Annotated in this window: 51 protein-coding genes, 3 tRNA genes and 1 other RNA gene (2 of these 55 cut by a window edge); 30 read left to right on the forward strand and 25 right to left on the reverse strand. The window is 70.0% G+C overall.

Annotated elements, in window-relative coordinates:
- The 3 genes from AB0N73_RS00560 to leuA form a co-directional block, all read left to right on the forward strand.
- Positions 1-1,224: the 3' portion of a hemolysin family protein gene (locus AB0N73_RS00560; protein ID WP_363559265.1), read on the forward strand. 93 nt of this gene lie to the left of the window's left edge; only the last 1,224 of its 1,317 coding nucleotides appear in the window; the start codon falls outside the window, past its left edge; its stop codon occupies positions 1,222-1,224.
- Positions 1,221-2,129, forward strand: coding sequence for a GTPase Era (era, locus tag AB0N73_RS00565; protein ID WP_363559267.1), 909 nt, complete (start codon positions 1,221-1,223; stop codon positions 2,127-2,129). The genes AB0N73_RS00560 and era overlap by 4 nt, the downstream gene beginning before the upstream one ends.
- A 130-nt stretch (positions 2,130-2,259) precedes the next feature.
- The gene (leuA, locus tag AB0N73_RS00570) at positions 2,260-4,014 is read left to right on the forward strand and encodes a 2-isopropylmalate synthase (RefSeq protein WP_363559269.1); all 1,755 of its coding nucleotides are present in this window, start codon (positions 2,260-2,262) and stop codon (positions 4,012-4,014) included.
- Positions 4,015-4,087: 73 nt separating this feature from the next.
- Here leuA and AB0N73_RS00575 read toward each other — a convergent pair whose 3' ends face one another.
- A complete protein-coding gene (locus tag AB0N73_RS00575) occupies positions 4,088-4,792 on the reverse strand; it encodes a TRIC cation channel family protein (protein WP_363559271.1) in 705 nt (234 codons plus the stop codon).
- 35 nt (positions 4,793-4,827) lie between these two features.
- Here AB0N73_RS00575 and recO point away from each other — a divergent pair, with 35 nt between their 5' ends.
- Both recO and AB0N73_RS00585 read left to right on the forward strand, forming a co-directional pair.
- Positions 4,828-5,556, forward strand: coding sequence for a DNA repair protein RecO (gene recO, locus AB0N73_RS00580; RefSeq protein WP_363559273.1), 729 nt, complete (start codon positions 4,828-4,830; stop codon positions 5,554-5,556).
- Positions 5,553-6,359 carry an isoprenyl transferase gene (locus AB0N73_RS00585; RefSeq protein ID WP_363559275.1) on the forward strand — a complete coding sequence of 269 codons (807 nt, stop codon included), beginning with the start codon at positions 5,553-5,555 and terminating at the stop codon, positions 6,357-6,359. Before recO ends, AB0N73_RS00585 begins: the two co-directional genes overlap by 4 nt.
- A 7-nt stretch (positions 6,360-6,366) precedes the next feature.
- Here the strand turns inward: AB0N73_RS00585 and AB0N73_RS00590 are convergent, their stop codons facing one another.
- The gene (locus tag AB0N73_RS00590; protein ID WP_363559277.1) at positions 6,367-7,530 is read right to left on the reverse strand and encodes a PIG-L family deacetylase; all 1,164 of its coding nucleotides are present in this window, start codon (positions 7,528-7,530) and stop codon (positions 6,367-6,369) included.
- Positions 7,531-7,714: 184 nt separating this feature from the next.
- Here AB0N73_RS00590 and AB0N73_RS00595 point away from each other — a divergent pair, with 184 nt between their 5' ends.
- Positions 7,715-8,407 carry a DsbA family oxidoreductase gene (locus tag AB0N73_RS00595; RefSeq protein ID WP_363559279.1) on the forward strand — a complete coding sequence of 231 codons (693 nt, stop codon included), beginning with the start codon at positions 7,715-7,717 and terminating at the stop codon, positions 8,405-8,407.
- 1 nt (position 8,408) lies between these two features.
- Here the strand turns inward: AB0N73_RS00595 and AB0N73_RS00600 are convergent, their stop codons facing one another.
- Positions 8,409-8,912: a glutathione peroxidase gene (locus AB0N73_RS00600; RefSeq protein ID WP_363559281.1), complete on the reverse strand. Its 504-nt coding sequence runs from the start codon at positions 8,910-8,912 to the stop codon at positions 8,409-8,411.
- A gap of 50 nt (positions 8,913-8,962) precedes the next feature.
- Between AB0N73_RS00600 and dusB the strand changes: the two genes are divergently transcribed.
- The 6 genes from dusB (at position 8,963) to AB0N73_RS00630 (ending at position 15,858) form a co-directional block, all read left to right on the forward strand.
- Positions 8,963-10,123, forward strand: coding sequence for a tRNA dihydrouridine synthase DusB (gene dusB, locus AB0N73_RS00605; protein WP_363559283.1), 1,161 nt, complete (start codon positions 8,963-8,965; stop codon positions 10,121-10,123).
- Positions 10,113-11,477 (forward strand): deoxyguanosinetriphosphate triphosphohydrolase, encoded by a 1,365-nt coding sequence (locus AB0N73_RS00610; RefSeq protein ID WP_363559285.1) that lies wholly within the window; start codon positions 10,113-10,115, stop codon positions 11,475-11,477. Before dusB ends, AB0N73_RS00610 begins: the two co-directional genes overlap by 11 nt.
- Positions 11,477-13,336, forward strand: a complete 1,860-nt coding sequence (dnaG, locus tag AB0N73_RS00615) for a DNA primase (protein WP_363559287.1) — start codon at positions 11,477-11,479, stop codon at positions 13,334-13,336. Before AB0N73_RS00610 ends, dnaG begins: the two co-directional genes overlap by 1 nt.
- Positions 13,337-13,369: 33 nt before the next feature.
- Positions 13,370-14,140, forward strand: coding sequence for an ATP-binding cassette domain-containing protein (locus AB0N73_RS00620; RefSeq protein ID WP_363559289.1), 771 nt, complete (start codon positions 13,370-13,372; stop codon positions 14,138-14,140).
- 52 nt (positions 14,141-14,192) lie between these two features.
- Positions 14,193-14,265, forward strand: a tRNA-Asn gene (locus AB0N73_RS00625).
- 186 nt (positions 14,266-14,451) lie between these two features.
- Entirely contained in the window at positions 14,452-15,858 is a 1,407-nt protein-coding gene (locus AB0N73_RS00630) for an SPFH domain-containing protein (protein ID WP_363559291.1), read from the forward strand.
- Here the strand turns inward: AB0N73_RS00630 and def are convergent, their stop codons facing one another.
- Entirely contained in the window at positions 15,859-16,425 is a 567-nt protein-coding gene (gene def, locus AB0N73_RS00635) for a peptide deformylase (RefSeq protein ID WP_363559293.1), read from the reverse strand.
- A gap of 44 nt (positions 16,426-16,469) precedes the next feature.
- Here def and AB0N73_RS00640 point away from each other — a divergent pair, with 44 nt between their 5' ends.
- Together AB0N73_RS00640 and AB0N73_RS00645 are read left to right on the forward strand one after the other, a co-directional pair.
- Positions 16,470-17,462, forward strand: coding sequence for a DMT family transporter (locus AB0N73_RS00640; protein ID WP_363559295.1), 993 nt, complete (start codon positions 16,470-16,472; stop codon positions 17,460-17,462).
- Between the two features lie 14 nt (positions 17,463-17,476).
- Positions 17,477-17,553 (forward strand) — tRNA-Ile (locus AB0N73_RS00645).
- A gap of 70 nt (positions 17,554-17,623) precedes the next feature.
- Here AB0N73_RS00645 and AB0N73_RS00650 read toward each other — a convergent pair.
- Positions 17,624-18,247 (reverse strand): hypothetical protein, encoded by a 624-nt coding sequence (locus AB0N73_RS00650; RefSeq protein ID WP_363559297.1) that lies wholly within the window; start codon positions 18,245-18,247, stop codon positions 17,624-17,626.
- Positions 18,248-18,448: 201 nt separating this feature from the next.
- Here AB0N73_RS00650 and AB0N73_RS00655 point away from each other — a divergent pair, with 201 nt between their 5' ends.
- Entirely contained in the window at positions 18,449-18,952 is a 504-nt protein-coding gene (locus tag AB0N73_RS00655) for a DUF3145 domain-containing protein (protein ID WP_363559299.1), read from the forward strand.
- Between the two features lie 142 nt (positions 18,953-19,094).
- Here AB0N73_RS00655 and AB0N73_RS00660 read toward each other — a convergent pair whose 3' ends face one another.
- From AB0N73_RS00660 to AB0N73_RS00715, 12 genes are all read right to left on the reverse strand, one after another.
- Complete coding sequence (locus AB0N73_RS00660; RefSeq protein WP_363559301.1) at positions 19,095-20,333, reverse strand: beta-ketoacyl-[acyl-carrier-protein] synthase family protein; 1,239 nt, start codon at positions 20,331-20,333, stop codon at positions 19,095-19,097.
- 52 nt (positions 20,334-20,385) lie between these two features.
- Complete coding sequence (locus AB0N73_RS00665; protein WP_363559303.1) at positions 20,386-20,634, reverse strand: acyl carrier protein; 249 nt, start codon at positions 20,632-20,634, stop codon at positions 20,386-20,388.
- 69 nt (positions 20,635-20,703) lie between these two features.
- Positions 20,704-21,708 (reverse strand): beta-ketoacyl-ACP synthase 3, encoded by a 1,005-nt coding sequence (locus AB0N73_RS00670; protein WP_363559305.1) that lies wholly within the window; start codon positions 21,706-21,708, stop codon positions 20,704-20,706.
- Complete coding sequence (locus AB0N73_RS00675; RefSeq protein ID WP_363559307.1) at positions 21,705-22,625, reverse strand: ACP S-malonyltransferase; 921 nt, start codon at positions 22,623-22,625, stop codon at positions 21,705-21,707. The genes AB0N73_RS00670 and AB0N73_RS00675 overlap by 4 nt, the downstream gene beginning before the upstream one ends.
- 85 nt (positions 22,626-22,710) lie before the next feature.
- Positions 22,711-23,931: a helix-turn-helix domain-containing protein gene (locus AB0N73_RS00680; protein WP_363559309.1), complete on the reverse strand. Its 1,221-nt coding sequence runs from the start codon at positions 23,929-23,931 to the stop codon at positions 22,711-22,713.
- A 2-nt stretch (positions 23,932-23,933) separates the two neighbouring features.
- On the reverse strand, positions 23,934-26,663 hold the full coding sequence (gene aceE / locus AB0N73_RS00685; RefSeq protein ID WP_363559311.1) for a pyruvate dehydrogenase (acetyl-transferring), homodimeric type: 2,730 nt from the start codon (positions 26,661-26,663) through the stop codon (positions 23,934-23,936).
- A gap of 263 nt (positions 26,664-26,926) precedes the next feature.
- Positions 26,927-27,002, reverse strand: a tRNA-Val gene (locus AB0N73_RS00690).
- Between the two features lie 35 nt (positions 27,003-27,037).
- Complete coding sequence (locus AB0N73_RS00695) at positions 27,038-27,829, reverse strand: hypothetical protein (RefSeq protein ID WP_363559313.1); 792 nt, start codon at positions 27,827-27,829, stop codon at positions 27,038-27,040.
- Positions 27,823-28,338, reverse strand: a complete 516-nt coding sequence (locus tag AB0N73_RS00700) for a hypothetical protein (RefSeq protein WP_363559315.1) — start codon at positions 28,336-28,338, stop codon at positions 27,823-27,825. The genes AB0N73_RS00695 and AB0N73_RS00700 overlap by 7 nt, the downstream gene beginning before the upstream one ends.
- A gap of 102 nt (positions 28,339-28,440) precedes the next feature.
- Positions 28,441-29,268 (reverse strand): ABC transporter permease, encoded by an 828-nt coding sequence (locus tag AB0N73_RS00705; protein ID WP_363559317.1) that lies wholly within the window; start codon positions 29,266-29,268, stop codon positions 28,441-28,443.
- Positions 29,269-29,294: 26 nt separating this feature from the next.
- Complete coding sequence (locus AB0N73_RS00710; protein ID WP_363559319.1) at positions 29,295-30,302, reverse strand: aliphatic sulfonate ABC transporter substrate-binding protein; 1,008 nt, start codon at positions 30,300-30,302, stop codon at positions 29,295-29,297.
- A gap of 50 nt (positions 30,303-30,352) precedes the next feature.
- Complete coding sequence (locus AB0N73_RS00715) at positions 30,353-31,162, reverse strand: ABC transporter ATP-binding protein (protein ID WP_363559321.1); 810 nt, start codon at positions 31,160-31,162, stop codon at positions 30,353-30,355.
- Positions 31,163-31,300: 138 nt separating this feature from the next.
- Here AB0N73_RS00715 and AB0N73_RS00720 point away from each other — a divergent pair, with 138 nt between their 5' ends.
- The 6 genes from AB0N73_RS00720 to AB0N73_RS00745 all read left to right on the forward strand — a co-directional run bounded on the left by AB0N73_RS00720 (position 31,301) and on the right by AB0N73_RS00745 (position 35,924).
- Positions 31,301-32,032 carry a C4-type zinc ribbon domain-containing protein gene (locus tag AB0N73_RS00720; protein WP_363559323.1) on the forward strand — a complete coding sequence of 244 codons (732 nt, stop codon included), beginning with the start codon at positions 31,301-31,303 and terminating at the stop codon, positions 32,030-32,032.
- Positions 32,033-32,047: 15 nt separating this feature from the next.
- Entirely contained in the window at positions 32,048-33,757 is a 1,710-nt protein-coding gene (locus AB0N73_RS00725; RefSeq protein ID WP_363559325.1) for a bifunctional 3'-5' exonuclease/DNA polymerase, read from the forward strand.
- Positions 33,758-33,772: 15 nt separating this feature from the next.
- Positions 33,773-34,133: RNase P RNA component class A (gene rnpB / locus AB0N73_RS00730), an RNA gene on the forward strand.
- Positions 34,134-34,504: 371 nt separating this feature from the next.
- Positions 34,505-34,633 (forward strand): hypothetical protein, encoded by a 129-nt coding sequence (locus AB0N73_RS00735; protein WP_363559327.1) that lies wholly within the window; start codon positions 34,505-34,507, stop codon positions 34,631-34,633.
- A 470-nt stretch (positions 34,634-35,103) separates the two neighbouring features.
- On the forward strand, positions 35,104-35,367 hold the full coding sequence (locus AB0N73_RS00740) for a helix-turn-helix transcriptional regulator (protein WP_363559484.1): 264 nt from the start codon (positions 35,104-35,106) through the stop codon (positions 35,365-35,367).
- Entirely contained in the window at positions 35,364-35,924 is a 561-nt protein-coding gene (locus AB0N73_RS00745; protein WP_363559329.1) for a hypothetical protein, read from the forward strand. Before AB0N73_RS00740 ends, AB0N73_RS00745 begins: the two co-directional genes overlap by 4 nt.
- A 488-nt stretch (positions 35,925-36,412) precedes the next feature.
- On the opposite strand, the gene AB0N73_RS00750 is transcribed toward AB0N73_RS00745, so the two are convergent.
- Both AB0N73_RS00750 and ppgK read right to left on the reverse strand, forming a co-directional pair.
- Positions 36,413-37,555: a nitroreductase family protein gene (locus AB0N73_RS00750; RefSeq protein WP_363559331.1), complete on the reverse strand. Its 1,143-nt coding sequence runs from the start codon at positions 37,553-37,555 to the stop codon at positions 36,413-36,415.
- A gap of 39 nt (positions 37,556-37,594) precedes the next feature.
- The gene (gene ppgK, locus AB0N73_RS00755; RefSeq protein ID WP_363559333.1) at positions 37,595-38,392 is read right to left on the reverse strand and encodes a polyphosphate--glucose phosphotransferase; all 798 of its coding nucleotides are present in this window, start codon (positions 38,390-38,392) and stop codon (positions 37,595-37,597) included.
- A 68-nt stretch (positions 38,393-38,460) separates the two neighbouring features.
- Between ppgK and AB0N73_RS00760 the strand changes: the two genes are divergently transcribed.
- From AB0N73_RS00760 to gdhA, 5 genes are all read left to right on the forward strand, one after another.
- On the forward strand, positions 38,461-38,652 hold the full coding sequence (locus tag AB0N73_RS00760; protein WP_363559335.1) for an SPOR domain-containing protein: 192 nt from the start codon (positions 38,461-38,463) through the stop codon (positions 38,650-38,652).
- A gap of 60 nt (positions 38,653-38,712) precedes the next feature.
- The gene (locus tag AB0N73_RS00765) at positions 38,713-40,050 is read left to right on the forward strand and encodes a glutamine synthetase family protein (RefSeq protein ID WP_363559337.1); all 1,338 of its coding nucleotides are present in this window, start codon (positions 38,713-38,715) and stop codon (positions 40,048-40,050) included.
- 8 nt (positions 40,051-40,058) lie between these two features.
- Positions 40,059-43,058, forward strand: a complete 3,000-nt coding sequence (locus tag AB0N73_RS00770) for a bifunctional [glutamine synthetase] adenylyltransferase/[glutamine synthetase]-adenylyl-L-tyrosine phosphorylase (protein ID WP_363559339.1) — start codon at positions 40,059-40,061, stop codon at positions 43,056-43,058.
- Positions 43,055-44,044 carry a DUF1731 domain-containing protein gene (locus AB0N73_RS00775; RefSeq protein WP_363559341.1) on the forward strand — a complete coding sequence of 330 codons (990 nt, stop codon included), beginning with the start codon at positions 43,055-43,057 and terminating at the stop codon, positions 44,042-44,044. The genes AB0N73_RS00770 and AB0N73_RS00775 overlap by 4 nt, the downstream gene beginning before the upstream one ends.
- 131 nt (positions 44,045-44,175) lie before the next feature.
- Complete coding sequence (gdhA, locus tag AB0N73_RS00780; protein ID WP_363559343.1) at positions 44,176-45,534, forward strand: NADP-specific glutamate dehydrogenase; 1,359 nt, start codon at positions 44,176-44,178, stop codon at positions 45,532-45,534.
- A gap of 18 nt (positions 45,535-45,552) precedes the next feature.
- Here the strand turns inward: gdhA and AB0N73_RS00785 are convergent, their stop codons facing one another.
- Positions 45,553-45,954, reverse strand: a complete 402-nt coding sequence (locus AB0N73_RS00785) for an arsenate reductase ArsC (RefSeq protein ID WP_363559345.1) — start codon at positions 45,952-45,954, stop codon at positions 45,553-45,555.
- 235 nt (positions 45,955-46,189) lie between these two features.
- Complete coding sequence (gene glnA, locus AB0N73_RS00790) at positions 46,190-47,614, reverse strand: type I glutamate--ammonia ligase (RefSeq protein WP_363559347.1); 1,425 nt, start codon at positions 47,612-47,614, stop codon at positions 46,190-46,192.
- Positions 47,615-47,750: 136 nt separating this feature from the next.
- Between glnA and AB0N73_RS00795 the strand changes: the two genes are divergently transcribed.
- Positions 47,751-48,185, forward strand: coding sequence for an RDD family protein (locus AB0N73_RS00795; RefSeq protein WP_363559349.1), 435 nt, complete (start codon positions 47,751-47,753; stop codon positions 48,183-48,185).
- Positions 48,186-48,200: 15 nt separating this feature from the next.
- On the opposite strand, the gene AB0N73_RS00800 is transcribed toward AB0N73_RS00795, so the two are convergent.
- The gene (locus tag AB0N73_RS00800; RefSeq protein ID WP_363559351.1) at positions 48,201-48,911 is read right to left on the reverse strand and encodes a DUF4191 family protein; all 711 of its coding nucleotides are present in this window, start codon (positions 48,909-48,911) and stop codon (positions 48,201-48,203) included.
- Positions 48,912-49,030: 119 nt separating this feature from the next.
- Between AB0N73_RS00800 and AB0N73_RS00805 the strand changes: the two genes are divergently transcribed.
- The gene (locus AB0N73_RS00805) at positions 49,031-50,308 is read left to right on the forward strand and encodes a hypothetical protein (RefSeq protein WP_363559353.1); all 1,278 of its coding nucleotides are present in this window, start codon (positions 49,031-49,033) and stop codon (positions 50,306-50,308) included.
- Between the two features lie 16 nt (positions 50,309-50,324).
- On the opposite strand, the gene sucB is transcribed toward AB0N73_RS00805, so the two are convergent.
- Genes sucB through AB0N73_RS00820 form a run of 3 tightly spaced genes read right to left on the reverse strand, consistent with a single transcriptional unit; the run spans position 50,325 to position 54,950 of the window.
- Complete coding sequence (gene sucB / locus AB0N73_RS00810) at positions 50,325-52,070, reverse strand: 2-oxoglutarate dehydrogenase, E2 component, dihydrolipoamide succinyltransferase (RefSeq protein ID WP_363559355.1); 1,746 nt, start codon at positions 52,068-52,070, stop codon at positions 50,325-50,327.
- A 55-nt stretch (positions 52,071-52,125) separates the two neighbouring features.
- Positions 52,126-53,499 (reverse strand): dihydrolipoyl dehydrogenase, encoded by a 1,374-nt coding sequence (gene lpdA / locus AB0N73_RS00815; protein WP_363559357.1) that lies wholly within the window; start codon positions 53,497-53,499, stop codon positions 52,126-52,128.
- Entirely contained in the window at positions 53,496-54,950 is a 1,455-nt protein-coding gene (locus AB0N73_RS00820) for a leucyl aminopeptidase (RefSeq protein WP_363559359.1), read from the reverse strand. Before AB0N73_RS00820 ends, lpdA begins: the two co-directional genes overlap by 4 nt.
- 83 nt (positions 54,951-55,033) lie before the next feature.
- Here AB0N73_RS00820 and AB0N73_RS00825 point away from each other — a divergent pair, with 83 nt between their 5' ends.
- Both AB0N73_RS00825 and AB0N73_RS00830 read left to right on the forward strand, forming a co-directional pair.
- Positions 55,034-55,963 (forward strand): PAC2 family protein, encoded by a 930-nt coding sequence (locus tag AB0N73_RS00825; RefSeq protein ID WP_363559361.1) that lies wholly within the window; start codon positions 55,034-55,036, stop codon positions 55,961-55,963.
- A gap of 193 nt (positions 55,964-56,156) precedes the next feature.
- Positions 56,157-56,966 carry the 5' portion of an RNA polymerase sigma factor gene (locus AB0N73_RS00830; protein WP_363559363.1) on the forward strand. 516 nt of this gene lie beyond the right edge of the window, so 810 of the gene's 1,326 nt are visible here — the first part of the coding sequence; it begins with the start codon at positions 56,157-56,159; its stop codon lies off the right edge, out of view.

Raw genomic sequence — 56,966 nt, forward strand, 5'->3', positions numbered from 1 at the left:
CGCCAGGACCTCCTCGAGATGGCGGCCACGGGGCGCAACGCCGAGCAGATCGGCCGCGTCGCGGTCGACCCCGAGGCGCACGCCAACGCGGTGGTGTTCATCCGCGTGCTGGCCGAGACGGCGGCCGCGGTGCTCGTGACCGCGGCCTTCATGCTGATGTTCGACAGCATCTGGTGGGCGATCCTGGCCGCGGTCGTGCTCATGACCGGCATGTCGTTCGTCGCGGTCGGCATCAGCCCGCGCTCGGTGGGGCGTCGTCACGCGCAGGGGCTCCTGCGCGCGGCCGCGCCCACGATCCGCGGGGTCCGGATCCTCCTGGGCCCGCTCGCGCACGGCTTGGTGGCCCTCAGCAGTCGCGTGACCCCCGGCGGCGCCCGCGGCGCCTCGTTCGACTCCGAGGAGCAGCTGCTCAGCATGGTCGACGAGGCCGCCATGCACGACCTCATCGAAGAGGACGACCGCGAGCTCATCCACTCGGTCTTCGAGTTCACCGGCACCTACGTCCGTGCCGTCATGGTGCCGCGCACCGACATCGTCACCCTCGGCGCCGACGACAGTGCCCGCACGGCGCTCACGCTCTTCCTCGACCGGGGTGTCTCGCGCGTCCCCGTCCTCACCGAGGACGGCGAGGACGTGTCCGGCATCCTCTATCTCAAGGACCTCGTGCGCGCGGCGTTCGGCGACGAGGAGGCGTGGGCGCACCGATCGGCCGCCGACATCGCCCGTCCGCCGGTCTTCGTGCCGGAGTCGATGCGTGCCGAAGCGCTGCTGCAGCAGATGCAGCGCGACGCCGTCCACGTCTGCATGGTCGTCGACGAGTACGGCGGGATCGCCGGCCTCGTGACCCTCGAGGACCTCATCGAAGAGCTCGTCGGCGAGATCGTCGACGAGTACGACGCGCCGACCGGCGAGATCGTCGAGTTGGAGCCCGGACGCTTCCGGGTCAGCTCGCGCCTCGGTCTCGACGAGGTGGGCGACCTGTTCGGGCTCGAGCTCGACGACGAGGATGTGGATTCCGTCGGCGGGCTGCTCGGCAAGGTGATCGGCCGCGTGCCCCAGCCCGGCGACACGGTGCAGCACGAGGGACTCGTCTTCACCGGAGGCTCCTCGCGGGGACGCGGGCGGGGTCTCGCGACGATCCTCGTCGAGCGCGCACCGTCCGACGACACGACCAACGCACCGGGGACGGGCGAGATCGCCGTCACGGTCAGAGGAGAACGATGACTGAGCACACCGAGAACGACTTCCACAGCGGATTCGTCACCTTCGTCGGCCGGCCCAACGTGGGCAAGTCGACGCTGACGAATGCGCTGGTGGGCGAGAAGATCGCCATCACGAGCGAGAAGCCCCAGACCACGCGGCGAGCGATCCGGGGCATCGTCAACCGCCCGGCGGGTCAGCTGGTCGTCGTCGACACTCCCGGCATCCACCGACCCCGGACCCTTCTGGGCCAGCGCCTGAACGACCTCGTCGAGGACGTGCTCGGCGACGTCGACGTGATCGCGTTCTGCGCGCCCGCGAACGAGAAGGTCGGCCCCGGCGATCGCCGCATCGCGGAGTCGCTCAGCGGCTACGCCCGCGCGCGCAAGGTCGCCATCGTGACGAAGACGGATGTCGCCTCGCGCGAGCAGATCACCGAACGCCTCATCGAGGTCGACGCTCTCCGCGAGGACTGGGCAGCGGTCATCCCGCTCTCGGCGCTCACCGGCGACCAGCTGGGCGTGCTCTCGGACGAGCTGCTGGCGCTCATGCCCATCGGGCCGGCGCTCTACGACGACGACGTCACGACCGACGAGAGCACCGAGGACCGGATCGCCGAGATCATCCGCGAGGCGGCGCTCGGCGACGCCCGCGAGGAGCTGCCGCACTCGATCGCGGTCACGGTGCAGGACATGTCCGAGCGCGAGGACTCCGACCTCACCGACATCTTCGCCGACATCATCGTCGAGCGGGACAGCCAGAAGGCCATCATCATCGGCCGGCGCGGTTCGCGCCTGCGGGATGTGGGCGCCACCGCCCGCGCCGACATCGAGGCGCTCCTCGGCCGGCGCGTCTTCCTGTCGCTCCACGTGAAGGTCGCCAAGGAGTGGCAGCGCGATCCGAAGCAGCTCGGGCGTCTGGGATTCTGAGCGGGTGTAGGCTGTCCGCATGCGCGCCGGCACGCTCCTTCTCCTTAGCTGCCGCGACGAGACCTCGATCTAGGGCCTTTCTCGTCGCGGAGCTCGTCGTCGGCCCGCCACTATGACGAGAGAAAGTGCCATGGAGAACACGCAGAAGTCCTCGGCCATGCCGATCCACAAGTACCGCCCGTTCCACGAGCAGATCCGGGTGGACCTGCCCGACCGCACGTGGCCGGATGCCCGCATCACGGCGGCACCGCGCTGGTGCGCGGTCGACCTGCGCGACGGCAACCAGGCGCTCATCGACCCGATGAGCCCCGAACGCAAGCGCGTGATGTTCGACCTGCTGGTCTCGATGGGCTACAAGGAGATCGAGGTCGGCTTCCCGAGCGCCAGCCAGACGGACTTCGACTTCGTGCGGCACCTCATCGAAGACGGCGTGATCCCCGACGACGTCACCATCCAGGTGCTGACCCAGGCGCGCGAGCACCTGATCGCCCGCACCTACGAGTCGATCGCCGGTGCCAAGCGCGCCATCGTGCACCTCTACAACTCGACGAGCGTGCTGCAGCGCGAGGTCGTCTTCCGCACCGACAGGCAGGGCATCATCGACATCGCGCTCGAGGGTGCGCGGCTGTGCCGCCAGTACGAGAAGACGATCCCCGAGACGGCCGTCTACTACGAGTACTCGCCCGAGAGCTACACCGGCACCGAGCTCGAGTTCGCGGTCGACATCTGCAACCAGGTGCTGGAGGTGCTCGAGCCGACGCCCGAGCGCAAGGTCATCATCAACCTGCCGGCCACGGTCGAGATGGCGACCCCGAACGTCTACGCCGATTCGATCGAGTGGATGAGCCGCAACCTCGCCCACCGCGAGAACGTCATCCTGTCGCTGCACCCGCACAACGACCGCGGCACGGCCATCGCGGCGGCGGAGCTCGGCTACATGGCCGGGGCCGACCGCATCGAGGGCTGCCTCTTCGGCAACGGCGAGCGCACCGGCAACGTCGACCTGGTGGCGTTGGGCATCAACATGCTCACGCAGGGCGTCGACCCGCAGATCGACTTCTCCGACATCGACAACATCAAGCGCACCGCCGAGTACTGCAATCAGCTGCCGGTGCCCGAGCGCAGCCCCTGGGCCGGCGATCTCGTCTTCACCGCGTTCAGCGGGTCGCACCAGGACGCCATCAAGAAGGGCTTCGAGGCGATGGAGACCCGTGCCGCGGCGGCCGGTGTCACGGTCGACGAGGTCGAGTGGGCCGTGCCGTATCTGCCGATCGACCCGAAGGACCTCGGGCGCTCCTACGAGGCCGTCATCCGCGTGAACTCGCAGTCCGGCAAGGGCGGCGTCGCGTATCTGCTCAAGAGCGACCACGCGCTCGACCTGCCTCGGAAGCTGCAGATCGAGTTCTCCGGCGTCGTGCAGGCCAAGACCGACGCCGAGGGCGGCGAGGTCACCAGCGACCAGATCTGGTCGGTCTTCACCGACGAGTACCTGCCCGCCGACGACGACGCGAACCGCTGGGGTCGGTTCGAACTCATGGGAACCCGCACCTCGAGCGATCTGTCGGGCGATGTCGAGCTCACCGTGCGCCTGCGCGACGGCGACGAGGTCGAGGACGCGACGGGGCACGGCAACGGACCCATCGCGGCCTTCCTCGAGGTCGTGCGCTCCCGCGGATTCGACATCTCGCTCTACGACTACGTCGAGCACACCATGAGCGCCGGCGGCGACGCGCAGGCGGCGGCCTACGTCGAGCTGCAGGTCGAAGGTCAGCGGCTCTGGGGCGTCGGCATCGACGGCGACATCTCCACCGCGAGCCTCAAGGCCATCGTCTCCGGTGTGAACCGCGCCATCCGCACGCGTCAGCGCGAGCTCGCCGCGGTCTGACCGACGCGCGTCCCGCGGCGTCCGCCCCTGCCTGGCCTCGTGCCGGCGGCAGGGCGGGCGCCGCGGTCCCGTGTCACGCCTCGGGCTCGGCGGACGGTCGCACGATCGGGATCGCCGCGGTCTCGACGGCGACCTTGCGGCGGTAGAGCATGCGCTGCTCGGGCAACGACACGTCGAAGACGACCGCGAGGATGCGGATGGTGGTCGTGACGACGACGCCGATGATGGCCGCCAGCACCAGGTCGACGCCGAACGCGTCGAGCGCGGCCAACACGGCGCATCCCGCGAGGGCGGCCACACCGTAGAGCGATGAGACGTGCATGATCGCGACGGGCAGTCCCATGATGATGTCGCGCAGGATGCCGCCGCCCACGGCAGCGCACACGCCCACGAAGATGGCGGGGACGACGGGGAGCCCCAGGACGAGCGCCTTGCTGGTGCCGAATGCCCCGAAGAGACCGATCACGAGGGCATCCAGTCCCACGATCACGTTGTTGAGCCGGGCGAACAGCCCCGCGAGCAGCATGCCGACCAGCGCCGCGGCGGTCGCCGTCAGCAGGTACCAGTTGCTCTGCAGCGTGCTCGGGGCGACGCCGAGCAGCAGATCGCGGATGAGGCCGCCGCCCATGCCCATGACGATGCCGATGATGGCCACGCCGAGCATGTCGAGGCGGCGTTGGCCGCGGAAGCCCGAGGCGAACAGGGCGCCCTGCACCCCGCCGAGCGCGACGGCGGTCAGGTCTGCCCACAACGGGATCACGAAGAGCGGCTCGGTCACACATCCATTGTCGCTGGCGCGCGGGATAATCGAGTGTGCCCACCTATCGCGACGAAGTCGTGGTCCTGCGGACCCACAAGCTGGGCGAAGCCGACCGCATCGTCACCATGCTCGGACGCCGCACCGGCAAGATCCGGGCGGTCGCCAAGGGGGTGCGCCGCACGTCGTCTCGCCTGGGCGCGCGGTTGGAGCCGTTCATGGTCGCCGATGTGCAGCTCTACATCGGCCGCTCGCTCGACATCGTGCAGCAGGCCGAGTCGTTGGGCACCTACGGCGCCGAGATCGCGGGTGATTACGACAGCTACACCGCCGCCAGTGCGATGGCCGAGACGGCCGATCGGCTGGGTGACGCCGAGGCCTCGCCGTCGCACTATCTGCTGCTGGTGGGCGGACTCCGGGCGCTCGCGCAGTCCGCGCACGCACCGCGCAGCATCCTCGATTCCTACCTGCTCCGCGCGTTCGCGCTGTCGGGCTGGGCTCCCGGGCTGGACGAGTGCGCCCGGTGCGCGGCGCCCGGTCCGCACTCGTCCTTCGTCGCGCAGGCGGGCGGCATGGTGTGCGCGAACTGCGCCCCCGCCGGGTCTGCCCGGGTCGACGCCGAGACCACCGGGCTGCTGCGGGCGCTGCTGGCCGGCGAGTGGGACGTCGTCGACGCCGCGTCCTCGCGCGCGACGTCCGCCTCGTCGGGTCTCGTCGCGGCCTACGCGCAGTGGCATCTCGAGCGCGGCATCCGATCCCTGTCCCACGTGGAGTCCACCCGATGAGCCCCAAGCCGTACACCCACCGCGACGCCGTGCCGTTCCGTCCGCTCGACTGGACGGGGGAGTACCCGCCGCAGTACCCCAAGGGGGCCGTGCCGGCGCACATCGCGGTCGTGATGGACGGCAACGGCCGGTGGGCGAACGCTCGCGGGCTCACGCGCGTCGAAGGACACAAGGCGGGCGAGGCGGCGTTGCTGGATGTCGTCGCCGGTGCGATCCAGGCCGGTGTGCGCCACCTGTCCGTCTACGCGTTCTCGACCGAGAACTGGAGTCGCTCGCCCGATGAGGTGCGCTTCCTCATGGGTTTCAATCGCGACGTGCTGCACCGGCGCCGCGACCAGCTCAACGAGTGGGGCGTGCGGGTGCGGTGGGCGGGACGCAAGCCCCGCCTGTGGGGATCGGTCATCAAGGAGCTGCAGTACGCCGAGCAGCTCACGCGCGACAACGACGTGCTGACGCTCACGATGTGCGTCAACTACGGCGGGCGCGTCGAGGTCGTCGATGCCATCCGCTCGATCGCCGACGACGTGGCCGCGGGGCGGCTGAAGCCCTCGGCGGTCTCGGAGAAGCTCGTGCAGCGGCGGCTCTACATCCCCGACATGCCGGACGTCGACCTGTTCGTCCGCTCCAGCGGCGAGCAGCGCACCTCCAACTTCCTGCTGTGGGAGTCGGCGTACGCCGAGTACGTCTTCCTCGACACGCTGTGGCCGGATTTCGGGCGCCGCGACCTGTGGCGGGCGATCGATCAGTACCTCGGGCGCGATCGACGCTTCGGCGGCGCCGTGGATCAGCCGACCGAGGGCTGAGCCCGCGTCAGCCGATGCCGAGCTCGGCGTCGGTCTTCGGGTAGGAGCGCTGCAACCAGGCACCGAACCCGCGCCGCTGCAGGCACGCGGCGTTGTCCGCGCACGCGATGACCAGGTCCTCCTTGGCGTACACCCGGTAGACGTCGACCTTCCGGGCCAGCTGGTCGCCCGAGAGGTTGATCGGCAGGTTCTCCGAGGGGTAGCCGATGAAGTACCGGACCGCATCCACCGGGTAGCCGACGGACTGCCACGCGGCGCGTACGAGCGAGCCCGTCGCGGCGTGGTCGGGGTGGTCGCCCACCGAGAGGGCAGAGGCCCCCGGCACGTGCGTGAACAGACGGGTCGGGCCCCATGCCGTGATCGCCTCGGCGATCGTCTGCTGCAGCGATGCCGCCGTGACCGCGGGGCCGCCGTCCAGCGGGGCGAGCGAGGCGATCGTGCCGGCCAGCAGCTGGGGGATGCTGCACCCGCCGGTGGCCGGGAAGCCGCTGGACTTCAGCCCGCCGTCGGGAAGCCGAAGGAACGCGACGCTCACCCGCGGGTCGCCCTGAGGGGAGAAGACCGACAGGCGGGCTCCCGAGAGCAGATCCACGCTGCGCTCGTCCCAGAAGGCCTTGGCGCCGCGCATCACGTTGTAGGAGCGGAGGATGCCGAGCTCACGGCCCCGCGAGTAGGCCTGGCCCTTTCCGGCGTCGCCGGCGGTGAGGTACAGGGTGCGCACGCATTCGCCCGCGGAGATGGCGGCGGACAGCTCGGGATTGGCGAAGATCAGGTCGTCGTCCTGATGCGCCCACACCGACATCACGGATGTCGTGTCGCAGGGCTGGGCGAGCGGCGAGACGGGCGCCGGGGGAGCGGGCGGCGCCGGCGGGGCGGGAGGCTCGACCGGAGCCGGCGACACCGTCGGCTCGGCGTCGGGTCCGTCCGGCAGCGGCGGGTCCTGTTCGGGCGGCGTCGACGGGTCGGCGCCCTCCCCGCCGTCGGGCACCGCGAGCGGCGAGGACGTGTGGTCCGGTGCGAATGGGAACGATGTCGAGAGCCCGGGCAGGACGACGGTCGCTGCGGCGGCGGAGCCCGCCACCACCAGGACGGCGACGACGGATGTGATGATCGCGATGCTCGCACGACGTCGGCGATGACGCGTGTGGCGCGCGGAGGTTCGGGTCCCCACGACTACTTCCCCAGGTGGTGCTCGGTGAGCCGTCCCCACGACGGCCCGCTGCTTCCATCGCAGCCATCAGCATCGTCTCATATCGACCGGCCGCGGCACGCGATTGGATGCTAACGATCGGATGAACACGGCGAAGCATCCCCGCACGGGAATACACGACGTGGGGCACGGCGTTTCCCTCGTCATGACTGACCCGATTCGTATCGACGTGTGGAGTGACATCGCCTGCCCCTGGTGCTACATCGGCAAGCGCAATCTCGAGTCGGGGCTGCGCGCCACGGCATCCGACGAGAACGCGCCCGAGGTGGAGGTCGTGTTCCACTCCTACGAACTCTCTCCCGACACCCCGGTGGACTTCGAGGGCGACGAGGTGGACTTCCTGGCCGGGCACAAGGGGATGCCGCGCGACCAGGTGCGCCAGATGCTCGACCGCGTGACGGGCGTCGCCGCCGAGGCGGGCCTGGACTACCACTTCGACATCCTGAAGCACACCAACACCGTCAAAGCGCACGAACTGCTGCACTTCGCGAAGGAGCAGGGGCGTCAGTACGACATGACCGAACGCCTCATGGCCGCCTACTTCGTCGAGGGACGCCATGTGGGCCGCGTCGACGACCTGGTGGCGCTCGCGGGCGAGATCGGCCTCGACGAGACCGCCGCACGCACCGCGCTCGAGCAGGGCTCGTTCCGCGACGCGGTCGACGCCGACAAGGCAAAGGCGAGCGCCTACGGCATCTCCGGCGTCCCGTTCTTCGTGATCGACGGCAAGTACGGCGTCAGCGGCGCTCAGCCGGCGGACGCGTTCGCGCAGATCGCCCGCCAGGTGTGGGCGGAGCGGCAGGAAGCGTCCGCCGACGAGGCGGCTCCCGCCGTCTGAGTCAGGCGCGCAGGTTCCGCTCGATGACCTCGACGATCGCCGGGTCATCGGGCTTGGTCGTCGGGCGGAACCGGTGCACGTCGCCTGCGGGCGTCAGCACGAACTTCTCGAAGTTCCAGAGGATGGGGCCGCGCTTGCCCTCCTCGTCCTTCGCCCGCTTGAGCGCCTTGTAGAGGGGCGCCGCACCCGGGCCGTTGACCTTGACCTTGTCGAGCACGGGGAAGGTGATGCCCCAAGTGGTCGCGCAGTACTCGAGGATCTCCTCGACGCTGCCAGGCTCCTGACCCATGAACTGGTTGCACGGGAAGCCGAGCACGGTGAGGCCACGCTCGCCGTAGGTGCGCTGCAACTCTTCGAGCTGCTCGTACTGCGGAGCCAGTCCGCAGCGGGACGCGACGTTGACGATCAGCAGCACGTCGTCGGCGTAGTCGCCGAGGGTCGCTTCGCCCCCGTCAGCGGTCGTGAAGGGGATGGTGCGCAGGTCGTCGGACGTGGTCTCGCTCATGGGTTCAGCGTACGCCGCCACGGCGGCTCCGGGTCTGGGAGAATGTCTAGGTGAGTACCTCCATCGCCCCCGCGCGCCCCCTGCGGCTCGGCCCCATCGAGGTCGACGTGCCCGCGGTGCTGGCGCCTATGGCGGGGATCACGAACACCGCCTTCCGACGTCTCTGCCGGGAGTACGGAGCGGGCCTCTACGTCAGCGAGATGATCACCTCTCGCGCCCTGGTGGAACGCAACGCCACCACGATGCGACTCATCCGGCACCACGAGTCCGAGACACCGCGCTCGGTGCAGCTCTACGGCGTCGACCCCGCCACCGTGGGCGCGGCCGCGCGGTTGCTCGCCGATGAGGACCGCGCCGACCACATCGATCTGAACTTCGGCTGTCCCGTCCCCAAGGTGACGCGCAAGGGCGGCGGTGCCGCCCTGCCGTGGAAGTCCGACCTGTTCGCCGACATCGTGCGCGCGGCCGTCGACGGTGCCGGCCACATCCCGGTGACCGTGAAGATGCGCAAGGGCATCGACGTCGATCACCTCACGTTTCTGGATGCGGGGCGCGCGGCCGAGGACGCCGGCGTCGCCGCCGTCGCGCTGCACGCCCGCACGGCGGCGCAGTTCTACTCCGGCTCCGCCGACTGGTCGGCCATCGCCGCCCTGAAGGAGGCGGTGACCAGCATCCCGGTGCTCGGCAACGGCGACATCTGGTCGGCCGACGACGCCGTGCGCATGATGGCCGAGACGGGCTGCGACGGCGTCGTCGTCGGGCGCGGCTGCCTCGGTCGGCCCTGGCTGTTCGGCGACCTCGCGCGCGCTCTGGGCGGGGGAGCGGGCACCGAGCCGGTCGATGCGACCCTCGGGTTCGTCGCGGCCGCGTTCCGGCGTCACGCCGAGCTCCTCGTCGAGTTCTTCGAGGACGAGGACCGCGGATGCCGCGACATCCGCAAGCACGTGGCGTGGTACTTCAAGGGGTATCCGGTGGGCGGTGAGACGCGTGCGCAGTTCGCGTTGGCGTCGTCGCTCGCCGAGATCGACGACCTCATCGGCACGCTCGATCTCACCGCCCCGTACCCCGGCGAGGCGGCGGAAGGCCAGCGCGGTCGTGCCGGGACACCCAAGCGCCCGGCGCTGCCCGAGGGGTGGCTCGACAGTCGCGACCTCGCCAAGGACGCCGCCGGCGCGATGGCGGAAGCGGAGCTGGATCACAGTGGCGGTTGACGAATCCCTGTCGTCGGGTCTGCGGCCCGACGGATACGCCGACGTCGATGCCGAACGTTTCCACCCCGAGCAGCACCGCTCGCAGCGCGACGACTTCGCGCGCGACCGGGCGCGCGTGCTGCACTCGGCATCGTTGCGCCGTCTCGCGGCCAAGACGCAGGTGCTGAGCCCGGCGAGCCCCGCCGATTTCGCCCGCAACCGTCTCACGCACTCGCTTGAGGTCGCCCAGGTGGGACGCGAGCTCGCCTCGGCGCTGCAGCTCGCCCCCGACGTCGTCGACACCGCGTGCCTGAGCCACGACCTCGGGCACCCGCCGTTCGGCCACAACGGCGAGCGTGCGCTGAACGACTGGGCCGAGGACATCGGTGGGTTCGAGGGCAACGCCCAGACGCTGCGCATCCTCACCCGTTCCGAGTCGAAGGTCATCGGTCCGGGCGGCGAGAGCTACGGGCTGAACCTCACCCGGGCGAGCCTCGACGCGACGTGCAAGTACCCGTGGACGATCGACAGCCCCGTGCCCGACCCGGGCGGCCGCCTGAAGTTCGGCGTGTACCCGGACGACGAGCCGGTGTTCCGCTGGATGCGCGAGGGCGCGCCCGGTCGCGTCCGTTGCATCGAGGCCGAGGTCATGGATCTCTCCGACGACATCGCCTACTCGGTGCACGACTTCGAGGACGCAATCGTCAACGGCTATCTCGATCCGCAGCGGATGTCGGACCCGCGCCAGCATGCCGCGCTGCTGAGCGCCATCCAGACCTGGGTGGGGTACGACTTCACCCGCGACGAGCTCGAGGACGCGCTGTACCGGCTCACCCGACTGCCCGAGTGGATCCCCGCCTTCGACGGCACGCGGGCCGCCCATGCGCGGTTGAAGAACCTCACCTCCGATCTGATCGGACGCTTCGCGCGCGCGGCGACCGCGGCCACGCGTGAGGCCTACGCCACCCCCGTGCTGACCCGCTACCGGGGCCACGTCGTCGTGCCGCGCGTCATCGAAGCCGAGATGGCTGTGCTCAAGGGCACGATCGGCGCGTTCGTGGTCTCGATCGAGGGACGGAAGAGCCTCTACCGCGAGCAGCGCCAGGTCTTGAAGCGCCTCGCCTCGGCGCTGTGGGAAGCGCCCGAGCACCTCGACACGCTGCACGCCGAGGACTTCGCGCACGCGGCGAACGAGGCCGCCCAGCGCCGCGTGATCGTGGATCAGGTCGCGAGCCTCACCGATCGTTTCGCCCTCGGGTGGCACCACCGTCTCGTCGGTGCGATCGACAGCGAGACGCTCGACGTCTGGATGCCCGACAGCCGCGCGATCGCGCGGTCGCTGTACGCGCTGCCCGAGCCGCTCGAGGGGTTCTGATGGCGGGCCGGATCTCGCAGGCGGATGTCGAAGAGGTGAAGGCACGCACCAACCTCGCCGACATCATCGGCGAACGCGTGGCGCTCAAGTCGGCGGGCATCGGGTCGCTCAAGGGCCTGTGCCCCTTCCATGACGAACGCAGCCCCAGCTTCCACGTGCGGCCGCAGGTCGGCTTCTACCACTGCTTCGGATGCGGCGAGTCGGGCGACGTCTACACGTTCCTGCGCCGGATGGATCACCTGACCTTCACCGAGGCGGTGGAACGCCTCGCCGCCCGCGCGGGGTACTCGTTGCACTACGAGGAAGGCGGCGCGGCCCCGGAGACCTCCGGCCGCTCGCGGCTGTACGCCGCCAACGCCGCGGCCGCCGAGTATTTCCGGGCACAGCTGCTGACCCCCGACGCGGAGGTCGGTCGGCGGTTCCTGGGCGAGCGCGGTTTCGACGCGGGTGCCGCGGCCCACTTCGGGGTGGGCTTCGCCCCCGCCGGATGGTCGAGCATGCTCGACGCGCTGCTCGCTCAGGGGTTCACGCGTGACGAGCTGCTCGCCGCCGGCCTCGTCTCGCAGGGCCAGCGCGGCGTGTACGACCGCTTCCGCGGCCGGCTGGTGTGGCCCATTCGTGACGTGACCGGGCAGGTGCTCGGGTTCGGCGCGCGTCACCTGCTCGAGAGCGACAAGGGCCCGAAGTACCTGAACACGCCCGAGACCGCGATCTACAAGAAATCGCAGGTGCTCTACGGCATCGATCTCGCCAAGCGCGACATCGCCCGCGGGGAGCCGCGACGGGTGATCGTGGTCGAGGGGTACACCGACGTGATGGCGGCTCACCTCGCCGGTCTCACCACCGCCGTCGCCACCTGCGGCACCGCGTTCGGCGGCGAGCACATGAAGGTGCTGCGCCGCATCATGGGCGATGACACCGCCGCGGAGATCGTCTTCACGTTCGACCCGGATGCGGCCGGCGAGAAGGCCGCGGTCCGCGCCTTCGCCGAGACGCGCACCTCGACGGCGCAGAGCTTCGTCGCGGTCGGCCCCACCGGACTCGATCCCTGCGACCTGCGTCTCGCCCGCGGCGACGCGGCCGTCCGCGGGCTCATGGACACCAAGGTCCCGATGTTCGAGTTCGTCATCGACCAGCGGCTCAAGGGCCTGGATCTCGGCACGGTGGAGGGTCGTCTCGCCGGTCTGAACGCCGCTGCGCCGCTGCTCGCCGACATCAAGGACGAGCCGCTGCGCCGCCGCTACGAGCACGTGCTCGCACGACGCCTGGGGGAGGACCTCGGCGACGTGCACCGCGAGGTCGCCCGCCAGCGCGCGCGGGCGCAGAAGCCCGAGCAGGCCGAGACGCCGCGCGCGTCGGCGCCGGAGCGCGAGGCAGAGACGGCGCCCGTCGTGCGTGTGACGCTCGCGTCGCTGCCGCGTGACGCCGACCTCGAGCGGGACGCCCTCATGGCTTTCCTCCAGTACGGCCACCGCGTCGACCCCGTCGAGTTGCGCGCCGCCCTCGACGAGACGTTCTCCCATCCGGCGTTGGAAGCGGTGCGCTCCAGCGTCGCGGCGGTGCCCGATCACACCCGGCCCGGATGGGCCGCCGCGGCGGTGGACGCCGTGCGGGAGCCCTACCGTTCCCTCGCCGCCGAGCTGCTCACCGGGGTCTTCCCGGCCAAGGACGAAGCGCACGCGGTGGTGTCGGCGAAGGACCTCGCGATCCGCATCCAGCTGCGTGCCATCGACCGCCGCAAGCGCGAACTCGTCAGTGCGCTGCAGCGCCTCACCGCCGACTCCGCCGAGGGGCGTGAAGTGCAGGTGAGGTTGCGCGAGCTGGATGCGGCGCGCCAGCGCCTGACCGCCTCGCAGTAGCGTTCGACGGACGGAGCAGGCAGGATGAGCACCATGACGCCCCCCGAGGACAGCATCGTCTGCAGCGATCTGAGCATCGCGCACAGCGCGCGCGGCGAACGCGTGATCGACGGGGTGTCCTTCCGTCTGCAGCGGGGCGGCGCGCTCGTGCTCGTGGGTGCCACCGGCTCGGGCAAATCGACTCTCGCCGCCGTGCTGGCGGGAGCCGCCGCCGACTCCGTGACGGTCGTGGGCGGAGACGCCGTGGTCGAGGGCATCTCGATCCGCCGCGCAGGTCGCGGGCGTCGGATGCTGCCAGTGCTGGTGGGGTATCTCGGACAGACCGACGGCGCGGAGCTTCCGGCGCGCCTGACGGTGGGAGAGATCGTCGCGGAGCCCGCCACGAGCCGCCAGAAGCGCCTCAACATGCGCGCGCTCAACCTGCGCGTGGTGACGCTGCTCGACGAGCTGGGCCTGCCCCTCGGCGTCGTGAACTCGTTCCCGTTCGAGCTCAGCGCCGGTATGCGTCAGCGTGTGGCCCTGGCGCGGACGCTGCTCCTCGACCCGAAGATCGTCGTCGCCGACGAGCCGTCGACCAACCTCGACGTCGAGGCGCGCGAGATCGTCCGCGAGGTGCTGCAGCGTCGTCAGCAGGAGGACGGCACGGCGCTCCTGCTCGTCGCCAACGAGGCGCAGACCATGGCCCGCTTCGACGCCGATGTGCTCGTGCTGCAGGGCGGTCACGCCGTCGGGTACGGACGCACCTCCACCGGTATGCAGTGGACGCCGAGTTCGGAGGCGGATCACCGCCTCGTGTCGTCGTGAGCCCCGGACGTTTGCTACGATAGTCCGGTTGCCTTCGCGAGAAGGACAGCATTCCTCGGTAGCTCAATTGGCAGAGCAATCGGCTGTTAACCGATAGGTTCTTGGTTCGAGTCCAAGCCGGGGAGCGAGAGTACTGCGTTATCTAGCGCAGCTCTCACTTAAGGCCCGGGCTTCCACCCCGGGCCTTTTCCTTTGGCTCCCGCGCCCCTATCGGCAGGTCGGCGGTATCCACAAGCGTGGACGGCCGGTCCATACGTCTCGATAGGCTGGCTGTGCGCCGTGTCGACGCGGCGCGCTACCGGAGGAGAGCCATGGAGATCGCCGCACTCGGAGCCATCGGACTATTCGTCATCATCGGCGTGGTCGTCCTGATCGTCGTGGTGGTGATCGTTCTCATCCTGATCCGCGCCTGGTACCGCGTGGCGAAGGCGGATGAAGCGCTCGTCATCGTCGGTAAGAGGCAGAAGAGCAAGGACGGCGACTCCTCGCGCATCACCGTCATCACGGGCGGCGGCGCGATCGTCAACCCGCTGACGCAGCGCGGCGAGATGATCTCGCTGCGGGCCCGCCAGATCAAGATGGAGCCGACCGCGCAGTCCTCGAACGGCGTCACGGTGAACGTGAGCGGCGTCGCGCTGGTGAAGATCGGCTCGGACCCCGAGTCCGTGCGCCGCGCTGCCGAGCGGTTCGCGTCGCAGGACAAGGCGATAGAGCAGTTCACGACCGAGCAGCTCGAAGGTGCCCTCCGCGGCGTCGTGGCGACGCTGACCGTCGAGGAGCTCATGCGCGACCGGCAGCGCCTGTCGGACCAGATCGCCGAGGGCATCAAGGGCGACCTGTCGTCTCAGGGTCTGATCCTCGATTCCTTCCAGATCCAGGGCATCACCGATCTCAACGGCTACATCTCGGCGCTGGGTGCGACCGAGGTCGAGCGCGTCAAGCGTGACGCCGAGGTGGCTCGGATCAACGCGGAGCGCGAGATCCGGGCACGGACCATCGCCACGCAGGAAGCCAACCTGATCGAGCAGACCGCGCTCGACAAGAACTCCGCGGCCGCGCAGGCCGAGGTCGGTCGCGCCAACGCCGAGGCCGAGCAGGCGGAGGCTCTGGCCCGTGCCGAGCGCCAGCAGGCCGTCCTCCTGCAGGAGGCCGAGAACAAGCAGGCACGCCTCGACGCCGAGATCAACAAGGTCGCCGACGCCAACCTGTACGAGCGCCAGCGCAACGCGGACGCCGACGCCTACGGCAAGGTCAAGGCCGCCGAGGCGCAGGCGCAGATCGCGCAGCAGGACGCCACGGCCACGCGCCTGCGGGCCGACGCCGACGCCGACGCCGTCCGTGTCGCCGGTGAAGCGCGCGCTGCGGCCATCACGGCCGAGGCCGAGGCGCTCAGCCGCAACCAGGAGGCACTGCTCGCGCAGCGCGCCCTCGAGGCGCTCGTGCCGATGATGACCGAGTTCGCCAAGGGCTACGACAAGGTCGGATCGATCACCGTGCTCGGCGGCGAGGGCGCCAGCGGCCACCTCGCGAACGAGTCGGCCTCGGGCCTGCGCGCCACCTTCGACGCGGTGAAGGCAGCGACCGGGCTCGATCTCACGGAGATCATCCAGGGCCGTGTCGTCGGACAGGCGATGGGTCAGGCGCAGCAGTCGGCCGCGTCCCGCCCCGCAGCGGCACCGGCGGCGCCTGCCGCGGCACCCGCAGAGCCGACCGTCTGATCAGCCTTCGAGGTTGTCGACGCCCGGGAGCCACGAGGCTCCCGGGCGTCCCCATCCCCGCTTCTTCGCGATCTTCTGCGTGGTCTTCCAGTCGCCGTCGTCGAGACGGTCGACGTAGAGGATGCCGTCGAGGTGGTCGAACTCGTGCTGCAGGATACGCGCGCGCCATCCGTCGACCGTGATGTCGACGGGGGCTCCGTCGAGGTCGGTGCCGGTGAGCCGCGCACGCTCCGCGCGGCGCAGCGGGAACCGCTCGCCGGGGAATGACAGGCAGCCCTCGGACTCGTCGTCGGGGTCGGGGATCCCCGGCTCCAGCGGCACGATCCACAGTTCGGGGTTGATCACGACGCCGCGCCAGGGGGCGCCCTCGTCGTCCTCGTAGGTGTACGTGAAGATCCGCAGGCCCACGCCGACCTGGGGCGCGGCGAGACCGACGCCGGGCGCGGCGTCCATCGTCTCGAACATGTCCGCCACCAGGGTGCGGATCTCGTCCGTCACGGACTCGACGGGGGATGCGGGGGAGTGCAGCACGGGGTCACCCATGATGCGAATCGGAAGGACTGCCACGTGTCAAAGCCTACCGAGTGGCCCGCTGCCGTTAGTGTCTAAGGGTGCTGTGGGCCGGAGTGAACATCAACGACGTGGCCGACGACCTCATCGGCGTCTTCCGCGACCCGGCGATCCTGATCGGCATCCCGCTGGCTCTGCTCGGCGCGGTGTTCATGTCGTTCGGCGCGCAGTACCAGCACCGTGGCGTCATGAAGGTGGAGCGGCTCTCTGACGCCCAGGGCAACAGCGGGCTGAGCGGCGGACAGCTGCTGCAGCTGTTGCGGCGCCCCTCCTGGGTGGCGGGTGGCGTCATGCTCGGCCTCGGCATCGCGTGTCAGCTGACCGCTCTCGCCTTCGCGCCGCTCATCCTGGTGCAGCCGCTCGGCGCGGTGTCGCTCGTGATCACGACACTGCTCAACGCCCGGGTCTCGGGTCACAAGCCCACCGCGTCGTCGATCCGGTCGATCATCGCCTGCGTCGGCGGCATCCTGATCTTCGTCACCATCGCCGCGTTCGTCGCCACCGAACAGCCCATCTCCGAGACCGAACTGCTGACGATCCTGGGCCTGCTGGTTATCGTCGTCGTCGTGTTCGCGCTCAGCTGGTGGTTCTGGATGCGCAAGCACGCGCGCCCGCTCTTCTACATCGCCGCAGCCGGCATCCTGTACGCCTTCGTGGCCACGCTCGCCAAGGTCGTCATCAAGAACATCCAGAGCGGCGACTTCGGGTGGCTGTCGATCCTCTGCATCCTGGGCCTGCTCGTCGCCGTCACGCTGGGCGCCTACTTCGTGCAGACCGCCTACTCGGTGGGCCCGCCCGATCTCGTGATCGCCGGCCTCACGGTCATCGATCCGATCGTCGCCGTGGTCATCGGCCTCGTCATCCTGCAGGAGGCGGCGACCGCCGGGCCGCTCGCGCTCGTCGGCTTCGCCGTCGCCGGAGCGATCGCCGTCTACGGTGTCATCTCGCTCACCCGCAATCACCCGCAGGTGATCAGCGACAGCCGTGAGCTGCCGTTCGAGCGCGGTTCCGAGTCGCCGGGCTCCGCGCGGTAGGATTTTCGGCGCAGGGGGCGGTGGCCAAGCTGGTCAAGGCAGCGGGCTCATAACCCGACGATCGTGGGTTCAAGTCCCACCCGCCCTACCACCGTCCGTCCCGAGCGACCGGGCACGGATGCCGTCCGTCCGCGCGATGCCCCGGTCGAGTGCCCGGGCGCCTAGCTGAGCGCGACCAGGATGAACACCAGGATCAGCAAGATCACGATGATCAGCATCAAGGCGCCGAGGCCGATCAGCAGGCCGCTCGCCACGGGGTGCGCCTGGATGAACGGGATCAAGCGCCGGTCGACAGCCCGGAGCTGGGCGGGAGTGATCGGCTGCGGGAAAGGGTAGAGGGGTACACCGCGGCCGACCAGGTCGTCGCTGAGCTGCGTCATCTGCTCGATCGACCACATGTAGCCCACCAGGATGAGCAGGCGTCGGTCGCGACCGACGACGATCAGATGGTGCGTCTCGCCGAGGGCGCCGAGGCCCATGCGCGAGACCGTGACGACGCGTTCGACGTCGTCCACGGTGAAGCGCTTCTCGCGTCCCAGTCCCCGCAGCGTGTAGGTCCCGTCGCCGAACCGCAGCAGCGAGTTGCCGTTCTGCCGCCGCACGAGCAGGGCGGTCAGCCCGATCATCACGGGCCCCAGCGCCAGATAGAGCCACCCGAGGGGGAGTCCGACCGCGACCATCACCACGCCCGGGACGATGAGGATGAGGCCGAACAGGGCCGCGATCACCATGTTCATCGACGTCGACGACCGTCGGGCGGTGGGGGACATGGTCAATTCGATCACGTGCATGCTCCTCTGCGGGACGTGCCTCGACGCTACCCGAGTGAGCCCCGCCCCATCGAAGCCTTGTGGACAGGGGCTCTCAGGAGAGTTACAGACTTGTGATTTTCGAGAGGGCCGGTGATAATTGCCGAAAGAACGCACAACACAGCCCACTCCGGGTTCAGGTCGTAGGGGAAGACGCACCTGATGATCGGAGATGAAATGGCTGCACACATGGCGCGCGGAGTGGTCTACGTCCACTCGGCGCCGAAAGCGTTGTGCCCCCACCTCGAGTGGGCGGTCGGGCGCGTCCTCGGTCGCGCCGTGAACTTCGACTGGTCCGACCAGCCGGTCCTGCCCGGCAGCCGGCGTATGGAGTTCTTCTGGGAGGCTCCCGACGGTACGGGGGCGGCCCTGGCCAGCGCGATGCACGGATGGGAGCACCTGCGCTTCGAGGTGTCCGAGGACCCCACCGCGCGCACCGACGGCGGCCGCTGGATGCACACGCCGGACCTGGGTATCCACTTCGCGCAGACCGACACCGCCGGCAACGTCGTGATCGGCGAGGACCGCATCCGATACGCGATCGAGATCGCCGCGGGCGACCCGGTCGAGCTCCGTCGTGAGCTCGACGTCGCACTCGGTGCGGTGTGGGACGAAGAGCTCGAGCCGTTCCGTCACGCGGGCGACGAAGTGCCCGTGGTCTGGCTGCACAAGGTCGGCTGACCGAGGTTTCGGGTGGCGGGGCGCCACTACCGGATGTCGGATGGATCATCCCCGGCGCTGGGAACGCGAACCGCCACCCGAGAAGAGAAGAGCGACGACGAAGGGCCCGGGGAGCACCCCGGGCCCTTCGTGGTGGAACGGCTCACACGCTGGCGAAAGCCGCCACCGCGTTGTGTCCGCCGAAGCCGAACGAGTTGCTGATGGCCAGCTGGTCGCCGGAGCCGAGATCCTGCACCTCGCCGGAGACGCGGAACGGCACCGCGGGATCCTGCGTCGTGAGGTTGATCGTCGGCGGAGCCTGGCGCGCGCCGATGGCGAGCACCGTGAAGATGGCCTCCAACGCACCCGTGCCGCCGAGCAGGTGGCCGGTGGACGCCTTCGTGGCGGAGACCGGGATCTCATCGACCCGGCTGCCGAAGACCGTCTTGAGCGCCTGGTACTCGTTGGGGTCGCCGACCGGGGTCGAGGTGGCGTGCGCGTTGATGTGCGTGACGTCGTCCGGCGATGCGCCGGCCATGTCGAGCGCCAGCCGCACGGCACGGGCCGCGCCGACGCCCTCGGGGTCGTTGGCGGTGATGTGGTACGAGTCCGCGGTCACGCCGCCGCCGACGACGGCGGCGTAGATCTTCGCGCCGCGGGCACGCGCGTGCTCCTCGGTCTCGAGGATGAGTGCGCCGGCGCCCTCGCCCATGACGAAGCCGTCGCGGTCGATGCTGGTGGGCCGCGAGGCGGTCGACGGGTCGTCGTTGCGCTTCGAGAGTGCCTGCATCGATGCGAACGACGCCATCGTGATCGGGTGGATCGCCGACTCGGTGCCGCCGGCGATGACGATGTCGGCGAGGCCGGACCGCAGGTGCTCGACGGCGTTCACGATCGACTCGGTGCTCGACGCGCACGCGCTGACGACGGTGCGTGCGAACGCACGGGCGCCGAAGTGCAGCGACAGGTTGCCGGCCGCCGCGTTCGGCATGAGCATGGGGACGGTCATCGGAAGGACGCGTCGGGGGCCCTTCTCGCGCAGGGTGTCCCAGGCGTCGAGAAGCGACCACACGCCGCCGATGCCGGTCGCGAAGTCGACTCCCAGGCGTTCGGGGTCGACGTCGGGGCTCCCGGCATCCGCCCACGCCTCCATCGCGGCGACCATGGCGAACTGCGACGCCGGGTCGAGCCGCTTGGCGACGGGACGTTCGAGGACGGTGCTGGGACGCACGATCGCCTCGGCGGCGAAGGTGACGGGCAGGGAGTACTTCTCCACCCATTCGTGCTCGAGCGTGCGGGCGCCGGAGACGCCGTTCAGCAGGGCGGACCAGCTCTCCGGTGCGGTGCCCCCGAGGGGGGTGGAGGCGCCGATGCCGGTGACGACGATGCGGGTCGTGCTCATGTTCGCTCTCTGGGTCGATGCGGTGGGGGCTCAGCGCCCCCACCGCGGCGGATCACGCCTGGTTCGAGGTGATGAAGGTGACGGCGTCGCCGACGGTCTTGAGGTTCTTGACCTCGTCGTCCGGGATGGTGACGCTGAACTTCTCTTCTGCGTTGACGACGATCGTCATCATCGAGATCGAGTCGATGTCGAGGTCGTCGGTGAACGACTTCTCGAGCGCGACCTCGTCGGCCGAGATACCCGTCTCGTCCGTGATGAGCTCGGCGAGTCCGGCGAGGACCTCGTCGTTGGTGAAAGCCATGATGTCTCCTTATGTCTATGGCTGGGGGGTCGTGAACCGCGAATCAGTCTAGGGGCGGGCGCCCCGTCCTCACGGGAGGACGACCACCTGGGCGCCGAACACGAGTCCGGCACCGAACCCGATCTGCAGGGCGAGTCCGCCGCTGAGCTCGGGGTGCTCTTCGAGCAGGCGATGCGTCGCGAGGGGGATCGAGGCCGCCGAGGTGTTGCCGGTGGTCTCGATGTCGCGGCCGATGACCACGGTCTCGGGAAGACCCAGCTGCTTGGCGAACTCGTCGATGATGCGCATGTTGGCCTGATGCGGCACGAAGGCGGCGAGATCGGATGCGGTCACGCCGGCCTCGTCGAGCGCCTGGCGGGCGACCTTGACCATCTCCCAGACGGCCCAGCGGAAGACCGTGGGGCCCTCCTGGCGGAGCGTCGGCCAGGCGGCGGTGCCGTCGCGGAACTCGACCAGCGTCGAGTCCATGCCCACGGCATCCGCCTTGGAGCCGTCGGATCCCCAGACGGTGGGGCCGATCGCCGGAGTGTCACTGGGGCCGACCACGACCGCTCCCGCGCCGTCGCCCAGCAGGAACGAGATCGTGCGGTCGGTGGGGTCGACGACGTCCGAGAGCTTCTCGGCGCCGATGACGACCGCGTACCGGGCGGCGCCGGCACGGATGAGGGCGTCGGCCTGCGCCACACCGTACGTGAAGCCCGCGCACGCGGCGTTGGCGTCATAGGCCGCCGCAGGGTTCGCCCCGATGCGGTCGGCGACGACGGCCGACATCGACGGCGTCTGACGAACGTTGCTGATCGTCGCCACGATCACCAGGTCGATGAGCTCCGGGGCGACGCCCGAGCGCTGGACGGCCTCGGCCGCCGCGGCGGTGGCGAGATCGAGCGCGCTCGTGGACGCGTCGGCGCGCGTGCGTGTCACGATGCCGGTGCGCTGGCGGATCCACTCGTCGGACGAGTTGATCGGACCGACCAGGTCGTCGTTGGGAACGGCGTTCTCGCCGCGCGCGGCACCGTAGGCCAGGATCCGCGTGTAGGCGGGGCCGGTGCTCTGGCGCAAGACGGGGGCTGTCATGCCTTCTCCTCGTTCAACAGGGCGACGGCCGCATCCAGGTCGTCGGGGGTCTTCACCGCGACGGCGGGAATACCCCGGAGCGCGCGCTTGGCGAGTCCGGTCAGCGTGCCGGCCGGGGCGAACTCGATGAGGCCCGTCACGCCGGCTGCGGTGAACGCGGCCATGTTCAGGTCCCATCGCACCGGCGAGGCCACCTGGCCGACCAGCAGATCGAGGGCCCGCGTGCCGTCGGCCACCTGCGCGCCGTCGGAGTTGGACCACAACGTCAGCGCGGGATCGTTCGGCGTCAGCGCGCGGGCGGCCTCGGCGAGCACATCGACGGCGGGACGCATGTAGCGGGTGTGGAACGCGCCGGCGACCTGCAGGGGGATGACGCGGGTCGCGCGCGGGGCCTCGGCCGACAGCGCGGCGAGAGCGCCGAGCGCGCCCGCGGCGACGATCTGCCCGCCGCCGTTGTAGTTGGCGGGCGTGAGGTCGAGCTCGGCGAGGCGGGCCAGCACGGCCTCCTCGTCGCCGCCTAGGACGGCGCTCATGCCGGTCTCGGCCTGCGCGGCGGCATCGGCCATGGCGCGGCCACGGATGCCGACCAGGCGCAGCGCCTCGTCGTCGGTCAGCACGCCGGAGGCGGCGAGGGCGGCGATCTCTCCGACGGAGTGGCCCGCGACGCCGGTGACACCCGTGTCGGTGCGCGCGACGAGCGCGTGCCAGGACAGCAGGCTCGCGGCGACGATGAGCGGCTGTGCGACCTTGGTGTCGCGGATCGCGTCGGCATCCCATTCGGTGCCGGCCGCGCGCAGATCGACCTCGGCCGCGTCGGAGTACGCGGCGAGCCGCTCGGCGATGCCGTCGAGTTCGAGCCAGGGGGAGAGGAACCCCGGGGTCTGGGAGCCCTGCCCGGGGAAGAGACCGATGATCACCTGTCTATCCTGCCAAGGTCTGGGCGGGACTTCTGGCGATGACGCCACAAGAAAGCGGACTTCCTTTGCAGATATCCCATAAATGTCAGCGGGGACGGCGTGTCGAGGCGGATCGGCGACGTGTCGTGTCGGTGCCGATGGCCCCCAGGATGAGCGAGGTCTGCAGGATGAGCGCCTCGCGCGGGCCCGTGGCATCCCACCCGATGACGTCCGAGACCCGCTTCAAGCGGTAGCGCACGGTGTTCGGGTGGACGAACAGCTCGCGGGCGGTCGCCTCGAGCGAGCGCCCGTTGTCGAGGTAGCTCCAGAGGGTGGTGACCAGGTCCTGGCTGTGCGCCCGCAGCGGTCGGTAGATGCGTTCCACCAACGTGTGCTTGGCGAGCGGGTCGCCGGCGAGGGCGCGCTCGGGCAGGAGGTCGTCTGCCTCCACGGGGCGCGGGGCGTTGCGCCACGCCCGCGCGACGGCGAACCCGGCGAGCGAGGCGCGGGCGCTCTGGCTGGCGTCGACGAGCGCGGGGACCGTGGGGCCGAGCACGAGGTGGCCCTCGCCGAAGCCGGGTTCGAGCCGGCGGGCGATCTCGGGGAAGGAGAGCTCGCCCTGTTCGTCTCCGCCGGCACGGAGAGCCGGATCGGTGCGGCCGATGACGAGCACCAGGCGCGAGCCCTGCACCCCGACGAGCACGTCGACGCCGAGCTTGCGGGCCATGCGGCGCAACTGGTCGACGTCGAACTGCGGCGGCGTGGTGCCGACGAGGACCGAGACCTCGCCGTGCCCGTGCCAACCGAGGGCGGCGATGCGGCTGGGGAGCTCCTCATCCGCTTCGCCGGTGAGGATGGAGTCGACGACGAGGGCTTCCAGTCGTGCGTCCCAGAGACCACGCGCCTCGGCGGCGCGCGCGTACAGGTCGGCGGCGGTGAAGGCGACCTCGCGCGAGTAGAGCAGCATCGCCTCGCGCAGGTCCTCGCCGCGACCGGCGACGCGTTCCTCGGTCATCTCGACCGTCACGCGGGTGAGCTGCAGCGTCTGCTGCAGGCTCACCGAACGCAGCAGCTCACGCGGAGCGGCGGCGAAGATGTCGGCCGCGATCCGCGGTGTCGCGGTGGGGTCGTCGTACCACTCGATGAACGAGGTGATCCCCGCCTGCGCCACCAAGCCGACCGAAGAGCGCCGCCCGGGCGGCATGGCCGCGTACCAGGGCAGCGTCTCTTCGAGTCGCTTGATGATGACGGTTGCCAGATCCCCGGAGATCCGACGAAGCCACGCGAGTGTCTCCGCCTTTTCTGCGGGATCCGGGGATCTGGCCATTCTCAGCTCTCGCCGCCGGCGTTGCCGGTGGTGCCGGCGTTGACGTCGTGCAGGCGGTACTTCTCGATCGCCTGGGCGACGACCGCGCGGTCGACGCGTCCCTCATCCGCGAGACCCTGGAGGGTCCGCACGACGATCGAGGGGCCGTCGATCTTGAAGAAGCGACGCGCGGCGGCGCGGGTGTCGGAGAAGCCGAACCCGTCGGCGCCGAGGGTCAGGTACCGGTTCGGCACCCACTGGCGGATCTGGTCCTGCACGGCGTGCATGAAGTCGCTGACGCCGACGACGGGGCCGTCGATGCCGCGGAGCTTCTCGGTCAGGTACGACGTGCGGGGCTCCGCCTCGGGGTGGAGGAAGTTGTGCTCCTCGGCCGCCAGGGCGTCGTTGCGCAGCTCGGACCACGACGTGACCGACCAGACGTCGGCGCTCACGCCCCAGTCGTCGCGCAGCAGCTGCTGTGCCTCGATCGCCCACGGCACGGCCACACCCGACGCGAGGATCTGCGCGCGGTTGCCCTCGCCGTGACCCTCGGCCACGCGGTGGATGCCGCGCAGGATGCCGTCGACATCCACGTTCTCCGGCTCGGCCGGCTGCACGTAGGGCTCGTTGTAGACCGTCAGGTAGTACATGACGTTCGGGTCTTCGTGCTCCCCGCCGTACATGCGCTCGAGGCCCGCGCGGATGATGTGCGCGATCTCGTAGCCGTAGGCCGGGTCGTACGCGACGGTGGCCGGGTTCGTCGACGCGAGCAGCGGCGAGTGGCCGTCGGCGTGCTGCAGGCCCTCACCCGTGAGGGTGGTGCGGCCGGCGGTGGCGCCGATGATGAAGCCTCGGGCCATCTGGTCGCCGGCGGCCCACTGGGCGTCACCGGTGCGCTGGAAGCCGAACATCGAGTAGAAGACGTACACCGGGATGAGCGGCTCGCCGTGCGTGGCGTACGACGTGCCGGTCGCGGTGAACGCCGCGACGGCGCCCGCCTCGTTGATGCCGACGTGCAGGATCTGTCCCTGCGGGCTCTCCTTGTACGCCAGCAGCAGCTCGCGGTCGACGGAGGTGTAGTTCTGCCCGTTCGGGTTGTAGATCTTCGCCGTGGGGAAGTAGGCGTCGATACCGAAGGTGCGCGCCTCATCCGGGATGATCGGCACGATGCGGTGACCGAAGTCCTTCGAGCGCAGCAGGTCCTTCAGCAGTCGGACGAACGCCATGGTCGTGGCGATCTGCTGCGTTCCGGAGCCCTTCTTGGGCAGCGCGTACGCCTTCTCGTCGGGCAGCTGGAGTCCGACGTGGTGGCTGCGACGCTCCGGGAGGTACCCGCCGAGCGCGCGGCGACGCTCCTGCATGTACTGGATCGTCTCGTCCTGCGGGCCGGGGTTGAAGTACGGCGGCTCGTAGGGGTTCTCCTCGAGCTGGGCGTCCGTGATCGGGATGCGCATCGAGTCGCGGAAGTTCTTCAGGTCCTCGAGCGTCATCTTCTTCATCTGGTGGGTCGCGTTGCGTCCCTCGAAGTGGTGACCCAGACCGTAGCCCTTGATCGTCTTCGCGAGGATGACGGTGGGCTGGCCCTTGTGCTCGGTGGCTGCCTTGTAGGCCGCGTACACCTTGGTGTAGTCGAGGCCACCACGGCGCAGCTTGCCCCAGATGTCGTCGTCCGACCAGTCGGTGACGAGCTTGGCGGCGCGCTCGTCGCGTGCGAAGAAGTGATCGCGGATGAATCCGCCGTCTTCGGCGCGGTAGGTCTGGAAATCGCCGTCGGGCGTCGTGTTCATGAGGTTCACGAGCGCGCCGTCGCTGTCCTTGGCGAGCAGCTCGTCCCATCCGCGGCCCCAGACGGCCTTGATGACGTTCCAGCCGGCACCGCGGAAGAAGCTTTCGAGCTCCTGGATGATCTTGCCGTTGCCGCGGACGGGGCCGTCCAGACGCTGCAGGTTGCAGTTGATGACGAAGGTCAGGTTGTCGAGACCCTCGTTGGCAGCGACCTGGAGCTGACCGCGGCTCTCGACCTCATCCATCTCGCCGTCGCCGAGGAAGGCCCAGACGCGGGAGTTGGAGAGATCCTTGATGCCGCGGTTGGTGAGGTACTTGTTCGCCATCGCCTGGTAGATGGCGTTGATCGGGCCGATACCCATCGACACCGTCGGGAACTGCCAGTACTCCGGCATGAGGCGCGGGTGCGGGTAGGACGGGATGCCGTCGGGAGCCTTCGACTTCTCCTGGCGGAAGCCGTCGAGCTGCTGCTCGGTCAGGCGTCCCTCGAGGAAGGAGCGGGCGTAGATGCCGGGGGAGGCGTGACCCTGGATGAAGATCTGGTCTCCGCCGGATGGGTCGTCGAGACCCCGGAAGAAGTGGTTGAAACCGACTTCGTAGAGCGAGGCCGACGACGCGTACGTCGAGATGTGCCCGCCCACGCCGATGCCGGGGCGCTGCGCGCGGTGCACGGTGAGTGCAGCGTTCCAGCGGATCCAGCGGCGGTAGCGGCGCTCGAGCTCTTCGTCGCCCGGGAAGGCGGGCTCGTTCTCCGGCGCGATCGTGTTGATGTAGTCGGTGGTGGGAACCTGCGGCACATTCAGCTGCAGTTCGCGCGACGAGTGCAGCAGGCTCAGCATGATCTCGCGGCCGCGGCCACGACCCTTCGCCTGAACGAGCTGCTCGAGGGACTCACGCCATTCGGCGGTCTCTTCCGGGTCGGCGTCTAGGGGGCCCTGGGAGTACGGATCCTGTTCGTTGACAGTCACGTGACACCTTTCATCGCTCGGCAGGTCTTGCCGGAAAGAACCATCGGATCGGTGCAGGCCTTGTTTGCCACGGACAACGCACCATCCGCCAGCTTAGCGAGTCGCCAGCCCCCGCCGGTCGCCCCGCCCCACCCCATCGACCCGCGAGACAGCACTTCGGCGCCGAGACAGCGGGTTTAACCCACCGTCTCGGCGCGAGAGTGCTGTCTCGCGGTTCGGAGGGGGTGGGGTGCGCGCGGGGTGCCGGGAGGGTGGCGCGGGGATGGTGGGCCCTGCCGGGATCGAACCGACGACATCCACGGTGTAAACGTGGCGCTCTACCAGCTGAGCTAAAGGCCCTTCGAGAGCGAGTCTACCGATGCAGCGCGGGCGGCTCAGCAGCCGGGGCCGGTCGGGTTCTCGGCGCAGGTCTGATCGACCAGGGCGGTGCGCGCATCGAGGATCCGCACGTTCTGCGGGCCGGTGCCCGCGGTCACGAGGCCCGTCACGGGCCGCTCGAAGGTGCCGAAGTCGGCCACCGCCGAGTACCCGACCGTCGTCGTGACGGCGTATGTGCCGGGCGTGGCATACACGTGGCTCGTGGGTGTCGGGGTGAACTGCGCCTGCCCGAGCGCGGCCCAGGTCGACCCACCGCTCGACGTCGTGGCGCTCGTGCCGTCACCGTGCCCGAAGGTGAACCGCGTCGGCGTGAAGTGCACCGTCACCGGTCGGTCGAACAGCGTGCCGGGAATGCTGTGGGCGGAGGCCGACGCCACCAGATTGGTCGGCAGCCCCGCCACACCGAGCCCACCGGGTTCGACCGCGAACCCCGGGGCGGCGGGGCGGAACGACGCCAGGTCGGCAAGGGTGACGTCGGGGATGACCTCGACGCCATAGCCGCCACGGCAGAGGAACGTCAGACATCCGGGCGGGATCGCGTTGCCGAACTCGTCGGTGCGCCACGTGTCGATCGGGTTGATCTCGGGCACACCCGCCTCGAACTCGCCGCCGCCCGTCTCACCGCCCGGGCGTGTCCCACCTCCGCCGATATCCACCTGGCTGCCGTCGTTGTCGATCGTGCATCCACCGACGAGCGGTGCTCCGGAGTCGCACCCTCCCTGTGAACTCATCGCGGCCGGACCGAGGAGGAGGAGCAGGCTCAGCGGCCAGCCGATGGCGGTCAGCATGTTCCGACACTCGTGTCGGGTTCGATGGCCGTCACATGATTCTCGGAGATTGTGACGAGCAGGGGCTGTCGCGGCGGTCGATCTGGGGAGACCATGGAGCGGCCTTCGGCGTCGACGACATCGACGGCCGAGACGTCGTAACAGACAGAGAGGATTACCTCGCCCGAAGCCCACTGCTTCGGCGTCACTTCGGCGGCCAAACTGTCGCCGACAATTGTCACGCCATCTGCGTGCCATCCGGAGTACGTCTCGCGGTCGGACGAGTTGATCTCGCCCGAGGTCATGGCAAACAACGACTCAAACGTCGCGGGGTCGCTCAGATCCACCGCATTTACCGCATCCACATACTCCCGGTACGTCGCCTCGGCGGCGGCGAACGCCTCCGCCTCCGACGCGAAGCCCGTCGGGGTCGGGGTGGGTGAGGGGGTGGGGGTCGTGCATCCGCTGAACACGAGCGCACCGATGAGCGCCGCGGTGGCGGCGAGAGCGGGGGTGAGGCGCCGTCGCATGCCCGACACGGTAGTTCGGCGTGCGACGGCGGCGCAGGGATTCTCCACAGGGAGCCGCCGGAATCCGGTCGACGCGGCTCGGGGGAGGAGAGAGGAGAGGTGTCAGCCCCAGCGGCGCACGGCCCAGCGCTGCACGAGGCCCAGCAGCGAGTCGGTGATCTTGCCCAGCACGGCGAGCAGGATGATCGCGAGCACGATCTGATCGATCCGGCCGGTCTGCTGTCCACGCGAGAGCAGGAAGCCGAGACCCATGGATGCGGCGATCAGCTCGGCCGCGACGAGGAACAGCCAGGCCTGCACGAGGGCGAGGCGCAATCCCGAGAAGAGCGCGGGCAGGACGGCCGGCAACTGCACGGTGAAGAAGAGCCGTAGGCCGGTGAAGCCGAACGAACGCCCGAGTTCGACCAGGTGCGCGTCGACGTGGCGCAGCGCGAGCGAGACGGTCGTGAAGACCGGGAAGAACGCGCCGATCGCGATGAGGATGATCTTCGATTCCTCGCCGATCTGGAACCACACGATCAGCAGCGGCACCCACGCGAGGCTCGGCACCGCGCGGATCACGCCGAGCGTCGGATCGAGCACGATGTTCCAGAAGCGCGACAGCCCGACGAGTCCGCCGATCGCGATGCCGAGCAGGGCACCCGCTGCGAAACCGAGCAACACGCGCTGCAGGGAGATCGCGGTGAACTGCCACAGCTCGCCGCGTTCGGCCAGACCGATGCCGGCCTCCACGACCGCGGCGGGGCTGGGGAATTTGTACGGCGGGACGAGGGGCGCGCCGGGGAGCGTGATCAGAAACCAGACGATCAGGAGCACGACCGGCAGCACCGCGCCCAGCGCGATCTGCACGGCGGGTCGGGACAGCAGCCCCCGTGCGGTCGTGGCCTCGGCGGCGGAACGTGCGGCGGGAGCCGTGCCGGTCGCGCTCATGATCGTCGTCTCCTGTGGTCGCCGGGTCAGCCGGCGGCGTTCTCGGCGAACTGGGGGGCGAAGAGCGTCTCGAGTGCGGTGTCGATCGCATCCTGAGATGCCACGTCGCCCAGCGAGACCTGGATGACGCCGATCGGCGCGAGGATGTTGGCCAGTGCCTCGCCGGGCACCGGGTCGACGTCGAGGCCCTCGCGCTCCTCGATGACCTTCTGCGCGACGGCGAGGTCGATGACGGCGGCGTCCGCGAGGATCTGCGCGGTCTCCTCGGGGTTCGCGAGTGCCCATTCGCGGGCGCGCTCGTACGCGTCGACGACGGCCTGCACGACCTCGGGGCTGTCGGAGATGATCGACTCGGTCGCGTTCAGGACGCTGTAGGAGTTGAGGTCCAGGTCGCGGTAGAGCAGCTGCGCGCCGCCCGCTTCCGCCGTGGCCATGATCGGGTCGAGACCCGACCAGGCGTCGACCGAGCCGGCCTGGAGCGCTGCCCATCCGTCGGGGTGAAGCAGGTTCTCGACGGTGACGTCGTCGATCGAGAGGCCGTTCGCTTCGAGCGCCTGCACGAGGAAGAAGTACGGGTCGGTGCCGAGCGCGGCGGCGACGCGCTTGCCCTTGAGGTCTTCGACCGAGGTGATCTCGGAGTCGGCGGGGACGACGAGCGCCGACCACTCGGGCTGCGCCACCACATCCACGATCTGCTGCGGGGCGCCGTTCGCGCGGGCGAGGAGCGCCGCGGACCCGGCGGTCGAGCCGAAGTCGATGGCGCCCGCGCGGAGGGCCTCGTTGGCCTTGGAGGAGCCGAGCGACTGGACCCAGTTGACGGTGTAGCCGGCCTCCTCGAGCCATCCCTGGTCCTTCACGATGAGGCTCAGCGGGTTGTAGGTGGCCCAGTCGATGTTGATCGTGGTGCCGGCCGGATCGGCCGACGCGGCGGCGGGCTCGGAGCTGGAGCCTTCGCCGGCGACGCAGCCGGACAGGGCGAGCGCGGCGACGACGGCGCCGGCCGCGAGGGCGAGATGACGACGGGGACGGGACATGGGGGAGCCTCTCGATTGCTGTGGAAAGGGACGAAGAGCAGGAAGGGGGTTCAGTGCGCGTGACGGTCGATGCCGAGCGCGCCCAGCAGGTCGGCGCGCATCTCGGCGAGCTGTGCCGAGCCGCGGTCGCGCGGGCGGTCGCCGGGAACGGTCAGCAGTTGCTGGATGCGGGCACCCGGGCGGTCCGGATCGGTGCCGAGCACGATGATCCGGTCGGCGACCTGCAGTGCTTCGTCGACGTCGTGCGTGACGAGCAGTGTCGTCGTGGGCGCTTCGCCGAGCACGGAGAGCAGCAGGTCCTGCATCCGCAGTCGCGTGAGGGCGTCCAGGGCGCCGAACGGCTCGTCGAGCAGCAGCACGCCGGGGCGACGCGCGAGCGCGCGGGCGAGCGAGGTGCGCTGGGCCATGCCGCCGGAGATCTGACGGGGGCGGTGGTCGGCGAAGTCGGTCAGGCCGATGAGGGAGAGTAGCGCGGCGATCCGCTCGCTCTGCTCGGGACGCGACAGGCCTCGCGGCAGCCCCAGCGCGATGTTCTCGGCCACCGAGCGCCACGGCAGCAGGCGCGGCTCCTGGAACCCCACGGCCACGCGCGGGTCGATGCCGGTGACCGGCTCGTCGTCGATGAGGACGCGCCCCTCGCTGGCGGAGTCGAGTCCGCCAGCGATGCGCAGCAGCGTCGACTTGCCGGAGCCGGAGGCGCCGAGGATGGCGACCAGCTCGCCCGGCGCCACGGTGAGATCGATGTCCTGCAGCACGGTGTGCGTGCCGAACGTGCGTCCGACGCCCTCGAAGCGGACACGGGCGGCGGGCAGGGCGGATGATGCCGAGGTGACGCTGCCGGATGCGACGGCGGTGGTCATGCGGAATCCTCTCCGGTGCGGGTCGAATTCTGAAACTAACGATCATGGCGGCCGCGGGCACGATGGTCGACACGGGGGGTAACAGTCGTTCACGCGGCGTGCCGCATCGGCGTCGTCCGCCTGGCGTAGGTTGGAGGGGTGAACGCCGCCCCCTCCGACCAACTGCGCCTGCTCGACCTCGCAGACATCGACGCCCGCCGTTCCCAGGCCGATCACGCACGTCGCAACCCTCCGCAGGCCGCCCGCGTGGCCGAGCTGCGCGCCGCACGCCAGGTGCTGGGGCAGGAGCTGGCCGCGCGACAGGGCGTGGTCGACGACCTTCGCATCGAGCTCCGCCGCATCGAATCGGATGTGGCCGTCGTCGTGGCGCGTCGCGACCGCGACAACGCGCTGCTGGCGACGACCGCCAGCGCCAAGGACGCCGTCAGCATCGAGCACGAGCTCGCCTCGCTCACGCGCCGCCAGGACGAGCTCGAAGAGACGCAGCTCGAGCTCATGGAGCGCATCGACGCCGCCGAGCTCGCCGTCGCCGAGCAGCAGACGGCCGTCACCGCGACGAACGACGAGGGCTCCGCGTTGTCCGCGGCGGCGAAGGACGCCATCGCTGCCGCCACGGCGCAGGGGGAGCAGCTCGACCGCGATCGCGCGGCCGTCACCGCGGGGCTTCCCGCCGATCTGCTGGCGCTCTACGAGCGTGTCGCGCAGCGCAGCGCCGGGGCCGCCCTGCTGCACGCCCGCACCTGCGGCGGCTGCCACATGATGCTGGCGGGCACAGACTTGGGCGTCATCCGCCAGGCGGCCGACGACGTGGTCGTCACCTGCCCGCAGTGCGACTGCATCCTGGTGCGCACCGACGAGTCGGGGCTGTGATCGGCCCGACGGGCGATGCGCGCCGCGGCCGTTGAGGCCGCCCCCGCCTGGACGATCAGGGCGGGATCCGAGGTCGTGGATCTCGATGCCGACGGCACGGTCCTCGGCCGTGCCGCCTGGAACCCCGCGGATGTCGCGGGGGCGGTGTCGTCGCGGCCCGACACCCGATGGGTCTGGGCCGACACGGCCGCCGTCTACCCCGAGTTCCTCGCGGCGGGCACGCGCGTCGATCGCGCCTGGGATCTGCGTCTGTCGCGCCGCATCCTGCGTCTGAGCCCCCTGGTCGACGCTGCGGCACGGCTGGCGGCGCCCGACGTGTGGGACCGCGCCGCCGAGCCGATGCCGGTGAGCGACGCGTTGTTCGCGCTCACCGACGGGCCGGTGCTCGGTGTCGACGATCTCGTCGCCGAGCTGAGCCGGCAACGCGCGCTCACCGACGGCGCCGCGGATGCCGCTCGGCTCCGTCTCCTGCTCCACGCCGAGTCCGCGGGGGCGCTGATCGCCGCCGAGATGCACGCCGCCGGCCTGCCGTGGGACCGCGCGGCGCACGAGCGCATCCTCGTCGAGGTGCTGGGAGCGCGTGCCGCGTCGGGGGCGCCGCCCGAGAAGATGCAGCAGCTGGCGGCGGTCGTCCGCGCCGCGCTGGGCGACCCCGCCGCATCCCTCGACTCGCCGCCGAAGCTCCTCCGGTCGCTGCACCGCGTGGGGGTCATGGTCGCCTCGACGAGCCGCTGGGAGCTGGCCGAGCAGCAGCACCCCGTCGTCGAGCCGCTGCTCGAGTACAAGAAGATGGCGCGACTGCTGAGCGCCAATGGATGGGGCTGGCTCGACGAATGGGTGCGTGACGGCCGCTTCCGGCCCGTCTACATCCCGGCGGGCGTCGTGACGGGACGCTGGGCGTCCAACGGCGGGGGAGCGCTGCAGATCCCGCGGCAGCTGCGCCCGGCGATGCGCGCCGATCCCGGCTGGGTCATCGTCGACGCCGACGTGGCGCAGCTGGAGCCGCGCGTGCTCGCGGGGATGTCGCGCGACGCACGGATGGCGACGGCCGCGCGCGGTCTGGACCTCTACGAGGGGATCGTGGCGACGGGGGCGGTCGCCACGCGCGAAGAGGCGAAGTATGCGGTGCTCGGCGCGATGTATGGGGCGACCAGCGGCGACAGCGGGCGACTCGTCCCACGGCTGCGCCGAGCGTTCCCGGCCGCCATGGCCCTCGTGGACGACGCCGCCCGCATCGGCGAAGAGGCGGGTGCCGTCTCGACGTGGCTGGGGCGGGGTTCACCGCCGCCCGAGGATGCCTGGCTCGCGCTGCAGTCGCTCTCGACGGAGGAGGGCACCGATGCCGCGGTCTCCGAGCGCGCACGGCGATCGGCGCGGGATCGCGGGCGCTTTACCCGCAACTACATCGTGCAAGGGACGGCGGCCGAGTGGGCGCTGTGCTGGCTGGCCGAGATCCGCCACCGGCTCTCGCAGCTGCCGGCGGTCGTCGACGCGCCCACCGCCGATCGCTCGGGTCCGGCGTTCGCCCGCCGGGCGCACCTGGTGTTCTTCCTGCACGACGAGGTCATCGTGCACGCGCCCGCCGCGCAGGCCGAGCAGGTCGCGGCCATCGTCGTCGAGGCCGCGACGGCCGCGGGGCGGCGGATGTTCGGCACCTTCCCCATCGACTTTCCCCTCGACGTGGCCGTCTCGCCCGCGGGCGGCGCGGTGACGGCGGACGGATAGACTCGACGACGCGAATGGGTCGGCTGGACGGTCGCGTCGCGGGCAACCGCGCCGAGGAACGTCCGGGCTCCACAGGGCAGGACGGTGGGTAACCCCCACCCGGAGAGATCCGCGAGACAGTGCCACAGAGAGCAGACCGCCCGGGTTCCGACCCGGGTAAGGGTGAAAGGGTGGTGTAAGAGACCACCGGGGTCGTGGTGACGCGACCCGCACGGTAAACCTCGTCCGGAGCAAGGTCAGACAGGGGATGACGACGCGGCCCGCCGAGTCCCCGGGTAGACCGCTAGAGCGGCACGGCAACGTGTCGCCGAGAGAGATGACCGTCCACGGGGCTTCGGCCCCCGGACAGAACCCGGCGTACAGGCCGGCCCATTCGCCTCATTGACGCTGACCTGGTATTTCAGGCGGTTCCTCGTGCGCGAGCCCGCGAGCGATTCGCACGATCACCGAGAACTCTGTCGACGGCCTCCCGCGTGCGGTCGTCAGAATCCGCTGTTTGACCTAGGCGTCGAGAGTGTCGGTCGCCGACGTGTGCCCTAGCCCCCGTATACGGGCTTCATGAGCTAGCGAGATCGGATGAGCACGCTCGCGTAATAGTGCCGCGGTGCATGCATCCCGATGCCTGTCGTCACGGTGTGAGTCCCGCGGACCCCGCGGTCGATCCCTACAGGTGGCGTAGCCGCGGGCTAGTGATGCTGCTCCCGTCGAGCGCGAACAGGGGCTCGCCGGCGCGTGCCCTCTTTCGCCGTGCAGGATATCCTCCCGTCGCCCTTCGTCGGAGGCCGACACCGCATCGGCGAGCTGCTGACGCTCAACTCGGGCGGCGATTCCGAGAAAAGCCGTCGCGGCGCCGAGCGTGAGCGTGACGGCGATTGAGCGGATGCGAGCGCATGGATATTGCCATCTCAGCTATCCAACACGCGACTGTTGACTACTCATTGCAGCCCACGGGCCGTCGAGGTGGGCGCGTGCCTCTTGTACGCGCTGGCTGGCACCCCGCGCCTGGACAGGCCACCTTGGGCGACCACTCGTTCGTCACTCGCGCGCGGCTAGAGTTCACCAACGATGTCGGCGTCATGGCCTTGCATCCGTGTGTCCGGCAGGCGGCCGCGAGTCGCGACCCGAGCGTGTTCGACGCGATGATGATGACCCCTGTGACGCGTCAGGGCGCTGTCTTTCGGGCCGGACCCAGAAGGAGGAATTGAGCCCGAAGGATCCCCCACTCACCGTGCATCAGGCTCCCCGCGCGCGCGATCCGTAGGCGCGCTCTTTCGTCAGGGCGAGGACCTATGTAGATTTACGTCATGAGGCGATCAAATGCACTTGTGGCGCTGGCCGGCACCATCATGGACGCGCCGACAGAGCAACATTACGGATACCAACTCAGCCGCAGCTCCGGGCTTCGGTCTGGAGTGCTCTACCCGATCCTCCAGAGGCTGCTCAATGAAGGTTGGTTGATTGATGGGTGGGAGCAGATCGACCCCGCACTTGAGAAGCGGCCCGCTCGCCGGTACTACACGTTAACCGAGGCAGGAATGCGAGAGCTAGGTGCGCTCGCGAAGCCCCAGATTGCACCTGCTCCGACGCAAGCGCCGGCGAGGTTCGCATGAGCGCCTACGCCCTTGAAATTGGGAGCGTCCTGCTGGGCGTGGCGTTCGGGATGATCGCCTTCGGGTTCGTGCCCACCGTCGCCGCGAAATTTATCTCCCTCGCGTTCCGCAAGTCCGACCCCAGGCGGCAAGAGCTCGTGGCCGAGGTACGCGGGGTACCTCGGTGGGAGAGGCCGATCTGGGTGGGCGAGCAGATTGGCCGAATCTTCACGGAGGCCATCCCCGATCGCGCGGCTGCGCGATTCAAGCCATCGATGCGTATGCAGACCAGCTTGGGGGGACGCCTAGACCTGACCGAACTGTTCGGGGAGCCGGCGGAACTGAACCTTCTAGGCGCCGAGCCCGGCGGACGGATGCTCGGAATCATCGCAGCCCGGGGGCATGAAGAGCTCTTCGCGATTCCGCTGCGTCGACCTCAGGAGACCATCACGATCGCCGTGAGCCGAAAGCGCAGGAACCGAGTGATCATGCACGTCGGCGACTCATATGCCGTGTTCACGAGCTTTCCTCGGCCCGCCCGACGCAAGCGTCGACTGCAGACTATAGAGGCGCGGTGACAGGGCGAGACGCGCTGTCGACAATGTGCAGCGTCGCCCTGGTGCGGCGCCGTAGCCAGATTCATGACCTGAAGCGTCGCCCATCCCGTTCGTCTCACAACCCGATATGTGCCCACATCTTAGGCAACAGCGGGCCGGGCAATCGAACCGCCTCCTTCTCTGCGCCTCAACGGCTAAGGCCGGTTCGCAGTACCCGGAAGCTGCACCATGCTCGCCCCAGGCGGGATCCCAGTACTTCTCGGTCTGCCCGTCGTCCTTGAGTTAGAGCGCCGCCGTTGCCCGAGGGCCGCCCCTCTCGATGCTCATACGGCGGCCGCGTGGCGTGCCCGAGCGTGGAGACGGAGGATCGTCAGATGACCCGTGTGCCGTCCGCGTCTGTGAATCGGAGAGCCTGACACCACGTGGCGAGGGACTGTCTCGCGCCGAGGGCAACGAGCACGCTGCTTCGCCCATGAAGGCGGGTGCCCGTGGCCCTGGTCTCCGTGGGGTCATCGGATGACCGTGTCGAGCGCGCGACGCGGCGAACGCGCGCGGCGGTGACCTTCCTCGCCATAGCCGATGGCGACCATCATGATCACGGCCTCGTGCTCCGGGATGCCGATCGCAGCGCGGGCGCGAGCGATGCGGTCGTTGGTGAGGCTCATGTTCAGCATGCAACTGTCGATGCCGATGGAATGCAGCGCCATCACGAGATTCATCGCAAACAGACCACCGTCGATCCACGCCTGATTCCGCTCGCCCGGACCGCAGAACCGGTACAGATCCGTCGTGACGACCGCGACGACGGGGATGTCCCCGAAGCCGCCGTTGCCGTTCTGGAACTTCCGCGCCTTCAGCGCGGCGTCGTCGCGCAGGAAGCGGACTCTCCACGACTGGCGGTTGCAGACGGAGGGAGCGCTCATCGCGAGAGTCACCGCACGCTGCAGGTCTTCGTCCGCCACGGGCCGGTCGCTGAAGTTGCGGACACTGTGCCGGGAGAGGAAGAACGCTTCCGGATCATTCACCCCACGGTCAGCGGGCTCGGTAAGCGGAGCGATCTCGTCGGACACACCGCCGCCGGCGTTCCACTCGCGCAGCGCCGTCGTCGACGATGCGGCGTGCGCGTAAAGCTCGGTCCTCGCGTCGACGCGAGGCATGAGGTCCTCGATGCGGTCGCCGACGTGCGTACCGAAAGGACGCCGCGGCTCCTTGAACGTCAGGGCCTTCTCGACGCGGTTGTAGTCCTTCGTGAGCTGAGTTTCGACGTTCGCGATAGGCATCCCGGAGAACACCAGCGGGTCTGACGGCGTCATGAACTTCGCGTACCGCTGAGCGTCTCGCAGGAACTCGCGACGTGCACGCCATTTCTCGAGCGGCCGCATGATCGGTCCCGCCGCACGACGGAGCGCCGGGATCCTCTCGCTCGGCACGAGCTTGCGGATAGCCGACTTGACCATGTTGTTTCCCCCCGAATGCAAAAGCTGATCGAAATGATTCGTACAGGCCGGCCCATTCGCCTCAGTCCCGCAGGATCGCACGGCATCCGCGCTCGCGTTCTCGGAGAATCGCCCGTTTCTCGGAGGATTCCGGCTGATTCCTCCGAGAACGGCACGTTTCTCCGAGATCCGAGCGGACACGCGCCCGAACGCCATCGCACGCCGCCGCCGCGTGCGGTGACGGCGGGGCTCAGATCACTGACCGGTGACCGTCTGCTCGAGCTTCGGGGCGACGCCGATCGACAGCGCGGCGGCGCCGATGATGCCGGCGTTGTTGCGGTGGACGGCGGGCACGATGGGCGTGCGCAGATCCAGCAGGTGAAGGAACTTGTCGGCGTGCTTCGACACGCCGCCGCCGACGACGAACAGGTCGGGGCTGAAGAGGAACTCGACGTGGGAGTAGTACCACTGCAGCCGCTCGGCCCAGGCCTCCCACGACAGCTCGTCGCGCTCCATCGCCGAGTAGGCGGCATAGGCCTCGGCATCCTTGCCGTGCTTCGCGCGCTGCAGGTGGCCGAGCTCCGAGTTGGGGATGAGGGTGCCGTCGTAGATCATTGCCGACCCGATGCCGGTGCCGAGCGTCGTCAGGATGGTCAGGCCCTTGGCGTCCTTCGCAGCGCCGAAGCGCACCTCGGCGACGCCGGCCACATCCGCGTCGTTGGCGAAGTGGATGTCGCGGCCCAGGCCCTTCTCGAAGAACTCCTCTGCGGGGAAGTCGATCCACTTGTCCGAGACGTTCGCCGCCGACAGGGTGCGGCCGTTCTTCACGATCGCGGGGAACGCGACGCCGAGCGGGTAGTCGGAGTCGGCGACGCCCAGGGTGTCGAGCACCGTGCGGACCGCGGTGAGGACGTCGTCCGGCTTCGCTCCCGCCGGGGTCGAGACCTTGATCCGGTCGCTGATCAGCTCGCCGCGCTCGAGGTCGACGATTCCGCCTTTGATGCCCGTTCCGCCGATGTCGATGCCGACCGCGCGGGACTTCTCCGATGCCATGCCCTCAGCCTATCCAGGAGTTCACCTGCGATCAGTAGGATCGAAGCGACAGCGATGAGGAGTCTGCGGTGAGCGAAAACAGCGAGAAGTACTGGTACAACCTCAACACCGGCCAGGTGGAGCGGGGATTCGAGTCCCCGGTCATCGACCGCGCCGGCCCGTTCGACACCGCGGAAGAAGCGGCGAACGCCCCCGAGCTGATCAAACAGCGCTCTGCTGCGTGGGCTGAGGACGACGCCCGCGAAGACGAAGACGACTGAGCGCGACCCGCGCACCCCACACACCACCTGATCGGGCCGGGACGGCTCTGGAGGAACAGCATGGACAAGCAGCGGGACTTCGTACTGCGCACGATCGAGGAGCGCGGCGTCAAGTTCATCCGCCTCTGGTTCACCGATGTGATCGGCACGCTGAAGTCGGTCGCCATCGCGCCGGCCGAGGTCGAGGGCGCGTTCACCGAGGGCCTCGGGTTCGACGGATCGGCCATCGAGGGGCTGACGCGCTCGTTCGAGTCCGACCTGCTGGCCCACCCGGATCCCACGACGTTCCAGGTGCTGCCGTGGCGGGGCGAGATCGACCCGACCGCGCGCATGTTCTGCGACATCACGACGCCCGACGGTGAGCCCGCCGTGGCCGATCCCCGTCACGTCCTCAAGCGCACCCTCGCGAAGGCGTCGGATGCCGGGTTCACGTTCTACACGCACCCCGAGATCGAGTTCTACCTGCTGAAGTCGTCCACGTACGGCCCCGGCGGCCCCGAGCCGGTCGACTCGGCGGGCTACTTCGACAACGTCCCCGGTGGCACCGCGCACGACTTCCGTCGTCGTTCGGTGCGCATGCTCGAAGACCTCGGCATCTCGGTGGAGTACAGCCACCACGAGGGCGGCCCGGGCCAGAACGAGATCGACCTGCGCTACGCCGACGCCCTCGCGACGGCCGACAACATCATGACGTTCCGCACCGTGATCAAAGAGGTCGCGATCGAGCAGGGCGTCTACGCGACGTTCATGCCGAAGCCCCTCAGCGGACAGCCGGGCAGCGGCATGCACACGCACATGTCGCTCTTCGAGGGCGACCGCAACGCGTTCTACGAAGAGGGCGCGCAGTACCAGCTCTCGCAGGTGGGCCGTCAGTTCATCGCGGGCCTGCTGCGTCACGCCAACGAGATCTCGGCCGTGACCAACCAGTTCGTCAACTCCTACAAGCGCCTCTGGGGCGGGGATGAGGCCCCGAGCTTCATCAGCTGGGGTCACAACAACCGCTCCGCGCTCGTGCGGGTGCCGATGTACAAGCCCAACAAGGGCGGGTCGTCCCGTGTCGAGTACCGCGCGCTCGATTCCGCGGCGAACCCCTACCTGGCCTACGCGCTCATGCTCGCCGCCGGCCTCAAGGGCATCGAAGAGGGCTACGAGCTCCCCGCCGAGGCGGAGGACAACGTGTGGTCGCTGACCGACACCGAGCGTCGCGCTCTCGGCTACGCGCCGCTGCCGGCGAGCCTCGACCAGGCGCTGCAGTACATGGAGGACTCCGAGCTCGTCGCCGAGACGCTGGGTGAGCAGGTCTTCACCTACGTGCTGCTGAACAAGCGCAAGGAGTGGGCGGGCTACCGCTCGCAGGTCACGCCGTTCGAGCTGCAGAGCAACCTCGAGATGCTCTGATCCCGGCCATGGCCGGTACGGAACGTTCGTCGTGGCGGACGGATCTCGTGCGCCTCGGTCTCGGCGATGTGGATGCGGCCGAGACGCTCTTCGATGAGTTCGCACAGCTGCTCGGGGTCAGCCGGGCCGAGGTGACGGCCGACCTGCGGCGCGCGGCCGACCCCGATGCCGCGCTCCGCTCGCTCGCGCACATCGCCCGCCGGGATCCGGATGCGGCGCGCGCCGTGCTGCGCGACGATCGTGGCCGCGCCGCCGTGTGGGCGCTGCTGGGGGCGTCGGAGGGCTTCGGCGAGTTCTACCTGCGCCATCCCGAGGAACTCGCCGATCTGGTGACCGCGGGGGGTGCGCTGCCGACGGCATCCGAGATGCTCGCCGCGCTGCGCGACGCGGTCGGCGACGACGACGGCTTCGCCGCCACGGGGGATGAGACCGCGTGGGTCGCCCTGCGCGTGCGGTACCGGCGGCTGCTCGCCCGCATCGCCGCCTACGACCTGTTGGCGCCCGACGCCGTCGAGGTGCTCGCCGAGGTCGCGGCGGCGCTCGCGGATGCGGCAGGCGCCGCCCTCGAGGCCTCGCTCAGCGTGGCGCGCACCCGCATCTCGCAGGGCCGTCCGGGCGGGCTGTTCCCGCGGGAGCAGGTCGCCGCCACCCGTCTCGCCATCATCGGGATGGGCAAGACCGGCGCCCGCGAGCTGAACTACGTCAGCGACGTTGACGTGATCTTCGTGTGCGGAGCGACGGAGGAGGCCATCGAGGAGTCCGGCGAGAGCAGGTTCATCGACATCGCCACCCGGCTCGCGGTGCAGACGATGCAGGGCATCTCGAGCATCGAGATCGAGCCGCCCCTGTGGGAGGTCGACGCGAACCTGCGCCCCGAGGGCAAGCAGGGGGCGCTCGTGCGCACCCTGGACTCGCACCTGTCGTACTACGGCCGTTGGGCGAAGAGCTGGGAGTTTCAGGCGCTGCTGAAGGCTCGGCCGCTCGCGGGCGACCTGGCGCTCGGCGAGGAGTACGTCGCCGCCGTCCAGCCCAAGGTCTGGACGAGCGCGGCCCGGGAGAACTTCGTCGACAGCGTGCAGCGCATGCGCGAGCGCGTGACCGACCACATCCCGGCGCACGAGGTGCCGCTGCAGATCAAGCTGGGGCCGGGCGGCATCCGCGACATCGAGTTCACGGTGCAGCTGCTGCAGCTCGTGCACGGCCTGACCGACGACCGCATCCGCCAGCGCTCCACCCTCGACGCTTTGGACGCCCTCGTGGCGCAGGGCTACATTGGACGCGCCGAGGCGGCGGTCTTCGCCCGCGACTATCGGATCCTGCGGGTGCTCGAGCACCGCCTCCAGCTGCGCGGTCTCCGCCGCACGCACCTCATGCCCGAGAAGCCCGAGGAGCGGCGCATCATCGCGCGGGCGAGCGGCCTGGCCGAGAGCGGCCCCGCGGTCTGGGAGAAGTGGGAGAGCGTCAAGCGGGAGGTGCGCGACATCCACGTGCGCCTCTTCTACCGACCCCTGCTGTCGGCAGTCGCGTCGCTTCCGGAGGAGGAACGGAGCCTCTCGACGGCGCAGGCGCACGATCGTCTGGCCGCCATCGGGTTCGCCGACCCGGCCGGCGCGCTGCGGCACATCGCCGCGCTCACGAGCGGCATCAGCCGCAAGGCGACGATCCAACGCCACCTCATGCCCGTGATGATCCGGTGGTTCGCCGACGGGGTCGACCCCGACTACGGCCTGATCGCGTTCCGGCGCATCAGCGAGCGGCTGGGGGACACCCCGTGGTTCCTGCGCCTGCTGCGGGACTCGACGGCGGCGGCCGAGAGTCTCACCCGGGTGCTCTCCGGCTCGCGATACATCGGCGAGCTCATGGAGTGGATCCCCGAGGCGGCGGCCTGGCTCGACGACCTCGATCTCCTGCGCCCGCGTACCGGGCTCGCGCTGCAGACCGAGGCGCGGGCGATCCAGGCGCGCCACGGCAGCATCGAGTCGGCCATGCCCTTCGTGCGGTCGTTGCGGCGGCGTGAACTGCTGAGGACCGCCATGGCGGCCGTGCTCGGCGTGCTGACGATCGAGGAACTCGCCGACGCGCTCACCACGATCACCGACGTCACGATCCAGGCGACGCTCCGCGCGGTGCGCCGCGAAGTGGTGCCGCCCGAGGACGAGGCCCTCGACTTCTCGGTGATCGCCATGGGTCGCTTCGGCGGGCGCGAGCTCGGCTTCGGCTCCGACGCGGACGTGCTCTACGTCTACCGGGCCAACGGGATCGACCCCGAGCGCGCGAACGCGCTGTCGCTCAAGATCGTCCAAGGGCTCCGTGCCCACTCCGAAGACCACCGGGTGCCACTCGACCTCGATGCGGATCTCCGCCCCGAGGGGCGCACCGGTCCGCTCGTGCGATCGCTCGAGTCGTACGCCGAGTACTACGGGCGCTGGTCGCTGTCGTGGGAGGCGCAGGCGCTGCTGCGCGCACGGGGCGTCGCGGGCAGTATCAAGCTGATCGACGCCTTCACCGCGCTGGCCGATCGCGAGCGCTATCCCGAGCGCGCCGACCCCCAGGGGCTCCGCGAGATCCGCCGCATCAAGGCGCGCGTCGAGAGCGAGCGACTGCCGCAGGGCGCCGACCCGTCGCGTCACCTCAAGCTCGGGCCGGGCGGGCTCAGCGACGTCGAGTGGCTCGTGCAGCTGCTGCAGCTGCAGCACGCACACGACATCCCGGCGCTGCGCACCACCTCCACGACCGACGCGCTCACGACGCTCGGCGCCGAGGGGATCCTGCCCGCGGCCTCGGTGCCGCGTCTGGCGGATGCCTGGCGGCTGGCGAGCCGGCTGCGCTCGGCCAACACGCTCCTCTCGGCCCAGACGAGCGACGTCCTGCCCACCGACCGGCGAAAGCTGGAGGGCATCGGGCGTCTCCTCGAGTACCCGGAGGGCTCGGCGACGGCGGTCGAAGAGGACTGGATGCGGGTGTCGCGCGTCGCACGGCGCGTGTTCGAGAAGGAGTTCTACGGATGACGACACCGCTCGCCGAGCAGCAGCCCCTCGCCGTCGTGGCCGGCGCCGGGGGTTTCGTCGGCACCGCGCTCGTCGCGCACCTGCGTGAGCGCGGCTACACCGTGCGCACCATCGGGCGCACGGGCGACGCGGTGTGGGGAGAGGCCGACCGCATCCGCACCGCGCTCGAGGGCGCCGATCTGCTCGTCAATCTGGCCGGGAAGTCCGTCAACTGCCGCTACACGGATGCCCACCGTGACGAGGTGCTGCGCTCCCGCGTCGACACGACGAGAGAGCTCCGCGAGGCCATCGAAGCGGCTGACGCGCCGCCCCGTGTCTGGATGAACGCCTCCACCGCGACGATCTACCGTCACGCGATGGACCACCCGCAGACCGAGAGCACCGGAGAGCTGGGGCACGGGTTCTCGCCGGATGTCGCGCAGGAGTGGGAGCGCACGTTCTTCGCCGGCGAGCTCCCCGCCACCCGCCGGGTGGCACTCCGTATGGCGATCGTGCTCGGCGACGGCCCGGCGACAGGGCTGCTGCTGCGCCTCGCCCGGCTGGGACTCGGCGGCACCCAGTACGACGGACCCTGGTTCCCGCACCGCCGCTACCGGGGCATCGGCTCGCATCCGACCGGCGACGGCCGTGCGCCGGGGCGTCACACGCGCGGTGGCCAGATGTTCAGCTGGATCCACCTCGACGACGTCCTCGAGGCGATCGACTTCCTCGCGGACCGCGCCGACATCGCGGGCCCGGTGAACCTCGCCAGCCCCCATCCCGTCGGCAATCGCACGCTCATGCGCACGCTTCGCCGCGCGGTGGGGATGCCGATCGGGCTGCCGGCGGCGCGGTGGATGCTGGAGCCCGCCATGTGGGTGTTGCGCACCGAGCCCGAACTCGTGCTGAAGAGCCGGTGGGTGGTGCCCGAGACCCTCACGGCCGCCGGCTTCACCTTCCGCCATCCACTGCTGCGGGGCGCGGTGGCGGACATCGTGCGGGACTGAGCACGTCGTCCTCTGGGCGAGCCGTGCATCTCGGTCTTCCCGTGGCGAGGCTGCGGATCGATAGGGTGACATCGGCAGCCGTCTTCCCCTCACGCGCTGCGGCTCCTCTCCTCCGGCCAGAAAGCACCACAATGACCGAGACCCTCTCTGCCCTGCCCGCCCTCGTCAGCGACGTGTACTCCACCGTCGAGACGCGCAACCCCCACGAGCCGGAGTTCCTCCAGGCCGTCCACGAGGTCCTCGAGTCGATCGCGCCCGTGCTCGAACGGCATCCGCAGTTCGTCGACGGCGGCATCCTCGACCGGGTCGTCGAGCCTGAGCGTCAGATCCTCTTCCGGGTGCCGTGGGTCGACGATGCCGGTCGGTTGCAGGTGAACCGCGGCTTCCGGGTGCAGTTCTCGTCGGTGCTCGGGCCCTACAAAGGCGGTCTGCGGTTTCACCCGTCGGTGAACCTCTCGATCATCAAGTTCCTCGGATTCGAGCAGGTCTTCAAGAACGCGCTGACCGGCCAGGGCATCGGCGGCGCGAAGGGCGGCAGCGATTTCGAACCGCACGGGCGCTCGGACGCGGAGATCATGCGGTTCTGCCAGTCCTTCATGAACGAGCTCTATCGTCACCTGGGCGAGCACACCGACGTCCCCGCCGGTGACATCGGTGTCGGCGCTCGTGAGATCGGCTACCTCTTCGGGCAGTACCGGAAGATCACCAATCGCCACGAGTCCGGCATGTTCACCGGCAAGGGCGTGCAGTGGGGCGGCGCCGAAGTGCGCACGGAGGCCACCGGCTACGGGGCCGTCTTCTTCGCCGAAGAGATGTTGGGAGTCCGCGGCATATCTCTCGACGGTCTGCGCGTCGGCGTCTCGGGATCGGGCAACGTCGCCATCTACGCGATGGAGAAAGCCCGGCAGCTCGGCGCGATCCCGGTGACGGCGTCGGACTCCTCGGGGTACGTCGTGGACGACGACGGCATCGATGTCGATCTCCTGAAGCACCTGAAGGAGGTCGAACGCGCGCGGATCGCGGAGTACGCCGCGCGGCGTCCGTCGGCCCGTTTCGTGGAGGGCGCCCGCCCGTGGGAGGTGGCGGTGGACATCGCGATCCCCGCCGCGACGCAGAACGAGCTTGACGTCGACGACGCCGAAGCGCTCATCGCGAACGGCGTCCGTGCCGTATCGGAAGGCGCGAACATGCCCTCGACGCCCGGCGCCGTGGCCGCCTTCCAGCGCGCCGGCGTGCTGTTCGGGCCCGGCAAGGCCGCCAACGCGGGCGGCGTCGCGACGTCGGCCCTCGAGATGAGCCAGAACGCCTCGCGCCAGAAGTGGAGCTTCGACGACAGCGAATCCCGCCTCCGCTCCATCATGAAGAGCGTCCACGACGCGGCGTTCGACGCATCCGAGCGGTACGGACGACCCGGCGACTACGTGATCGGTGCGAACTCCGCCGGTTTCGAACGCGTCGCGCACGCGATGCTCGCGCAGGGGGTCATCTGAGGCGGGTTCCGCAGCACCTCAGGCCGGTGACAGCCCGGCGATGAGTCGTTCGACGCGCCCCTTGATGTCGTCGCGGATCGTCCGGACGGCCTCGATGCCCTGACCGGCAGGATCGGCCAGCTCCCAGTCCTCGTAGCGCTTGCCGGGGAAGACGGGGCAGGCGTCGCCGCATCCCATCGTGACCACGACATCCGAGGCGCGGACGTCGTCGACGCTCAGGAGCGTCGGTGTGCGGGCGGTGATGTCGATGCCCTCCTCGCGCATGGCCTCGACCGCGACCTGGTTGACGCTCTCGGCCGGCGCGGAGCCGGCCGAACGCACATCGATGCGCTCGCCCGCGAGGTGCTGGAGGTAGCCGGCGGCCATCTGCGACCGGCCCGCGTTGTGCACGCAGACGAAGAGGACGGTGGGGCGGGTCATGGCTATGCTCCTGGGTGTCGGATCGATCAGCGTGCGGCGCGCACACGCGGTGCCCGAGAGGCGGGTGACGCGCTGGCTCAGCCACCGACCCGGGCGGGTTGCGGGGTTACCTCAATGATCATTGAGATAGTCGCCGCGCGTCAACGGGGAAGACCGGGGATGGCGGCGTCACCCCTGCCGCGAACGCGGAAGGGCCCTCCGCGCCGGAACGCGGAGGGCCCTTCGTGAGCGTGGGTCAGACGCCGAAGTACAGCTCGTACTCGAACGGGTGCGGCCGCTGAGCGATCGGCTGGATCTCGTTCTCGATCTTGTACTCGATCCAGGTCTCGATGAGCTCCTCGGTGAAGACGCCACCGGCGAGCAGGAACTCGTGGTCGGCGCGCAGCGCCTCGAGCGAGTCGAGCAGCGAGTTGGGAACCTGCGGGATGTTCTTCGCCTCCTCGGGGGGAAGCTCGTACAGGTCCTTGTCGACGGGCTCGTGCGGCTCGATGCGGTTCTTGATGCCGTCGAGGCCGGCCATGAGCTGGGCGGCGAACGCGAGGTACGGGTTGCCCGAGGCGTCGGGCGCACGGAACTCGATGCGCTTGGCCTTGGGGTTCGAGCCCGTGATCGGGATGCGGATGGCCGCGGAGCGGTTACCGGCCGAGTACACCAGGTTGACCGGAGCCTCGAAGCCCTTCACCAGGCGGTGGTAGCTGTTGAGGGTCGGGTTGGTGAACGCGAGGACGGCGGGCGCGTGCGCCAGCAGGCCACCGATGTACCAGCGAGCGACGTCGGACAGGCCGCCGTAGCCCTTCTCGTCGTAGAACAGCGGCTTGCCGTCGCGCCAGAGCGACTGGTGCGTGTGCATGCCGGAGCCGTTGTCGCCGAACAGCGGCTTGGGCATGAAGGTCGCGACCTTGCCCCACTCTTCTGCCGTGTTCTTGACGATGTACTTGAACTTCAGGATGTCGTCGGCCGAGTGCACCATCGTGTCGAAGCGATAGTTGATCTCGGCCTGACCGCCCGTGCCCACCTCGTGGTGAGCGCGCTCGAGGATGAGGCCCGCCTCGATCAGCTTGAGGCTGATGTCGTCGCGCAGGTCAGCCTGCTTGTCGACGGGGGAGACGGGGAAGTAACCGCCCTTGTACGGGGTCTTGTTGGCGAGGTTGCCGCCCTCTTCGACGCGACCGGTGTTCCAGGCGCCCTCCTCGGAGTCGACGAAGTAGAAGCTCTGGTTCTGCTTCACGTCGTAGCGCACGTCGTCGAAGATGTAGAACTCGGCCTCGGGGGCGAAGAACGCGGTGTCGGCGATGCCGGTGGAGGCGAGGTACTTCTCGGCCTTCTTCGCGACCTGGCGGGGGTCCTTCGAGTAGATCTCGCCGTTGCGCGGGTTGTAGATGTCGAACACCATCACGAGGGTCTTGGCCTCGCGGAACGGGTCGAGGTACGCCGTGGAGACATCCGGGATGAGCTGCATGTCGGACTCGTGGATGTTCGCGAACCCTCGGATCGAGGAGCCGTCGAACAGCTGGCCGACCGTGAAGAACTCCTCGTCGACGGTGGCTGCGGGAATGTTGAAGTGCTGCTGCACACCAGGAAGATCCGTGAAACGGATGTCGAGGAACTTGACGTCCTCGTCCTTGATGAACTTGAGCACCTCGGATGAATCACTGAACATGGAGACTCCAGAGGTAGGGCATTTCGGGAAGTTCCGCCCGCCATGGCGGGCTGCCTCGACGCTATCGAGAAGGCATTGCTCGCCAGTGTCTCATATGTTTCCGGCATGTTACGGCTGCCGGATTAGGCTGGAACCCATGCCCGACGCTCTCGCAGAGAACACCTACCCCGGCGAGCGGCGGGGTCTTCCCCGGTCCGGACGAGGATCCATCGCCCGCGTCGGACGCCGGCTGTCGGCGCTGCTCATCGACTGGGTGTGCGCCACGATCATCGCGATCGCGTTCCTGAGCTACGACCCCTGGGCACTGCCGGGCGAGGCGGGTCTCAGCACCTTCGCGCCCATGCTCGTGTTCGCCCTCGTGCAGATCCTCTTCATCCCGCTGATCGGCGGAAGCCCGGGGCAGCGCATCGTCGGGATGCGGCTCGTGCTGCTCCACGGCGGCTGGGTCGGGCTGTGGCGCCCGATCGTGCGCACCGTGCTGCTGCTGCTCGTCATCCCCGCGGTCGTGTGGGACAGCGACCAGCGGGGCCTGCACGACCAAGCAGCCGGAACCGTCCTGCTGCGCGCCTGAGCGCGCGGAGCAGACTCAGCGCGGACGCTGGGGACGCACGCGCGAGGGGTCGACGCCCTTCGGGATGGGCAGCGACGACAGCGACTGCGAGACCGAGTCGATCCGCTTGATCACGGCGGCCATCGTGGTGCGGTCGATCTTCTTCGGCAGGGCCTTGATGGTCGACGCGAGCTTGGCGATCGTGACCTCGTCCTCGCCGTGGCCGATGTACAGGACCGTGACGGGGACACCGGCGGCCACGCGCTGCACCTTGGCGCGCTCGTCCCCGACCAGACGCGTGAGGCGCCCGCGGGCTCCTTCACCGACGATCACGACACCGCCGCGACCGATCGCGCGGTAGACGGCCTCCTGCGTGCGCGGGTTGACGCCCACCGGCATGTCGCTCGCGCGCCAGCGGCGGCCGAGGGAGGAGGACATGACGTGTCCGGCCGCGCCGGGCATGCCGTCGATCTTCTTGTACATCGCGGTGGTCGACAGGCGCGTCATCGTCATGAGCGACGCGAGGATGCCGAGCATGAGGCCCGTGACGCCCCAGAGGATGATGCTCCAGACGGCGGCGGGCGGGATCAGGAATCCGATGCCGACGCCCACGCCGATGCCGGCGATGAGGATGCCGACGAGCGCATAGGGCAACCAGGCGTACGCCTCTTTGGTGAAGCGGAAGAGCGTCTTCAGCTGGGAGAAGAAACCTGGGCGCTTTTCGGGCGCGGAACTGCGGGCTGCCATAGGTCAAGACTACCGTCGAGCGGCCCGCCTCTCCTCCCCACCCGCGCCGGCGGTGCCGGTCGTCCCCGCCGGGCGTGCTCACGCCCCGGGGCGGCGCGGGCGAGGCGCAGGATGCGGAGATGCCCACGCCCGCCGCCGCTCCCACGCTCGACGCGATCGCCCCCGACGTCCTCCGCACCGCACGGGAGGGCACGGCGCCCTTCGCCGGCGAGGTGGTGATGCATCGGGGCCAGCCGGTGCTCGCCGTTCCGAGCGGCGACGTGACGGGCACCGGACTCTGGTCGGCCGACGGCGAGCACGTGCTGCAACCGCTCGATGTCGCCCTGACGGACGCCGGCGTGCGCGTACTCCTGCCGCTCTGCGCGCAGGAGCTGGGGGACCTCGCCCGCCGCCGCGATGCGGCTGACGCCCCCTTCGACCCGGGCGAAGTGGTCACGCTGGCGGTGAGCGTGCTGCGGGGCACCGTCGCCGAGGCCTCACAGCATCCCGGAGACGAGTGCGCCGGACGATGGTGGCTCGATGAGGCGGGACGACCGCTGTTCGTGCATACCGGGTCGGGAGACGGCGCGGTGGCGGCCGGTGTCTCGGCGATCCGGATGCTGCGGGCCTCCGCCGACCAACCCCGGCTGGTGGCCGCCCTCGACGACGCCATCGTGTGTCTCGGCGACGACGAACGCCGCGCCTCAGCGGCGGCGGGCGTCGAGGACGCGCTGTTCGGCGTCGCCGCGCCGTGCGCGGTCGCGACGGAGGTGCTCTCGCGCCGTGCCGCGACGGTGTCTCTCGACGCGGCGGAGAGCGCGGCCCCACCCGAACCGCGCCTCTGGGAACGGCTCGTCGGTGCATGGGACGCCCCCATCGCGGGGCTCGTGGCCTCGACGGCGTCCGCGCTCCGTCCTCGTCGCCGGCCGCGAGGCGAACGGCGCTCCGCCGGGGGATCGCGGCGCGGGATGCTGCTGCTGGCCGCCGGCTGTGCGGCGCTGGTCATGGCGATCGGCCTGCTCTGGCCCGCTGACGAGGAACCCGACGCGGCGCAGACCGGCGTGCCGACCGCGCCGGCGAGCGGTGTCGATGCGCCGACGGCAGGGGCGGATGCTGCGGGCCAGGCTGTCGCGTCGCCCGATCTCGCGACGCGGGCGACCGAGCTCTTGGGGGCATGGCGGAGCTGCGCCGACGACGCCTGTCGGTACGCGCTGCAGGAGGCCCCGGCGGCGTTGGCCACCACGGGGGCGGCGATGAGCCCCTCGCCGACGGTGACCCTGCTCGACGACTTCGGCGGTCTGGCCACCCTGCGGGTCGAGGATCCGACCGGTGCGGCGGGCGCTCAGATCGTCTCGATCGTCCGTCAGAACGAGAAATGGGTGCTGCGCGGCATCAACGATGTCGCGCAGCACCCATGAGGTGACTCGCTGCGGGTCAGATCCCGAGATCGGCGGCGAAGTCGGCGGCCTCCAGGCGCGTCTTCATCGCCGACAGGAACCGAGCCGCATCCGCACCGTCGACGACACGGTGATCGTACGACAGCGCGAGGTACACGTAGGAACGCACGGAGATCGCGTCCTTGCCGTCGACCGTGACCACGCCGGGGCGCTTCACGACCGTGCCGGTGCCGAGGATCGCCGACTGCGGCAGGAACACGACGGGCGTGTCGAACAGCGCACCGCGCGAACCGGTGTTGGTCACCGTGAAGGTGCCACCGGCGAGCTCGTCGGGCTTCAGCTTGTTGTCGCGGGTACGGGCAGCCAGGTCGGCGATCTCGTGAGCGATCTCGGCCAGGTTCTTGTCGCCCGCGTCGCGCAGTACCGGCGTGAGCAGGCCCCGCTCGGTGTCGACGGCGATCGACACGTTCTCGGACGCCGGGTAGACGATCTGCTCGCCGTCGACGGTCGAGTTGATGACGGGGAACGCCTTCAGCGCCTCGGCGGCGGTTAGGACGAAGAACGGCAGGAAGGACAGCTTGTCGCCGGTCTTCTGCTGGAACTCGCTCTTCACGCCGTCGCGGAAGTTGGCGACCTTGGTCACATCGACCTCGACGACCGTCGTCAGCTGCGCCGTCGACTGCATCGACTCGACGGCACGCTTGGCGAGCACCTTGCGCAGACGCGACATCGGCTGCGTCGTGCCGCGCAGGTCGGAGACCTCGAGCGGCGCCTTCGCGGCGGGCGCGGCTGCGGCGGCGGCCGGCTGAGCCGATGCCTTCTCCGCGGCCTGCAGGACGTCTTCCTTGCGGATGCGTCCGCCGACACCGGAGCCGGTCACCGTGGCGAGGTCCACACCCTGCTGGGCGGCGAGGCGACGCACGAGCGGCGTGACGTATCCGACACCCTCGTCGCCGCTGTCCGCGGCGGGGGCGGCGGGGGCGGCGGGAGCCGCCGGAGCGGGGGCGGCAGCCGGGGCGGGGGCCGCTGCGGGCTTCGCCTCGGGAGCAGGAGCGGCGGCCGCGGGGGCCTCCGCCTCTTCGACCTCGACGGGCTTCTCGGTCGAGGGCGCCTCGGGGGCGGCCTCGGCGGGAGCGGCCTGAGCGGGCTCGGCGGCCGGAGCGGGTGCGCCGTCTCCGACGCGGGCCAGCGCTGCGCCGACCTCGACGGTCTCGTCCTCCTGGACGAGGATCTCCTGCAGCACGCCGGCGAACGGCGACGGGATCTCGGTGTCGACCTTGTCGGTCGAGATCTCGAGCAGGGGCTCGTCGACGGCCACGTCGTCTCCGACGCTCTTCAGCCAGCGGGTGACGGTGCCCTCGGTGACGCTCTCGCCCAACTCGGGGAGGACGACATCGCGGCCACCACCGGATGCGGCGGGCGCGGCAGGCTCGGCCGGTGCCGGCTCGGCGGCGGGGGCCTCGGCGGCTGCCGGGGCGGGCTGCTCGGCGGCGGGGGCTTCGGGCTCCTCGGCGGCGGGCGCCGCAGCGGGCTCGGACGCGCCGGATCCGTCACCGATCTTCGCCAGGACGGCGCCGACCTCGACGGTGTCGTCCTCCTGGAAGAAAATCTCCTCGATCACGCCGGTGACGGGGGAGGGGATCTCGGTGTCGACCTTGTCGGTCGAGATCTCGAGCAGACCCTCGTCCGCCTGGACCGTGTCGCCGACGTTCTTGAGCCAGCGGGTGACGGTGCCCTCGGTGACGCTCTCCCCGAGTGCGGGGAGGACCACGGAAGTGCTCATAGGATTTGCTCCTTCTAATGCGATGTCGATGTCTAGCTTAGTGATGCCGAGGTCGTCACAGGACGTGCAGCGGCTTACCGGCGAGAGCGAGGAACGCTTCGCCGAGGGCTTCGCTCTGCGTGGGGTGCGCAGAGAGGTAGGGCGCGATGTCTTCGGGGTGGGCTTCCCATCCCACGACGAGCTGGGCCGAGGCGATCAACTCGCCGACCCGCGGTCCGGCCAGGTGCACGCCGATGACCGGGCCGTCCACGCGGCGGATGACGCGGGCGATGCCGCCGCCGCCGAGGATCTCGGAGCGCGCGTTGCCGGCCAGGTTGTAGTCGACGACGCGGATGGCGTCGGCGCCGTGCCGTTCTTCGGCCTGCGCGCGGGTGAGCCCCACCGCGGCCAGTTCGGGCGACGTGTAGACGATGCGGGGCACGACCTCGTCCGGGACGACGACAGGCGACTGGCCTGCGATCCGCTCGGCGACCGCGATGCCGTGCTGGAACCCGCGGTGCGCGAGCTGGGGCCCGGCGACCACGTCGCCCACCGCCCAGATGCCGGGCACCGAGGTGCGCAGCTCGGGATCGGTCACCACGAAGCCGCGGTCGAGTGCGACACCGGCCTCTTCGAGACCCAGCCCGGCGGTCGACGGGGCGCGTCCCACGGCGACCAGCAGGTAGTCGCCGGCGACGGTCGTGCCGTCCGCGAGTTCCAGCCGAACGCCGTCCGCATCCTGTTCGACGGCACGGAAGGGCGAGCCCAGCCGGGTCTCGATGCCGCGCTTGCGGAAGGCCCGGGCGAGCTGGGAGCGGAGGATCTCGTCCTCGGCGGGCACGAGCTCGGAGGCCGCCTCGACGACGACGACCTCGGCGCCGAGGGAGCGCCACAGGCTGGCGAACTCGACACCGATCACGCCGCCGCCGAGGACGACGACGCGCGACGGGATCTCGTCCAGGGCGAGCGCCTCCTCGCTCGAGAGGATGCGGCCGCCGATGTCGATGCCCGGCAGTGTGCGGGTGTGCGCGCCGGTCGCGATCACGATGTCGGCCGCGGTGATGCGGTCATCGCCCACCGCCACCTCGCCGGGGCCGACGATCCGGCCGGTGCCGGCCAGGATCTCGATGCCGCGGGCACGGAGGAGACCCTGGAGCCCCTTGTACTTCTTGGCCACGAGGTCGGTGCGGAACGCGTGCATCGCCGGGACGTCGATGCCCTCCAGCGAGGCGGTGACGCCGAGGCCCGCCGCGTCGCGCACGGCGTCCGCGGTCTCGCCCACGTGCAGGAGCGCCTTTGTCGGCACGCAGCCGCGGTGCAGGCACGTGCCGCCGACCTTGTCGCTCTCGACGACGATCACACGCCGCCCGAGCTCGGAGGCGCGGATCGCCGCGGCGTATCCGCCGCTCCCGCCTCCGACGATGACGACGTCCGCCGTGTGCACGGTCATCGTGCCGAACCGACCACGAGCTCCAGAAGGCTCCGCACCGTCGCCGCCGTCGGTCCCTTGTCGGTGTAGCCGAAGGCCGCGCCCTTGTTCATGCCGACGCCGGCGATGTCGAGGTGCACCCAGGGGATCCGGGGCGAGTCGGCGCCGTCCGTGCGTCCGACGAATCGCTGCAGGAAGAGCCCCGCGAACAGCGAGCCGCCCGCCGGATCGCCGATCTTGGCGTTGACCATGTCGGCGATGGGGGAGTCGAGGTCGTCCTCCATGTGCGCCGGCAGCGGGAGGCGCCACGCGGGCTCCGCGGCACGCTCGGCGGCGGCCAGGTACTCGGCGACGGCGTCGTCGGACCCCATGACGCCGGTGTGGCGGTTGCCGAGCGCCACCGTGATGGCACCGGTGAGGGTGGCCACGTCGATGATCAGGTCGGGGTTCTCGCGGCTGGCGGCGACCAGCCCGTCGCCGAGGACGAGGCGCCCTTCGGCGTCGGTGTTGAGCACCTCGACGGTGGTGCCGTCGAGCATCCGGAGAACATCGCCCGGGCGCGTCGCGCGACCGGAGGGCATGTTGTCGGCGATGCACAGCCACGCGGTGACGTGCACGGGGGCTGCCAGCTCGGCCGCGCCGCGCAGCACGGCGAGCGCCGTGGCCGCGCCGCACATGTCGTACTTCATGCCGACCATGGATGCCGCCGGCTTGAGCGACAGGCCGCCGGTGTCGAACGTGATGCCCTTGCCCACGAGCGCGATGTGGCGCGTCGCTCCGGCGGGCGCGTAGTCGAGACGCACGAGACGCGGCGGGCGGTCGGAGCCCTGACCGACGCCGATGATGCCGCCGAAGCCCTCGTCCTTCAGCCGGACCTCGTCGTAGACCTCGACGGTGACGGGGAGATCGGCGACCAGAGCGGTTGCGCGCTCGGCGAAATCGGCGGGCCCCAGCCACTCGGCGGGGATCGAGACGAGGTCCTTCACGACGGCGGCGGCGGATGCCGAGGCGACGGCGGCCGCCAGGTCGGCGTCGGTCCCCTCGGCGTGCACGATGACGGTCGCGGCACGGTGCTTGACCGCGGCGCTCTTGTATCCCTCGAACCGGTAGCCGCCGAGCCCGGCGCCCTCGGCGAGGGCGCGGGCGCCCGTGGCACCGGGGGCGGCGAGGGCCACCGTCTTGAAACCGGTCAGCGTGCGGATGCCGGCGCCCGCGGCGGCGCGGAGCGCGGCCTCGTCGGGAGCGGCGCCGGTGCCGACGACGGCCGTCGGCAGCTCGACACCGGGAAGGAGCACCCGCTGGAACGAACCGGCGGCCCCCGCGAATCCGACCGCACGCAGGGCGTCGCGCGCGGGCGACCACTCGGGCTGATCGAAGAGGGGATCATCCAACGGGGGCAGCGCGAGCAGGACGGCGTCCGCCGTCGTCTCGGAGAAGGGGATCGGGCTGAACTGAAGATCCGGGAACGGCATGTCTCCATCCTACGGACGGCTCCGGTGTCATCGGGGGACGTGCAACGGAGCCGGGTGGGTGGTACGGCTCGTACCATGGAGCCATGTCCTGGAACCCGCCGCTCTCCGCGCCCGCCGCTGACGCTCCCGCGGTTCCTGCCGGGCTGCCGCTCGTGGTCCTGCTCACCGGATTCACCGATGCGGGCTCCGCGGTGGCGCAGTCCATCGGCTACCTGCGCGACGAGTCCGACCCGATCACGCTCCGGCGCTTCGAGAACGACGTCCTCCTCGACTACCGCGCCCGCCGCCCGCAGATCTCGTTCGACACCGACCACCTGACGGACTACCGCCCGGCGCGGCTCGAGCTGTCGCTGGCCCACGACGCGCTCGGGCAGCCGTTCCTGCTCCTCGCGGGCTACGAGCCGGACTTCGCGTGGGACGCGTTCATCGCCGAGGTGCTGGCCGCCGCCGAGGCCGCGGCGGTCGCCACGGTCACCTGGGTGCACGCGATCGGCATGCCCGTCCCGCACACGCGGCCCTTCGGCGCCACGGTCTCGGGCACCCGTCCCGCCCTCACCGAGGCGCACTCGGTGTGGAAGCCGCACACCACCGTGCCCGCGACGGTCGGTCACCTTCTGGAGTACCGGCTTGCCGAGACGGGACGCGCCGTCGCCGGTTTCGTGCTGCTCGTGCCGCACTACCTGGCCGACACCGAGTACCCGGCATCCGCCATCGCCGCGCTCGACAGCATCACGGCGGCCACGGGTCTCGTGTTCGAGGTCGACGAGCTCCGCGAGCAGAACGAGGACTACCTGACGAAGGTGCGCGAGCAGATCGCCGGCAGTGACGACCTCACCGCCATGCTGCAGAACCTCGAAGAGCGATACGACGCGTACATGGCCGGGGCGACCAACGCCTCGCCGCTCATCCACGAGGGGGATCTGCCGAGCGCCGACGAGATCGCCGCCGAGCTGGAGCGCTTCCTCGCGGCCGGACCGCACGAGGACGACCCGCGCAGCCCCGGCTTCGGCTGAGTCGAGGGAATGCAGGGGGTCTTTCCGGCGTTTCATCAGGTGACCGCGCTGCGCGTCCGCGCCGCGGTCGGGGGTATGAGACAATAGAGGACCGACCCGTTGTTGATCAAGGGGAGTTTTACTCTCCGGACTTGACAAGGGTCTTACTCGTGTTCGAGAACGACCGGCGGTCTCCGCTGGTGAAAGGTGAACCGTGACTCCTGGCGCGAAGACCGAATCCCGCTCGCGGGCGGCGACGAAGGCTGCTGCGGACGAGGTCGTCGACGAGACGACCGACGCTGCGGCGCCGGCCAAGAAGACTCCGGCGAAGAAGGCTCCCGCCAAGAAGGCGCCGGCCAAGAAGGCTCCCGCCAAGAAGGCGAAGGCGGACGGCGAGGAGTTCGACGAGGACGTCGAGATCGATGACGCGACGGATGACGCCGCCACCGACGACACGGACGACGCACCCGTCGAGCCCGCGAAGAAGGACGCCAAGGCGGACGACGACGAGGACGACGACGAGACCACGAAGCCCGCTGCGGCCGAGCCGCTGCCCACCGGCGCGATCGTCATCTCCTCGAGCGACGAGGACGACGTCCCGGTCTACTCCGCGCAGATCACCGGCGCCACCGCCGACCCGGTCAAGGACTACCTGAAGCAGATCGGCAAGGTCCCGCTTCTGAACGCGGCCGAAGAGGTCGAGCTCGCCATGCGCATCGAGGCGGGTCTGTTCGCCGAGGAGAAGCTGTCGAAGATGTCGGCGGCCGAGAAGTCGAACCAGGTCGGCCTCGACCTGCAGTGGGTCGCCCGCGACGGCCAGCGCGCCAAGAGCCATCTGCTCGGCGCCAACCTGCGCCTCGTCGTGTCGCTCGCCAAGCGCTACACCGGTCGCGGCATGCAGTTCCTCGACCTCATCCAGGAGGGGAACCTGGGCCTCATCCGTGCGGTCGAGAAGTTCGACTACACCAAGGGCTTCAAGTTCTCGACCTACGCGACGTGGTGGATCCGCCAGGCGATCACCCGC

Origin of the sequence: Microbacterium sp. NPDC089189 (assembly GCF_040685095.1) — a bacterium.
Lineage (GTDB): Bacteria > Actinomycetota > Actinomycetes > Actinomycetales > Microbacteriaceae > Microbacterium.

Coding starts and splice junctions, on each gene's coding strand:
- era (WP_363559267.1), top strand. CDS start 1,221: ATGACTGAGCACACCGAGAACGACTTCCACAGCGGATTCGTCACCTTC.
- leuA (WP_363559269.1), top strand. CDS start 2,260: ATGGAGAACACGCAGAAGTCCTCGGCCATGCCGATCCACAAGTACCGC.
- AB0N73_RS00585 (WP_363559275.1), top strand. CDS start 5,553: ATGAGCCCCAAGCCGTACACCCACCGCGACGCCGTGCCGTTCCGTCCG.
- AB0N73_RS00595 (WP_363559279.1), top strand. CDS start 7,715: ATGACTGACCCGATTCGTATCGACGTGTGGAGTGACATCGCCTGCCCC.
- AB0N73_RS00600 (WP_363559281.1), bottom strand. CDS start 8,912: ATGAGCGAGACCACGTCCGACGACCTGCGCACCATCCCCTTCACGACC.
- dnaG (WP_363559287.1), top strand. CDS start 11,477: ATGGCGGGCCGGATCTCGCAGGCGGATGTCGAAGAGGTGAAGGCACGC.
- AB0N73_RS00620 (WP_363559289.1), top strand. CDS start 13,370: ATGACGCCCCCCGAGGACAGCATCGTCTGCAGCGATCTGAGCATCGCG.
- AB0N73_RS00630 (WP_363559291.1), top strand. CDS start 14,452: ATGGAGATCGCCGCACTCGGAGCCATCGGACTATTCGTCATCATCGGC.
- AB0N73_RS00655 (WP_363559299.1), top strand. CDS start 18,449: ATGGCTGCACACATGGCGCGCGGAGTGGTCTACGTCCACTCGGCGCCG.
- AB0N73_RS00660 (WP_363559301.1), bottom strand. CDS start 20,333: ATGAGCACGACCCGCATCGTCGTCACCGGCATCGGCGCCTCCACCCCC.
- AB0N73_RS00665 (WP_363559303.1), bottom strand. CDS start 20,634: ATGGCTTTCACCAACGACGAGGTCCTCGCCGGACTCGCCGAGCTCATC.
- AB0N73_RS00670 (WP_363559305.1), bottom strand. CDS start 21,708: ATGACAGCCCCCGTCTTGCGCCAGAGCACCGGCCCCGCCTACACGCGG.
- AB0N73_RS00680 (WP_363559309.1), bottom strand. CDS start 23,931: ATGGCCAGATCCCCGGATCCCGCAGAAAAGGCGGAGACACTCGCGTGG.
- AB0N73_RS00695 (WP_363559313.1), bottom strand. CDS start 27,829: ATGCTGACCGCCATCGGCTGGCCGCTGAGCCTGCTCCTCCTCCTCGGT.
- AB0N73_RS00700 (WP_363559315.1), bottom strand. CDS start 28,338: ATGCGACGGCGCCTCACCCCCGCTCTCGCCGCCACCGCGGCGCTCATC.
- AB0N73_RS00705 (WP_363559317.1), bottom strand. CDS start 29,268: ATGAGCGCGACCGGCACGGCTCCCGCCGCACGTTCCGCCGCCGAGGCC.
- AB0N73_RS00710 (WP_363559319.1), bottom strand. CDS start 30,302: ATGTCCCGTCCCCGTCGTCATCTCGCCCTCGCGGCCGGCGCCGTCGTC.
- AB0N73_RS00715 (WP_363559321.1), bottom strand. CDS start 31,162: ATGACCACCGCCGTCGCATCCGGCAGCGTCACCTCGGCATCATCCGCC.
- AB0N73_RS00725 (WP_363559325.1), top strand. CDS start 32,048: ATGCGCGCCGCGGCCGTTGAGGCCGCCCCCGCCTGGACGATCAGGGCG.
- AB0N73_RS00740 (WP_363559484.1), top strand. CDS start 35,104: ATGGACGCGCCGACAGAGCAACATTACGGATACCAACTCAGCCGCAGC.
- AB0N73_RS00745 (WP_363559329.1), top strand. CDS start 35,364: ATGAGCGCCTACGCCCTTGAAATTGGGAGCGTCCTGCTGGGCGTGGCG.
- AB0N73_RS00750 (WP_363559331.1), bottom strand. CDS start 37,555: ATGGCGTTCGGGCGCGTGTCCGCTCGGATCTCGGAGAAACGTGCCGTT.
- ppgK (WP_363559333.1), bottom strand. CDS start 38,392: ATGGCATCGGAGAAGTCCCGCGCGGTCGGCATCGACATCGGCGGAACG.
- AB0N73_RS00765 (WP_363559337.1), top strand. CDS start 38,713: ATGGACAAGCAGCGGGACTTCGTACTGCGCACGATCGAGGAGCGCGGC.
- AB0N73_RS00770 (WP_363559339.1), top strand. CDS start 40,059: ATGGCCGGTACGGAACGTTCGTCGTGGCGGACGGATCTCGTGCGCCTC.
- AB0N73_RS00775 (WP_363559341.1), top strand. CDS start 43,055: ATGACGACACCGCTCGCCGAGCAGCAGCCCCTCGCCGTCGTGGCCGGC.
- gdhA (WP_363559343.1), top strand. CDS start 44,176: ATGACCGAGACCCTCTCTGCCCTGCCCGCCCTCGTCAGCGACGTGTAC.
- AB0N73_RS00785 (WP_363559345.1), bottom strand. CDS start 45,954: ATGACCCGCCCCACCGTCCTCTTCGTCTGCGTGCACAACGCGGGCCGG.
- glnA (WP_363559347.1), bottom strand. CDS start 47,614: ATGTTCAGTGATTCATCCGAGGTGCTCAAGTTCATCAAGGACGAGGAC.
- AB0N73_RS00795 (WP_363559349.1), top strand. CDS start 47,751: ATGCCCGACGCTCTCGCAGAGAACACCTACCCCGGCGAGCGGCGGGGT.
- AB0N73_RS00800 (WP_363559351.1), bottom strand. CDS start 48,911: ATGGCAGCCCGCAGTTCCGCGCCCGAAAAGCGCCCAGGTTTCTTCTCC.
- AB0N73_RS00805 (WP_363559353.1), top strand. CDS start 49,031: ATGCCCACGCCCGCCGCCGCTCCCACGCTCGACGCGATCGCCCCCGAC.
- sucB (WP_363559355.1), bottom strand. CDS start 52,070: ATGAGCACTTCCGTGGTCCTCCCCGCACTCGGGGAGAGCGTCACCGAG.
- lpdA (WP_363559357.1), bottom strand. CDS start 53,499: ATGACCGTGCACACGGCGGACGTCGTCATCGTCGGAGGCGGGAGCGGC.
- AB0N73_RS00820 (WP_363559359.1), bottom strand. CDS start 54,950: ATGCCGTTCCCGGATCTTCAGTTCAGCCCGATCCCCTTCTCCGAGACG.
- AB0N73_RS00825 (WP_363559361.1), top strand. CDS start 55,034: ATGTCCTGGAACCCGCCGCTCTCCGCGCCCGCCGCTGACGCTCCCGCG.